Below are 57671 nucleotides of genomic sequence, written 5' to 3'. Positions count from 1 at the left end.
CGCGAATTGCTGCTGGCTCAACGTGACAGCCTGCGCGAGCGGCTGGATCGGGTGCGCCAGGAAGCCCGTCAGCACAAGGACCACGCCCATCAATTGGCCGTGCGCCTCGGCTCGCTGCGGGCCCAGCATGATTCGACTCGCCAGGCCCTTGAGCGTCTGGAAATGCAGGCCGAGCGCCTCACTGAAAAACGTGAACAGCTCAGCCTGAATCTGGAGGAGGGCGAGGCGCCGCTGGAAGAATTGCGCCTCAAACTCGAAGAATTGCTCGACAAGCGCATGAGCGTCGACGACGAACTCAAGACTGCGCAGATTGCTTTGGAAGACGCCGATCGCGAACTGCGCGATGCAGAAAAACGCCGGACCCAGGCCGAGCAGCAATCGCAATTGATCCGTGGCCAGCTCGAACAGCAACGCATGGAATGGCAAGCCCTGACCGTGCGCCGCAAGGCCCTGCAGGATCAATTGCTGGAAGACGGCTACGATCTGCACGGCGTGCTCAACACCTTGACTGCCGAGGCCAGCGAGAAGGCTGCCGAAGAAGAACTTGAACGCATCGCCGCGCGGATTCAGCGCCTGGGCGCGATCAACCTCGCGGCGATCGACGAATACCAGCAACAATCCGAGCGTAAACGTTATCTGGATGCCCAGGACGCCGATCTGGTCGAAGCCCTGGAGACCCTGGAAAACGTCATCCGCAAGATCGACAAGGAAACCCGTAACCGTTTCAAAGATACCTTTGATCAGATCAATGGTGGTTTACAGGCGCTTTTCCCAAAAGTTTTCGGTGGCGGGCGGGCGTATTTGGAACTGACGGGCGAAGATCTACTCGATACAGGGGTGACGATCATGGCGCAACCGCCCGGGAAGAAGAACAGCACCATCCATTTGCTCTCCGGCGGCGAGAAAGCCCTGACCGCGCTGGCACTGGTTTTTGCGATCTTCAAGTTGAATCCGGCGCCGTTCTGCATGCTCGATGAAGTTGACGCACCACTGGATGACGCTAACGTTGGACGCTACGCACGATTGGTCAAAGAGATGTCGCAGACCGTGCAGTTCATCTATATCACCCACAACAAGATCGCCATGGAAATGGCTGACCAGTTGATGGGTGTGACGATGCACGAGCCGGGTTGTTCGCGACTGGTAGCCGTGGATGTCGAGGAGGCGATGGCGATGGTGGACGCCTAGCGGCGCAGCTTCGAGCGATAAGCTGCGAGCTGTAAGAGAAGAGCTTGTAGCTCGCAACTTGCAGCTGAGCTGCGCAAAGCTGACGACAGGTGGGCTATTTGAATGAAAGTGGCAATTCGACACAATTTGCGCGGCGATTTCGACAGACGGTGTAAAGTTGTCTTTGGTCGTGCTAGTTTAATGTCAATTTTTCGTATACGTGGGCAAAACGCCTGTCAGAACATAGAGTTGGCGCCACGTTTTAAAGCGGTTTGCACAGTGTAAACCCCTTATTTTTCAGCATTTTTTATAGAGGCACGGGATTACATGGAAATCGGTCTGCGCGAGTGGCTGATCGTCATCGGCATCATTGTGATAGCCGGTATTCTTTTCGATGGCTGGCGCCGTATGCGCGGCGGCAAGGGAAAACTGAAATTCCGTCTTGACCGAAGTCTGTCCAACCTGCCCGACGAGGACACCAGCGCCGAGCTGTTGGGCCCGGCCCGCGTGCTGGATACCCATAAAGAGCCGCAACTGGACGAGCACGATCTGCCATCGGTGAGCATGCCGGCTCGCGAGCCTCGCGAATCCGGTTCCAAGCGCGGCAAGCGTGGCAGCAGCGGTCCGGCCCAGGGCGACCTGAATCTCGATCTGGACCTGGACGGCGGCCCGAGCATCAGCAGCCGCGACGATGATTTTGTCGAACCTGCCGCCAAGTCTTCGCCGGCAGTGGCCGACAAGGATCAGCCGCAGGCAGAAGAAGTGCTGGTGATCAGCGTGATCTGCCGCGACCCGGCCGGCTTCAAGGGCCCGGCACTGCTGCAGAACATTCTGGAAAGCGGTCTGCGTTTCGGCGAGATGGATATTTTCCACCGTCACGAAAGCATGGCCGGCAACGGTGAAGTGCTGTTCTCCATGGCCAACGCGGTCAAGCCGGGCATCTTCGATCTGGACGACATCGACCATTTCAGCACCCCGGCGGTGAGCTTCTTTCTCGGCCTGCCAGGCCCGCGTCATCCGAAGCAGGCCTTCGACGTGATGGTCGCGGCAGCCCGCAAGCTGTCCCAGGAACTGAACGGCGAATTGAAAGATGACCAGCGCAGCGTCCTGACCGCGCAGACCATCGAGCACTACCGTCAGCGCATCGTTGAATTCGAACGTCGCGCCCTGACCCAGAAGCGTTGATTGAAAAGGTTGCCTCGCGATAAAGAGGCAATCGGCAAAATAGATTGAGCAGCCTCGGCTGCTCTTTTGCTTTATGAGAGAACATCCATGACTGCCGCCAAAGACCGCATTCTAGAGCTGCGCGCTGAACTCGATCAGCACAACTACCGTTACCACGTCCTCGATGAGCCGAGCATTCCGGATGCCGAGTACGACCGGTTGTTCCACGAGCTCAAGGCGCTGGAAGCGGCCAACCCGGAACTGATCACCAGCGACTCGCCGACCCAGCGCGTTGGCAGCGTCGCGCTGACCGCGTTCACCCAGGTGCGTCACGAAGTGCCGATGCTCAGCCTCGGCAACGCCTTCGAGGAAACCGACATGCGCGAGTTCGACCGTCGGGTGACCGAAGGTCTGGACCTGCCGGCCGGTGACCTGTTCGGCGGTGGCGCGGCGGTGGAATACAGCTGCGAGCCGAAACTCGATGGCCTGGCGGTCAGCCTGCTGTATCAGGACGGCGTGCTGGTGCGCGGCGCCACGCGCGGCGACGGCACCACTGGCGAAGACATCAGCGTCAACGTGCGCACGGTGCGCAACATTCCGCTGAAGCTGCACGGCACGGGCTGGCCCGCGACCCTGGAAGTGCGCGGCGAAGTGTTCATGTCCAAGGCCGGTTTCGAACGCCTCAACGCCTCGCAACTGGAGGTCGGCGGCAAGACTTTCGCCAACCCGCGCAACGCCGCCGCCGGCAGCCTGCGTCAGCTGGATTCGAAGATCACCGCCAACCGCCCGCTGGAATTCTGCTGCTACGGCATCGGTCAGGTCTCTCACGACATCGCCGACACTCACATCGGCAACCTCAAACAGCTGCAAGCCTGGGGCATGCCGATCAGCCACGAATTGAAGCTGGCCAAGGGCATTGGCGAATGCCTGGATTACTACCGCGATATCGGCGAACGCCGTAATTCGCTGGCCTATGAAATCGACGGTGTGGTGTTCAAGGTCAACAGCATTGCCGATCAGCGCGAACTGGGTTTCCGCGCCCGTGAACCGCGCTGGGCCATCGCCCACAAATTCCCGGCCATGGAAGAACTCACCGAACTGCTCGACGTGGAATTCCAGGTCGGCCGCACCGGTGCCGTCACACCCGTGGCGCGCTTGAAGCCGGTCAAGGTGGCCGGCGTTACCGTGGCCAATGCCACGCTGCATAACATGGACGAAGTCGCCCGGTTGGGCCTGATGATCGGCGACACGGTGATCATTCGCCGCGCCGGTGACGTGATCCCGCAAGTGGTGCAGGTTGTCACCGAGCGTCGTCCCGAAGACGCGCGGCCGGTGCAGATTCCCGAGAGTTGCCCGGTTTGTGGTTCCCATGTCGAACGCACGCAACTGGTCAAACGCAGCAAGGGCAAGGAAACCATCAGCGAAGGCGCGGTGTATCGCTGCGTCGGCCGACTGGCCTGTGGTGCACAGCTCAAGCAGGCGATCATTCACTTCGTCTCCCGTCGCGCGATGGACATCGAAGGTCTTGGCGACAAGAGCGTCGAGCAGTTGGTGGACGAAGGTCTGGTCAGTTCGCCGGCCGATCTTTACGCCCTTAAGTTCGATGACATCGTCGACCTCGAAGGCTTTGCCGAAGTGTCGAGCAACAAGTTGCTGACCGCTATCGAAGACAGCAAGAAGCCGGGGCTGGCGCGCTTCATTTATGCGCTGGGCATTCCGGATGTCGGCGAGGAGACGGCCAAGGTGCTGGCGCGTTCGCTGGGGTCGCTGGAGCGCGTCCAGCAAGCCTTGCCGCAGGTGCTGACGTACCTGCCGGACATCGGTCTGGAAGTGGCGCACGAGATCCACAGCTTTTTTGAAGATGCGCACAACCAGCAGGTGATCGCCGAGTTGCTGGGCCACGGTCTGGAAATTCAGGATCAGGGCGAACTGGGCGCCGAGTTTGCCGCGAGCACCACGCTGGGCGGCTTCCTCGACAAGCTGCACATTCCTTCGGTGGGGCCGGGCGGGGCGCAGAAGCTGGCTGACAAGTTCGAAACGCTGGAAGGGGTGATGAACGCGGACTGGCTGGACATGCGCCAGGCACTGCCGGAGAAGCAGGCCAACTCGGTTCGCGAGTTTTTTGCCTTGCCCGAGCATCGTCAACTGGCTGAAGCGGCCGAAAAGCAACTGCGCGATTTCGGCATGCACTGGCAGAGCGAAAAGAAAGTCGTCGAAGGCTTGCCGCTGGCTGGCGAAACCTGGGTGCTGACTGGCAAGGTCGAGCTGATGAGCCGCGATGTCGCCAAAGAACACCTGGAAAGCCTCGGCGCCAAGGTCGCCGGTTCCGTGTCAGCCAAGACTCACTGCGTGGTCGCTGGGCCGGGCGCCGGGTCGAAACTGACCAAGGCCAACGAGCTGGGTGTGAAGGTGATGGACGAAGAGGCCTTTATCGCGTTCCTGAAAGGGCACGGTATCAGCGCCTGATGATCGTTCCCACGCTCCGCGTGGGAATGCCGCCCCGGACGCTCCGCGTCCGCTGTGACGCAGAGCGTCACGGTATGCATTCCCACGCAGAGCGTGGGAACGATCTTTGGGCGGGAATGATCTAGTCTTGGCAAGCCCAAGGGAGAGATCGCCATGTACCGCTTTTTCGAGCAGCTCAGTTCCCGCATCGTCGCGCCGTTGATGGGCGAATCCTCGCGCAACAGCAAAGTCTGGCCGTGCCGTTGCGGCCAGTCGCTGTTCTTTCGCAACAGCCAGTGCCTGGCCTGCAACGCGGCGCTGGGTTATCAACCGGAACACAGCCGGCTGACCTCGCTGCAACCGGGGCCGCAAGAGGGCACCTGGACGCTGGACGTCGATCCCGACGCCGGGCTGTTCCGGCGCTGCGCCAACCTCGACACCCCGGCCGCCTGCAACTGGCTGCTGCCCGCCAACGATCACGACAGTCTGTGTGCGGCCTGCGCTCTGAATCGCACCATTCCCGATCTGTCCGTCCCGGAAAACCCCGAACGCTGGCGCAAGGTGGAAATCGCCAAGCGGCGACTGGTCGCGCAACTGATCAGCCTTGGACTGCCGGTCATCCCGAAAACGCTCGACGAAGCCACCGGCCTGGCCTTCGATTTCATCGGCGTCGATCTGCAAGGCAACGCGCCGATGACCGGCCACGCCAACGGCCTGATCACCCTCGACATCGCAGAAGCCGACGACGCCCACCGCGAGCGCGTCCGGGCGCAGATGCACGAACCTTATCGCACGCTGCTCGGGCACTTTCGCCATGAGGTCGGGCATTACTACTGGGATCGCCTGATCGACAACGGCCCGTGGCTCGGTTCCTTCCGCAACCTGTTCGGCGACGAACGCGCCAGTTATGCCGAGGCGCTGGAGCGGCATTATCAACAGGGCGCGCCGGCGGACTGGTCGCAGCATTACGTCAGCGCCTACGCCACCATGCACCCGTGGGAAGACTGGGCGGAAACCTGGGCGCATTACCTGCACATGATGGACGCGGTGGACACGGCGCTGGGTTTCGGCATGAGCGCCCGGGAGATGGACCTCGACTACCAGCCATTTCCGTCGAGCACGCTGTACGACCCCGAACATCCCGGCGGCGCGGCGTTCCTGTCGTTCGTCAACGCGTGGATCGAACTGGCCGGCATGCTCAACGAACTGTCACGCAGCATGGGTCAGCCGGATTTCTATCCCTTCGTCCTGCCGCCGGCGGCAATCGCCAAGCTGCACTTCATTCATCTGGTGATCCAGCAAGAGGGCGGCCGGGCGGACGAGGTGCTTCAGGCGCAATAGCAAGTGCTTGAAGCCCTTCATATTTTTAATCTGCAACGAGCAGTTGTAACTTCGTCTCAGATAGGTACAATGGCGCGGCTCGCCGACAGGCGAGTGTCGTTATGGTGACCCTATCGGTCCCCCCGCAACGATTACCCGTGAACCTGGTCAGAGCCGGAAGGCAGCAGCCACAGCGGGAACATTGTGTGCCGGGGTGTGGCTGGTAGGGTTACCACCTTAACGAACATCGAACGAATCAACACCGAACTGCATGGGTTTCGCCCACTGCGGTTTTTTTATGCCTGCGATTTGGCGTTTCGTACCCGAACCCCTGCTCGCGAAGGTGTCGACGCCTCTTCAATCCCGCATACTCGCCACCACCGAAATAAATGAAGAGTCTGGCCAGGATCGACCTTTTAAGGTTTGCGCCCAGGCCGCGAGGTTTTATGCTCCCGGAACATTCCGATCTATCCAGCCCTGTGTTCTTGCCCGTCACGGATGAAACCTGCGCGAACCTGTTGCAGGCGGGTGGCGCAAAAGCGCTCGAAAGCCTGACCGATCCCGAATTGGCGGCAGTGCTGGTCATCCAGAATCTGGTGCAGACGAAAGAGCAGGATCTCGGCGCCGTGGCGGCAGAGAAAATTCTGGCCAAGCTCTTGTCCTGGGCTGCCGAAAACGGACAGTCAGCGACTGCGAGCCTGCTGTCCGAAGCGCAGCGATTGTTCGACCCGCGCAAACTGTATTTCGGTCTGAAGGTCCTGAACCCTCTGAACCTGCGTTTTCTGTTGGCCGAAGAAATATCGGCCCGCGACTACTTGTTGCCCGATGGCCAGTGGGATTTTGAATACAAAGTCCGGCGCCATCGCAGCCATGACCCGTTCAGCCAGCCGATAGTGACGCCCCGACAGCGCGAGCGCTGGTTGAGCCCGGCACAGGACAAACTGGTCAGAACCTTCCGCGCCAATCTGGACGAAGACCTGCATGTACAAGGCTACGCAGGGATCGGCAAAAGCCATCTGCTGGTGGCGTTGCTGGAGCATCTGCGCCCGGAAAAGACCCTGTTGCTGGCGCGCACCCCGGCCAAGCTCGAAGTCCTTCGCCAGCGCATGGTGGGGCCGAGCGAGAAGAAGGCCGGCAAGACCTTCCTGGCGTTTGCCCAATCGCTGATGCTCGGGCGCAGGCCTCAGGCTGAAGGGGCGACTCGGATCCTCAGTCGCCAGGCGCTGGCGCAGGAACTGAATATCTTCGGCTTTCGCCACCACGACGGACCGGCAACCCTTGAACTCTGCCTCAAAGTGATCGAGCGCTATTGCCGCTTCCGCGATCACACCTTTTCGGCGAAGCATCTGCCGCATTTCAACCAGCCGCTCTCCAGCGTCGACGCTCAAGTGTTGCTTGAGTATTCGAGCCGGGTGTGGGGCTATCTCGAACTCAACCCGGCGTGGGGCAGCCAGACTGGCTTCGAAGCGCTATTGATGATCAAGCGGGCCTGCATTGCTGGTTGCGTGGTGCCGGCGCGCTACACGCACGTGCTGATCGACGAGAGCCAGGACATTCCCGGGTCGCTGTTGCAGATCATCGAACGTGGCCGCCAGGTGTTGATCACCCTCGGCGACGAGTACCAGCAGGCCAGCGGCGTACCGGTCAAGCGCCACCGCGAGGTTCGCCAGAGCGATATCAGCTATTCGGTGCGCTCGGGCCGCAACGTCGAACGGCTGGTCAACCCGCTGATCGCCCGGCACTCGCAGAAGGGCAAGATTCCGTTCGAAGGCGCCAGTGATGCTGATGTCATCATCAAGGAATATCCGGAAGGTTTCGTGCCGCCCGAGGGCTGCGTGGTCCTGACGGCATCGCCGTGGGACACGATGATCTGGGCCATCCACCTGCACGATGCCAACTGCAAGTTCAGATTCCCGGACAAGCGCACCCAGGATGAACTCAAGCATTTCATGGCTACCGCCATCGAACTGTTCAAACCTGACTTCTACCGTTCCGAATTCAGCGAAAACGGCGTGCATCCGTACTTCAGCGACCTGCCAGACTGGCAGGCCGTGTGCGACGCCAACCGGTTCGACGAGTCGTTTCTGCGGGTCAAGGCCAAGCTGGAAGACGGTTTCATGATTGCCGACCTGACACGCCTGAACCGAATGATCGACAACGCCGGCAACGGCTGCCTGCTGATGCTGGCGGAAGAGGCGGGGGGCATGGAATTCGACAAGGTGCTGCTGACGCCGGGGCTGCTGACCAACGAGAAATTCAAGGACGCCTACGCGTTCGATCAGCGGATCTGCGCCGTGTACATCGCCATCTCCCGGGCCAGGCTGAAGCTTTACGTGCCGTACGATGTCGTGGCGTGGGTCGAGTATCACGAGTACCAGCAGTTTCGTGATGCGGCGGGGCATTGAGGGTCTGGCTTACGGCTCGCCGCCCGAACCACCGGTATACAACCGGATAATGTCATCAATCTCCCCCGACATTTTCATCCGCAGCAACGTCCTCAATATCTGCTGCACCGGCACGTTCGGATCATTGCGTACATAGCAGCCGACCTTCTGCTCCTGCAACACCGCCACCGCTTGCAGTTGTTGCCCCGGCAGCAGGCGCTGGTTGAACCAGTCCAGGGTCCATTGATTGCTCACGGCGTAGCGATAGCGGCCGGCCAGCAGTTTGTCGAGCACCTGCTCCTGATTGCGCGCGTCTTCGCGCCAGAGTCGGTCGGCGTCGAATATCGGTTGCAGCGTGGGGTAGCTGTAGCCGAGCACGGTGCCGATCGACTGGCGGGGCAGGTGGGCCGGATCTGCGCTGGTTGGTTGGTCCTGACGGCTGATCAGCAGGTCGCGCTGGAAGAACAGCGGGAGGCTCCAGATGTAATCGCCGGACAGGTTCGGCAACCAGGATTGTGCGGCATAGCAGCGCACGTCGACTTCGCCGTGTTCCATGGCGTTCTGCACCCGGGCGCGGGGCAGGACGTGAAATTGTGCTGGCACGCCGACTTGGGTCGCCAGGCTGAGCATCATGTCGTAGAGGATGCCCTGGGTCGGGCGGCCGCGTTCGATCTGCACCATCGGCATCGCCCAGCTGTCGGCAACGGCGAAGCGCAGTGGCGGTTGCGACGCCATCGCGCTCAGGCTGATTCCCAGTATTGCCCCCACGGCCCACCGCATAAACGCTCCGGTAATTCCCGATCCCGAACCGATAAAAGCCCCTGCCCATGCAGCTTAGCCAGAATAGACGAGCACACCGGATGCAATTTTGCCCTTGCTCCGCTAGCATTAGCCGCTTCTGCTTCCTTTGCCGCGACGGTTTTCGATGAGTTATCAGGTTCTTGCACGTAAATGGCGTCCGCGCTCGTTCCGCGAAATGGTCGGCCAGACCCATGTGCTCAAGGCTCTGATCAATGCCTTGGACAGCCAGCGCCTGCACCACGCCTACCTCTTCACGGGTACGCGGGGCGTCGGCAAGACCACGATTGCGCGGATCATCGCCAAATGCCTGAACTGTGAAACAGGTATCACTTCAAGCCCGTGTGGCGAGTGTTCGGTGTGCCGTGAGATCGATGAAGGCCGTTTCGTCGACCTGATCGAAATCGACGCCGCGAGCCGGACCAAGGTCGAGGACACCCGCGAGCTGCTCGACAACGTGCAGTACGCCCCGAGCCGCGGGCGCTTCAAGGTCTACCTGATCGACGAAGTGCACATGCTCTCCAGCCATTCCTTCAATGCGCTGCTGAAAACCCTCGAAGAGCCGCCGCCCTACGTCAAGTTCATCCTGGCGACCACCGACCCGCAGAAACTTCCGGCAACGATTTTGTCGCGATGCCTGCAGTTCTCCCTGAAGAACATGACGCCTGAGCGGGTGGTCGAGCATCTGACCCACGTTCTGGGCGCCGAAAACGTACCGTTTGAAGACGACGCACTGTGGCTGCTCGGCCGCGCGGCCGACGGTTCGATGCGTGACGCCATGAGCCTGACCGACCAGGCCATCGCCTTCGGTGAAGGCAAGGTGCTGGCCGCCGACGTGCGGGCTATGCTCGGTACGCTGGATCACGGCCAGGTCTACGACGTGCTGCACGCGCTGATCGAAGGCGACGCCAAGGCGTTGCTCGAAGCCGTGCGCCACCTGGCCGAACAGGGGCCGGACTGGAACGGCGTGCTCTCGGAAATTCTCAACGTGCTGCACCGCGTCGCCATCGCCCAGGCCTTGCCGGAAGGTGTCGACAACGGTCATGGCGACCGTGACCGGGTGCTGGCACTGGCGCAGGCGTTGCCGGCCGAAGACGTGCAGTTCTATTACCAGATGGGCCTGATCGGTCGCCGCGACTTGCCGCTGGCGCCGGACCCGCGAGGCGGCTTCGAAATGGTCCTGCTGCGGATGCTGGCCTTCCGGCCGGCGGACACGGCGGACGCCCCGAGGCAACCGCTAAAGCCAGTGGGGATCAGCCAGGCCACAGTTGATTCCGCAAACTCAGTGGCTGCCGCGACTAAACCTGCGCCGGTAGTTGCTGCGGCTGTTGCACCCACACCCGCGCCAGCACTGGTGGTTGCGCCTGCTCCCGAGCCTGCACCGGTTGCCCAGGTGATTGTGCCGGAACCCGTTCCTGAGCCAGAGCCGGTCGCCGTTGAAGAAGTCGTGGACCTGCCGTGGAACGACCCGGTAGAACCGGCGCCTGTGCAGCAGCCAGCCGTCGAGCCGGTGCTGGAAACCACCGCCGAACAGCCGGACCTGCCGCCAATGCCGCTGCCGACCCCGGACAGCGTCGTGCCGGACGCTCCGGAATGGGCCGCCGCGCCAATTCCCGAGCCGTCAGTAGCCGACGTCGATGCCGCCACGCCGGGCATGGACATGGACGACGAGCCGCCGCTCGACGAGGATTACATCGAGCCGGACATGGATTCGGCCTACAGTTACCTCGACGATCTGGCCAGCGAACACGCCGCAGAACCGACTCCCGAACCCGAGCCGGAACCTGCCGCCGCACCGGCCACCGGTCTGGCCCTGCAATGGCTGGAGCTGTTCCCGAAACTGCCGATTTCCGGCATGACCGGCAGCATCGCCGCCAACTGCACGCTGATCGCGGTCGATGGCGACAATTGGCTGATGCACCTGGACCCGGCCCACAGCGCCTTGTTCAACGCCACCCAGCAGCGTCGCCTGAACGATGCGCTGAACCAGTTCCACGGACGCACGCTGACCCTGACCATCGAGCTGATCAAGCCCGAACAGGAAACCCCGGCCCAGGCCGCGTCCCGGCGCCGTGCCAACCGTCAGCGCGAGGCTGAAGAATCGATCCACGGCGATCCGTTCATCCAGCAGATGGTCCAGCAGTTCGGCGCGGTCGTGCGACACGATACTATTGAACCTGTCGACGCCCTGGTCAGTCAGGGCTAATAACTGAGGGCGTCCGGCCTGTATGGCCGGGCGCTGTTTTGATCCAAGTACTTTTGAGGTGATTCCCATGATGAAAGGTGGCATGGCCGGCCTGATGAAGCAGGCGCAGCAGATGCAGGAAAAAATGGCCAAGATGCAGGAAGAACTGGCCAACGCCGAAGTTACCGGCAAGGCCGGCGGCGATCTGGTCACCGTGGTGATGACCGGTCGTCATGACGTGAAAAAAGTCAGCATCGACCCGAGCGTACTGCCGGGCCTGGACGAAGACGACCGCGAAGTGGTCGAGGATCTGGTGGCTGCAGCCGTCAACGCCGCCGTGCGTCAGATCGAAGCCAACAGCCAGGCCAAAATGGGCAGCATGACCGCTGGCATGAACCTGCCGGCCGGTATGAAACTGCCGTTCTGATTCGCCTTTGCGGGTTGGATGAGCTACAAAAAATGCCGGGCATTGCGCCTGGCATTTTTTTTGGCCTGTTGATCGTTCCCACGTCGAGGCGTCGAACCGTCTGCGTGGGAATGCAGCCCGTGACGCTCCGCGTCCCAAATCCAACGCCGTACACGGAACGTCCGTTAAGCTATTCCCGCGTGGACAGATCGAGACCTCGACCGGGCAACGATTATCAAGCGGAACGCACCATGCCCACCAAGGTCTGCTCCCTATACCGCCGAATTCATCATTCAAAGGAGACGCTGACATGTCCGACCCTCTGACCCTCAATCAACGCTTCGTCCTGGCCTCGCGGCCGGTGGGCGCGCCGACGCCCGAGAATTTCCGTCTGGAGCGCGAGGCGCTGCCGGACCTTGAGGACGGCCAGGTGTTACTCAAGACCCTGTACCTGTCGCTCGATCCCTACATGCGCGGACGCATGAGTGACGCGCCGTCCTACGCGGCACCAGTACAAATCGGCGAAGTGATGACTGGCGGCGCTGTCAGCCGGGTCGAACAGTCGCGTCATCCGAAATTCCATCCCGGCGATCTGGTCGTCGGTGCCACCGGTTGGCAAAGCCACAGCATCAGCGATGGCCGCAACATTATCCCGATTCCGTCGGGCCTGCCGAGCCCGTCGATGGCGCTCGGCGTGCTGGGCATGCCGGGCATGACCGCTTACATGGGTTTGATGGACATCGGTCAGCCGAAAGAAGGGGAGACCCTGGTGGTCGCCGCCGCTTCCGGCGCAGTGGGCTCGGTGGTTGGCCAGGTGGCGAAGATAAAAGGCCTGCGCGCCGTCGGCGTGGCCGGTGGTGCCGAGAAGTGCAAATACGTGGTCGAGGAACTCGGCTTCGACGCCTGCATCGATCACAAGGCGCCAGACTTCGCCGAGCAACTGGCCAAGGCCTGCCCCAATGGCATCGACATCTATTATGAAAACGTCGGCGGCCACGTTTTTGATGCCGTCGTGCCGCTGCTCAATCCCAAGGCGCGGATCCCGCTGTGCGGCCTGATTGCTGGCTACAACGCCTCGGAAGCGCCGAAAGGCCCGGACCGCTTGCCCGCCTTGCAACGGACCTTGCTGACCAAACGCGTACGGATTCAGGGTTTCATCGTGTTCGACGACTACGGCGACCGTCAGCCGGAATTCATCAGCGCGATGGTGCCGTGGGTGCGCGATGGCAAGGTGAAATTCCGCGAGGACGTGGTCGAGGGCTTGGAGCAGGCGCCTGAGGCGTTTATCGGGCTGCTGGAGGGGCGCAACTTCGGCAAACTGGTGGTGAAGGTCGCCCAGGACTGAGGATTTGACGCTGGCCGGAGGCGCGGGTATAAACCGCGTCTCGTTGTTTTGTCGGACTTTTCCCCATGAGCTTCAGCCCTTTGATTCGCCAACTGATCGACGCCCTGCGAACTTTGCCGGGCGTGGGTCAGAAAACTGCCCAGCGCATGGCGTTGCAGTTGCTCGAACGTGACCGCAGCGGCGGCACGCGCCTGGCCCAGGCGTTGAGCCAGGCCATGGAAGGGGTCGGACACTGCCGCCAGTGCCGCACGCTGACCGAAGACGATCTGTGCCCGCAATGCGCCGACACCCGCCGCGACGACACGCTGCTGTGCGTGGTGGAAGGGCCGATGGACGTCTACGCGGTCGAGCAGACCGGCTTCCGTGGTCGCTACTTCGTGCTCAAGGGGCACCTGTCGCCGCTGGACGGCCTGGGCCCGGAAGCCATCGGCATTCCGCAGTTGATGGCGCGGATCGAAGAGGCGGGCACCTTCACCGAAGTCATCCTCGCCACCAACCCGACCGTGGAAGGTGAAGCGACTGCCCACTACATCGCCCAGTTGCTGCAGAACAAAGGCCTGATCGCCTCGCGTATCGCCCACGGCGTGCCGTTGGGTGGCGAACTGGAGCTGGTGGACGGCGGCACGCTGGCCCACTCGTTTGCCGGGCGCAAGCCGATTTCCCTCTGAGTCACACAATCCTGTTGAAAGCCAAGCAAGCGCTCGGTTAAGTTCGGCGAACCCTTCCATGGAGTTCGCCGATGCCCGCCTTCCAGGAATACTTCGACCCCAGCCACCAAATGGTCCGCGACAGCGTCAGACGTTTCGTCGAGCGCGAGATCCTGCCGGACATCGATGCGTGGGAAGAAGCCGAGAGCTTTCCCCGTGAGCTGTACCTGAAGGCCGGTGCGGCCGGCATTCTCGGCATCGGTTACCCCGAAGCGCTGGGCGGCAGTCATGAAGGTGACCTGTTCGCCAAGATCGCCGCCAGCGAAGAATTGATGCGCTGCGGCTCCGGCGGGCTGGTGGCGGGGCTCGGCTCGCTCGATATCGGGTTGCCGCCGATCGTCAAATGGGCTCGGCCCGAAGTGCGTAACCGCGTCGTCCCCCAAGTACTCAGCGGCGAGAAAGTCAGCGCGCTGGCCGTCACCGAACCGGGCGGCGGCTCCGATGTCGCCAACCTGCAGACCCGCGCCGTACGCGATGGCGACCACTATCGAGTCAGCGGCAGCAAAACTTTCATTACCAGTGGCGTGCGCGCCGACTACTACACCGTCGCAGTGCGCACCGGCGCGCCCGGTTTTGGCGGCATCAGCCTGCTGCTGATCGAGAAGGGCACGCCCGGTTTCACCGTCGGCCGGCCGCTGAAGAAAATGGGCTGGTGGGCGTCGGACACGGCTGAATTGTTCTTCGATGATTGCCGGGTGCCCGTAGGAAACCTGATTGGCGCGGAGAACATGGGGTTCGCCTGCATCATGGGCAACTTTCAGAGCGAACGTCTGGCGCTGGCGCTGATGGCCAACATGACCGCGCAACTGGCGCTGGAAGAAAGCCTGAAGTGGGCGAAGGAGCGTGAAGCGTTCGGCAAACCCATCGGCAAGTTCCAGGTGATCAAGCATCGCCTCGCGGAAATGGCCACGGCGCTGGAAGTCTCGCGGGAGTTCACCTATCGGCAGGCGGCGAAGATGGCGGCAGGGCAGAGCGTGATCAAGGAGATTTCCATGGCCAAGAACTTTGCCACGGACACTTCGGACCGGATTACCAATGAGGCGGTGCAGATTCTTGGTGGGCTGGGTTATATGCGCGAAAGTCTGGTGGAGCGGCTGTATCGGGATAACCGGATTCTGTCGATTGGCGGCGGGACGCGGGAAGTGATGAACGAGATCATCAGCAAACAGATGGGACTGTAATCTTCGGTGTTTGATCGTTCCCACGCTCCGCGTGGGAATGCAGCCCGGGACGCTCCGCGTCCCTTCCAAAGCCGAACGCGGAGCGTCCGTTGAGGCATTCCCACGCAGAGCGTGGGAACGATCAGGCGCGGGGTTTTACTTATCAGTCAACGCAAACTGCGTCAGGCAGAACGTTGGAATCCCCATGTCCTCAAGACGCTGCGAACCACCCAGTTCCGGCAGATCGATGATCGCCGCCGCTTCATGAACGCGGGCGCCCATGCGGCGGATCAGGTTGGCCGCTGCGATCAGCGTGCCGCCGGTGGCGATCAGGTCATCGAACATCACCACCGAGTCGCCTTCGCACAGGCTGTCGGCGTGCACTTCCAGAAACGCTTCGCCGTACTCGGTCGCGTAACCTTCGGCCAGCACGTCCGCCGGCAGCTTGCCCTGCTTGCGGAACAACACCAGCGGCTTGTTCAACTGATAGGCCAGTACCGAACCGATCAGGAAACCACGCGCATCCATCGCACCGATGTGGGTGAAGTCGGCCTCGACGTAGCGATGGGCGAAGCTGTCCATCACCAGGCGCAAGGCCTTGGGCGACTGGAACAGCGGGGTGATGTCGCGAAAAATCACGCCCGGTTTCGGGAAGTCGATCACGGGGCGGATCAGGGATTTGATGTCGAAGGAGTCGAAGACCATCGTCGAGGTGTCCTGGCAGGGCTGCAAACGGCGCAGTATACCCGCGGCTGAAACGATTCGCTCGGCCGCGGGTCGAGATCAGACTTCGAGCGAGCCGCCGGCCAGGGCGCAGAGCTGGATCGGGTCGAGGATGTGGATTTCCTTGCCCTCGGCGGCGATCAGTTCGTTCTGCTGGAAGCGGGTGAAGACCCGGGACACGGTTTCCACCGCCAGCCCAAGATAGTTGCCGATTTCATTGCGCGACATGCTCAGGCGGAACTGATTGGCCGAGAAGCCGCGAGCGCGGAAACGCGCCGACAGGTTGACCAGGAAGGTGGCGATGCGCTCGTCGGCGGTTTTCTTCGACAGCAGCAACATCATCTGTTGGTCGTCGCGGATTTCGCGGCTCATCACGCGCATCAGCTGACGGCGTAGCTGCGGCAGTTGCAGGGCCAGCTCATCAAGGCGTTCGAACGGAATTTCGCAGACCGAGGTGGTTTCAAGGGCCTGGGCGGAAACCGGGTGTTTCTCGGTGTCCATGCCGGACAGCCCGACCAGCTCGCTCGGCAGGTGGAAGCCGGTCAGTTGTTCTTCGCCGGTATCGCTCAGGCTGAAGGTCTTCAGAGCGCCGGAGCGTACTGCATAAACGGAATCGAAGGTGTCGCCCTGGCGGAACAGGAACTCACCCTTTTTCAACGGGCGACCCCGTTTAACGATTTCGTCCAGCGCTTCCATGTCTTCCAGATTCAGCGAAAGTGGCAGGCAGAGAGGGGCCAGGCTGCAATCCTTGCAATTAGCCTGGTTGTGAGCGCGCAGTTTAACTGGCTCGGACATTTCTTAAATCCTTGTGGGAAAACACACATAAGGCGTAAGGGTAACCCAGCGGAGGACATTCAGGCCAGCCTGTGGCGAGATTGCCCGGCCGGCAAAACGCCGCAGGGATGACGGCCGATAAACGTGTCTCGGACGGCGTGCAAGGCACCGTTTCGATGACCGCTATGGATACGCAGCCCCCTGCGTTGTTGATGACAAGTCAGATCACCCGGGAAAAGCGTTGGCGATTCTGCTGTTCCAGATACGCATCGAACACCATGCACACCGAACGCACCAGCAGTCGTCCGGCCGGCAGCACGGTGATGCGTTCGCGATCCAGTTCGATCAACCCGTCCTGCGCCATGCCCTGCAATTGTGGCCAGAGCGCGCCGAAGTAGCCCTGAAAATCGATGTTGAAGCTGCGCTCGATCTCGGCGAAGTCCAGGCTGAAATTGCAGATCAGTTGCTGAATCACTGCGCGGCGCAGGCGGTCGTCAGCGTTGCACACCAGGCCTCTGCTGGTGGCGAGTTGCGCGCCGGCGAGGGTGTTCTGGTAGTGATTGAGGTCGCTGCTGTTCTGGCAGTACAGATCGCCGATCTGGCTGATGGCCGACACGCCCAGGCCGATCAGGTCGCAGTGACCGTGGGTGGTGTAGCCTTGGAAATTGCGTTGCAGGGTCGATTCTTCCTGAGCAATCGCCAGTTCATCGTCGGGCAGGGCGAAGTGGTCCATGCCGATGTAGCGATAGCCGGCGGCGGTCAGTTGTTCGATGGTCCGCTGCAGCATTTCCAGTTTCTGCGCCGGGCTCGGCAGTTCGTTGCCGTTGATCCGCCGCTGCGGCATGAAGCGTTCCGGCAGGTGTGCGTAGTTGAATACCGAGAGCCGGTCCGGTTGCAGGCTGATGACTTCCTCGACGGTGCGGGCGAAATTATCTGGAGTCTGCTTGGGCAGGCCATAAATCAGGTCGATGTTGATCGAGCGAAATTGCAGGGTGCGCGCTGCGTCGATCACCGCGCGGGTTTCCTCCAGACTTTGCAGGCGATTGACCGCCCGTTGTACCGCCGGGTCGAGATCCTGCAGGCCGATGCTGACCCGGTTGAAGCCCAATTCGCGCAGCAGGCCCATGGTCGACCAGTCGGCTTCGCGCGGGTCGATCTCGATGCCGTAATCGCCAGAGTCATCGTCCAGCAGATTGAAATGCTTGCGCAGGTGCGCCATCAACTGGCGCAATTCATCGTGGCTGAGAAAGGTCGGCGTGCCGCCGCCGAAGTGCAGTTGCTCGACTTTCTGCGCCGGGTCGAGGTGACAGGCGATCAGCTGGATTTCCTGCTCGAGCCGTTGCAGATAGGGCAGCGCGCGGCCGCGATCCTTGGTGATGACCTTGTTGCAGGCGCAGTAGTAGCAGATGTTCGCGCAGAACGGCACGTGTACGTACAGCGACAGCGGGCGCAGGGCCTTGCGGCTGTCGCGCAGGGCATGAAACAGGTCGAAGGTGCCGACCTGACTGTGAAATTGCACGGCCGTCGGGTACGAGGTGTAGCGCGGCCCCGCCAAGTCGTAGCGGCGGATCAAATCGGTGTCCCAACGAATGGCGTCGAGCATGCGGGCATTCCCCCGGATAGGCTGGCAGTGTGCCGAGTCTAGGGGAGGGCGCGAAAAGGCATCTTGATTTGCATCAACGGGATCAGTGGCCCATCAGCCAGTGCTGGTGCGGCCCCGGCAGGGTCCAGATACCGAACAGGATCACCAGCAGACCGCCGGCCATGCGCACGCTGCGTTTGCGCAACAGCGCCGTGACCCGCTCGGCCGCGAGGCCGGTGGCCAGCAACACCGGCCAGGTGCCGAGCCCGAAGGCGAGCATCAGCAATGCACTGTCCAACGCATTGCCCTGACTGGCCGACCACAGCAACGTGCTGTAAACCAGCCCGCACGGCAGCCATCCCCACAGCGCGCCGAGCAGCAAGGCCCGGGGCAGGCTCGACACCGGCAGCAAGCGGTTGGCGACGGGTTGAATGTAACGCCACAGTCCTCGGCCAAGGCTTTCGATGCGGGTCAGACCGCTCCACCAGCCCGCCAGATACAGGCCCATGGCGATCAGCAGCAACCCGGCCAAAACCCGCATGAACAGCGCAGCGGGACTGTTGGCCACCGCCCATCCCGCCAGCCCGATCAGCAGACCGGCCGTGGCATAGCTGAGGATTCGCCCGAGGTTATAGGCCAGCAACAATCGAAAGCGTCGGCTGCGTTGTTCCTTGGGAATCGCCAGAGTCAGCGCGCCCATCAAGCCGCCACACATGCCCAGGCAATGGCCGCCGCCGAGCAGGCCAAGGATCAACGCAGACACCAGCAGCGGCGCCAGTTCAAGCATGAGGTGGCGCCTTGTCGTCCGGTTTGGCGGGGTTGGCTTCGTCCACAGCGGCAGTGTGGTTCGGGTCCTGGTCGTCGAACAGGATGCTGTGGGCCGGACCGTCGAGGTCGTCGTACTGGCCGCTGTCCACCGCCCAGAAGAAGATGTAGACGGCGATGGCCACGATCAGCAGCGCGGCCGGAATCATCACGTAGAGAGCTGGCATCTGTACTCCATGCCCGCGCGGCTCAGGCCGGCAGCGGGCGGGTTTCTGACGTGGCGCTGACGGCCGGCGCACTCGGCAGGCGAGTCAGGCGCAGGGCGTTGAGTACCACGGTCAGCGAACTGATCGACATGCCGACGGCGGCCCACACCGGAGTGATCCAGCCGAGGGCGGCGAACGGCAACATGAGGCCATTGTACAGCGCGGCCCACAACAGGTTCTCGATGATCACCCTGCGAGTACGGCGGGCCAGCGTGAAGGCTTGTACCAAGGCGTCGAGGCGGTTGGACAGCAGCACCGCGTCGGCACTGGTTTTCGCCAGATCAGTGGCCGAGCCCATGGCCACGCTGATGTCCGCAGCGGCCAGTACCGGCACGTCGTTCACGCCGTCACCGAGCATCAACACCTTGCGGCCGTCCTTGTGCAGTTGTTGCAGCACTTGCAGCTTGTCGTCCGGGCGCAGACCGCCCCGGGCCTCGTCGATACCCAGTTCGGCGGCGACACTGGCGACCATCGGCGAACTGTCGCCCGACAGCAGCAGCGTGCGCCAGCCGCGCGCCTTGCACGCGGCGAGCAGGGCGGGGGCGTCGTCGCGCAGACGGTCGTCGAGGGCGAACCAGGCCAGCGGTCCGTTACTGTCACCGAGCAGCAACCATTGCCCCGGTTCCTTCGGCATCGAGGGCACAGGCACGCCGCTGAGATCACAGACAAAATCCGCCTGGCCGATGCGCAAGCGTTGTTCGCCAACCAACCCTTCAAGCCCCAGGCCCGGCGTGCTGTGGACCTCTTCGGCAGCCAGCGGTGCGCGACCGAAGGCGCGGGCGATCGGGTGTTCGGAACGGTTTTCCAGGGCGGCGGCCAGGCTCAGGCATTGATCGTTGTCGAGGGCCCCGAGCGGGCGGATCGAACGCAGTACCAGTCGGCCTTCGGTGAGGGTGCCGGTCTTGTCGAAGATCACCGTGTCGATCTGATTCAAGCCTTCCAGCACATGGCCGCGCGTCAGCAGCAGGCCGAGTTTGTGCAGGGTGCCGGTGGCGGCGGTGAGGGCGGTCGGCGTCGCCAGAGACAGCGCGCACGGGCAGGTTGCAACCAGCATCGCGAGGACGATCCAGAACGCCCGTGACGAATCCAGTTCCCACCACAGCAGGCCGATGGCGGCCGCCGCGATCAACGACAGCAGCAGGAACCATTGCGCAGCACGGTCGGCGATTTCCGCCAGTCGTGGTTTTTCCGCCTGGGCGCGATCCAGCAGGCGGACGATGGCCGACAGCCGCGTGTCCTGGCCGAGTGCCTGCACCTCGACGGTCAGCGCACCTTCCACGTTCAGCGTACCGGCGGTGACCGCATCGCCCTTGGTACGCGGTTGCGGCAGGTATTCGCCGGTCAGCACCGATTCGTCGATGCTCGACTGGCCATCAAGGATCTTGCCGTCCGCCGGCAGCACCGAACCGGGCTGCACCAGCACCCGGTCACCGAGGCGCAGTTCGCTGAGCAGGATCCGCTCGCTCTGGCCGGCGTCGTCGAGGCGCAGGCACGAGGCGGGCAGCAGATTGACCAGTTGCGCGGTGGCGGCAGCGGTGCGCTCGCGGGCGCGGCGTTCGAGGTAGCGCCCGGCGAGCAGGAACAGCGCGAACATGCCCACCGCGTCGAAATACAGCTCGCCGACCCCGGTAATAGAGGTCCAGATCCCGGCGACGTAAGCCGCGCCGATCGCCAGCGACACCGAGACGTCCATGGTCAGATGACGGGTGCGCAAGTCGCGCATGGCGCCTTTGAAAAACGGCGCGCAGCTGTAGAACACGATCGGCGTGGTCAGGAACAGCGCGACCCAGCGCAGGATCGTATGCAGCTCCGGGCTGAGGTCGATGTTGAATTCCGGCCAGGTCGCCATAGTCGCCATCATCGCCTGGAACCACAACAGCCCGGCGACCCCGAGCTGGCGCAGGGCCAGGCGGTTTTCACTGGCCAGTTGTTCGCTGGCGCGGTCGGCCTGATACGGGTGTGCGGCGTAACCGATGTGGCGCAGTTCGCCGAGGATCTGGCTCAGCGGCAATTGCCCGTCAGCCCAGCGCACATGCAGGCGATGGTTGGACAGGTTCAGCCGCGCCTCGGCCACGGCGGGCAGGGTGCGCAGGTGTTTCTCAATCAGCCAGCCGCACGCGGCGCAACTGATGCCTTCCATCAGCAACGTGGTTTCGGCCAGCTCACCTTCGTGGCGCACGAAGGGTTGCTGCACGTCGGCGCGGTCGTACAGCTCAAGCTCATCGACCAGTTGCACCGGCAGCGCTTCGGGGTTGGCCGAAGCTTCGCTGCGATGCTGGTAATAACTTTCCAGGCCGCCGGCGACGATGGCTTCGGCCACGGCCTGACAGCCGGGGCAGCAGAACTCGCGGGATTCCCCGAGCACGACGGCGGTGAAGCGACTGCCGGACGGGACGGGCAGGGCGCAGTGGTAGCAGGGGATTGGAATGGTCATGAGGCGTTCCGATGATCGTTCCCACGCTCCGCGTGGGAATGCCTCCCCGGACGCTCCGCGTCCGCTTCGGCTGGGACGCGGAGCGTCCCTGGCGGCGTGCCCACGCAGAGCGCGGGAACGATCAGAGTAAGGCTTATTTCTTCAGGTCTTCTGCACCCTGCAACGGCTCATCACCCAGCAACAGATCCTTGTCATGGTTGACCAGCTCTTCCTCGAACATCCGCCACACGTGATCGTCCTGAGTGCCCAGCAATTCAACAAAGCGCCGGCCTTCGACCTTGTCGCTCAACTGGCCAATGTAGCGGCCCGTTTCAGTCTCGCTGCGGGCCAGGACGATCTTGCGATCCTTCTCCGGCTGGGTCGGCGAGATCAGGTTCAGTTCCAGGGTTTTCGGCTGGCTGTCGCCGCTCAGGCGCAGGTCGACTTCGCCGGTGACATCATCCAGGTGCACAGCGGCGCGCATCTTCAGGGTCTGAGCCAGCAATTCACGGTCCAGCGAACGATTGATGCCCTTGCCGGCCTCGTAGTAGTTGTCGTTGACCAGGTTGTCCGGGTTGTTCACCGCGATGGTCACCATGGACAGCGTCAGGGTCACCGAACAGGCCAGAATCGCGATGATGATCCATGGCCAAAGGTGCTTGTACCAGGGACTTGCGGCGTTTGCTGCGGGCATGTTCAGTTCTCTCAACGATTTTGTGGGCCGATGAACCGGCTCTTGGCTTCTACGTGGACGCTGTCGTCATCGGCATCCCTGAGGATGAATTTCACCTCGTTGGTGCTCGAAGGCAATTGTTCAGGCGCGCTCGACAGCTCGACCGGCATGCTGAAGATTTCCCCGGCCGGCACCTTGATCTCGCGTTTGCCTTGCAGGCGCAGATCCGGCAAACCGGCGGCTTCCAGCACGTAGGTGTGGTCGCGCTGATCCTTGTTCATGATCTTCAGGCTGTAGACGTTTTCGATCCGGCCTTCGGCGTTTTCTCGGTACAGCACGCGGTCCTTGCTGACGTCGAAACCCACCAGCGAACGCATGAAGAAGGCCGTCACCAGCAGGCTGATCATCGCCAGCAGCACCACGGCATAACCGATCAGGCGTGGCCGCAGTTTATGGGTTTTCTGCCCGGACAAGTTGTGTTCGGTGGTGTAGCTGATCAGCCCGCGCGGGTAATCCATCTTGTCCATGATGCTGTCGCAGGCGTCGATGCACGCGGCGCAGCCGATGCATTCGATCTGCAGGCCGTCGCGGATGTCGATGCCGGTCGGGCAGACCTGGACGCACATGGTGCAGTCGATGCAGTCGCCCAGGCCCTGAGCCTTGTAGTCGATGCCTTTCTTGCGCGGACCACGGCTTTCACCGCGACGCGGGTCGTAGGAAACGATCAGCGTGTCCTTGTCGAACATCACGCTCTGGAAGCGTGCATACGGACACATGTAGATGCACACCTGCTCACGCAGCCAGCCGGCATTGCCGTAAGTGGCCAGGGTGAAGAAACCGACCCAGAAATACGACCAGCCATCGGCCTGGCCGGTGAAGAATTCGATTACCAGTTCGCGGATCGGCGAGAAGTAGCCGACGAAGGTCATGCCGGTGACGAAGCCGATCAGCAGCCACAGCGCGTGCTTGGCGAATTTACGCAGGAACTTGTTGGCGCTCATCGGCGCCTTGTCGAGCTTGATGCGCTGGTTGCGGTCGCCTTCGGTGACCTTCTCGCACCACATGAAAATCCACGTCCATACGCTTTGGGGACAGGTGTAACCACACCAGACCCGGCCGGCATACACGGTGATGAAGAACAGACCGAAGGCGGCAATGATCAACAGCCCGGAAAGCAGAATGAAATCCTGCGGCCAGAAGGTGGCGCCGAAAATGAAGAACTTGCGCTCCGGCAGGTTCCACCACACTGCCTGGTGACCGCCCCAGTTCAACCACACCGTACCGAAATACAGCAGGAACAGCGCCGCGCCGCCCATCATCCGCAGATTGCGGAACAGGCCGGTGAAAGCACGGGTGTAGATTTTTTCTCGAGAGGCGTAAAGGTCGACGCTGTTGTTTGCGTTCTTACTGGGTGGCGTGACGTCGTGTACCGGAATCTGGTTGCTCATCATTGCATCCCACGGCAGTGGAAAAATGCCTCGGTCGATACGTGCCGGCCGGGGTCAAAAAGGGGTGTTGCGGTGGCGCAATGATACGCCTGTACTACCGACGAACGGGTGCGACCTTTGGTCGCGTTGGGGAAAAATCATGAATGGTGTAGCGAATGTAACAAAGCATGATGCAGATCAATTGACTATAGACGATGGGTGCTGCTGACATCGCGACGGCTCAGTCACCCAAACCCGGAAATTGCCGCCGCTTTCATCAATCGGTCAAAGCAACCGGCCGCCGCCAAGGCTGTCCATCCCGCCGGTACTGCGCTTTCTGTCGGCAGTGGCTTCGTTCACGATGGATCGTGTTTGTCGTCTCAGGCTGTCGCTGTTGGCTTCGTCAATTTGTGGCGTCTGTTCACCCATTTGAATCGGCTGATCAGTTTCCTGATTCGGATGTTGTTCGTTCATCGGATAGCTTCCTTGCAAGATGAGTTGTGAGGTAGGCAGCCCATCGGCTGCAGCAGGACGTTATCGCTTGCCAGCCAATGTGCCCATCGAATTTCAGTTGCGAGATGTGAAGCTGAGATGCGGGTCTTTCATTCCCACGGATTGATCAGCGCAACGCCGCTGGATTCAAAGTCGGCGACATTGCGGGTGACCACCGTCAGCCCATGAACCAGTGCCGTCGCGGCAATCAGCGCATCGCTTTCATTGGCCTGATCCGGCACATGAATGCGCGCGCAGCGCAGGGCGACAGCTGCATCGACCGGCAGGATTCGCGCATCGAAGGCCGGCATTACGTGGCGCTTGAGCCAGGTGCGCAGAATCTTTCCCTGAGCCGGATCACGGCGCTCCATGCGTAGGACGCCGGTCTCCAGTTCCTTCAGCGTAATGGCCGAGATAAACATGCGAGGGGCAATGATCGTTCTGGCCCAGGCGACAACGTTCTTGTCGGCCTGGGGTTTGCGCAATTCGGAAATTACATTGGTGTCTAGCAAATACATTCAGGACAGGTCCACAGGGCGGTGAGTGATCACGGCACGCTCGGTTTCGAACTCGATGTCTGCCGCTTCAGGCATGACCAGCAGATCGACGATGCTCGCGTTGAGGCCGGTTAGTTTTTCGTACTCCTCAATGCTTAGCAGTACGTGGGCGGGCTTGCCACGATCCGTGATGATCACCGGCCCATTGCGTGCGGCTTTTTTGGCACTGCTTGTGTCCTGATTGAATTCGCGGCTGGAAATGGTGGTGATGGCCATCATTGCGACCTCTCCTGAAAAAGATATGTAGCAACGTTACTACCTCATGCCTCGTCTCACAACCGGGAAGGCCTGACGAGCCTGACCGCTGGTCGGGCATTCAAAAAGGCAGAAACAAAACGGCCCCGCCAATTCTCATTGGCGGGGCCGCTTTGTTTGCTTCAGGCGTTGGCCTTACTGGGCCTCGGCTTCCGCTGGTTTTTCACCGTGGGACAGGCTGTAAACGTAAGCCGCCAGCAGGTGAACCTTGTCGTTGCCTTGCAGTTGTTCCTGGGCAGGCATCTGGCCCTGACGGCCGTAACGGATGGTCTGCTGCAGTTGGGCGAAGCTCGAACCGTAGATGAACGCGGCCGGGTGGGTCAGATCGGGTGCGCCCATGGCTGGCGTACCTTTACCCGCCGGGCCGTGGCAGGCCACGCAGTTGGCGGCGAACAGTTTCTGGCCATTGGCCGGATCTGCCTTGGTGCCTTCCGGCAGCTTGCGGCCATCCAGATTGGTCAGTACGAACGCAGCCACATCGGCCACGCCTTGCTCACCGATCACTTCAGCCCAGGCCGGCATCACCGCGTGACGACCGCCCATGATGGTGGTCTTGATGGTTTCCGGCTCGCCGCCCCAGCGCCAGTCGGCGTCGGTCAGGTTCGGGAAGCCATAAGCGCCCTTGGCGTCGGAACCGTGGCAGACCGAGCAGTTGGAGGCGAACAGGCGGCCACCCATTTTCAGGGCTTGTGGATCCTTGGCGACTTCTTCGATCGGCATGGCGGCGAACTTGGCGAAGATCGGACCGAACTTGGCATCCGAACGCGCCATTTCCTTTTCCCACTCGTGAACGCCGGTCCAGCCGGTCTGGCCGTTGGCGAACGCGGTCTGCTTCTCGGTATCGAGGTAGTTGTAGCCCGGCAGCAGGCCTTTCCAGTTGCCCAGGCCCGGGTACAGCACCAGATAACCCAGAGCGAACACGATGGTGCCCACGAACAGCATGAACCACCATTTCGGCAGCGGGTTGTCGTACTCCTCGATCCCGTCGAAGGAGTGGCCGACCGTCTCGTCCGTCTGCTCGCTGCGCTGGCCCTTGCGGGTCGACAGCAGCAGCCAGGTCAGGGAAAAGATCGTACCGAGACTGAGGACTGTGACGTACAGACTCCAGAATGTAGTCATTCTTTGTTACTCCTAGAAGCTTGCTCGACGTGCTTGATGGCTTCGGGATCATCCGCGAAGGGCAGCAAGGTCGCGTCTTCAAACTCCGACTTGCGCTTGGGGCTGAACACCCACAACGCCAGGCCGATGAAGGCAACCATCACGACAACGGTGCCCAGGCCTCGAATCATCCCGATATCCATCAGAATCACCGTTTGCTTTTGATGATGGTGCCCAGGCCTTGCAGATAGGCCACCAGCGCGTCCATTTCGGTTTTGCCCTTCACGGCATCTCTTGCACCGGCGATGTCTTCGTCGGTGTAAGGGACGCCGAGCGTGCGCAACACTTCCATTTTCTTGGCCGTGTCTTTGCCATCGAGCTTGTTTTCTACGAGGAACGGGTAGGCCGGCATTTTCGACTCGGGGACGACGTTGCGCGGGTTGTACAAGTGCGCACGCTGCCAGTCATCGGAGTAACGACCGCCGACGCGGGCCAGGTCCGGGCCGGTACGTTTGGAACCCCACAGGAACGGGTGATCCCAGACGCTTTCACCGGCGACCGAGTAGTGGCCATAGCGTTCGGTTTCGGCACGGAACGGACGGATCATCTGCGAGTGGCAGCCGACACAGCCGTTGGCGATGTAAACGTCGCGGCCTTCCAGTTCAAGGGCGGTGCGCGGCTTCATGCCTTCGACCGGCTTGTTGGTGACGTCCTGGAAAAACAGCGGAACGATTTGGGTCAGGCCACCGACGCTGACGGCGATGACCATGAAGAAGGCCAGCAGACCAATATTCTTCTCGACAGCTTCATGCTTCATCAGTGAGCTCCAACTACGGCGATCTTGGCGGCGGCTTCGGCTTCAGCCGGGTTCGAGGCGCGCACGGTGCGCCATACGTTGTAAGCCATCAGCAGCATGCCGCTGGCGAAGAACGCACCGCCCAGGGCACGGACGATGAAGCCGGGGTGGCTGGCCTGCAGCGCTTCGACGAACGAGTAGGTGAGGGTGCCGTCGTCGTTGATTGCACGCCACATCAGGCCTTGAGTGATGCCGTTGACCCACATCGAAGCGATGTACAGCACGGTACCGATGGTCGCGAGCCAGAAGTGCGCGTTGATCAGGCCGGTGCTGTGCATCTGCGCGCGGCCGAACAGTTTCGGGATCATGTGGTAGATCGCGCCGATCGAGATCATCGCTACCCAGCCGAGTGCACCGGCGTGTACGTGGCCGATGGTCCAGTCGGTGTAGTGCGAAAGCGAGTTGACGGTCTTGATCGCCATCATCGGACCTTCGAAGGTCGACATGCCGTAGAACGCCAGCGATACCACCAGGAAGCGCAGGATCGGGTCGGTGCGCAGCTTATGCCAGGCGCCCGACAGGGTCATCATGCCGTTGATCATGCCGCCCCAGCTCGGTGCCAGCAGGATGATCGACATCGCCATGCCCAGCGATTGTGCCCAGTCCGGCAGTGCGGTGTAGTGCAGGTGGTGCGGGCCGGCCCAGATGTACAGGGTGATCAGCGCCCAGAAGTGCACGATCGACAGACGATAGGAGTAGATCGGACGTTCGGCCTGTTTCGGCACGAAGTAGTACATCATCCCCAGGAAGCCGGTGGTCAGGAAGAAGCCCACGGCGTTGTGGCCGTACCACCACTGGATCATCGCGTCGGTGGCGCCCGAGTAGGCCGAGTAGGACTTGAACAGGCTGACCGGCAGCGACATGTGGTTGACGATGTGCAGCATCGCGGTCACCACGATGAACGCACCGTAGAACCAGTTACCGACATAGATGTGCTTGGTCTTGCGCTTGGTGATGGTGCCGAAGAACACCAGTCCGTAGGAAATCCAGACAATGGCCAGCAAAATGGCGATCGGCCATTCCAGTTCCGCGTATTCCTTGGTGGTGGTGTAACCCAGCGGCAAGGTAATGATCGCGCCGACGATCACCGCTTGCCATCCCCAGAAGGTGAAGGCCGCGAGGCTGTCGGAAATCAGTCGCGTCTGGCAGGTTCGCTGCACGACATAGTAGGAAGTGGCAAACAGTGCACAACCACCGAAGGCGAAAATCACCAGGTTTGTGTGCAACGGGCGCAGGCGTCCAAAGCTCGTCCACGGCAGACCGAAGTTCAACTCCGGCCAGACCAGTTGCGAGGCGATGAAGACACCGAGCCCCATGCCAAGGATCCCCCAGACCACCGTCATGATGGCGAACTGGCGGACTACCTTATAGTTATAAGCAGTCGGACTGATTGCTGTGCTCATTCTAAGGTTCCACGGTTTGGGTGTTTTATTAGGATTAAAATCGGCCGCAAGTATGTAGAAAGCAGGGGGTCAATGCAACGCGCCATGACCTGGGTCAATGCTTTCCAACGCTGATTCTGCGGCCTTTCCATGCGCCGCGTAAGGACAAAATTGCCCTCGGACAAAATGTCGCAGCGGACGAAAAAAGCGAGGGGTCCCGGTCGGATGTAACGGGGTGTGTTCGAACGCTCGGTTAGGGTGACGGACGGTAATGGGCACGACAGCCGGTATCTACCGGCCTTTGCGGCCATGTCAGTCAGCCGATTCGTTCAATTCCTCGCTCGGGGTCGACCTGGAACCGGCACGGGCCAGTCCGCATCGAGCAAGCGTAGACCCGAATCCGGGTAACCGAAAGGAGAGGGGGTGAAGGGGTGCGACAAAAGGAAGCAGCTGCAAGCTGCAAGCTGCAAGCGACAAGACGAATCATGTCGCCTGCAGGATTGTATACATTGCTTGTGATTTTACTTGGAGCTTTCAGCTTGAAGCTTGTCGCTCAATTGCTCAGTATTTTTTGACAGACTGTATACGTAAGCGGCGAGCAGTTGCACTTTATCGTTGCCCAGCAGCTCGTTCTGAGCGGGCATGTGGCCTTGACGGCCATGGCGAATGGTTTGCTCGAGCTGGGTCAGGCTGGTGCCGTAGATGAAACCGGCCGGGTGCGTCAGGTTCGGCGCGCCCATGGCTTCGGTGCCCTGGCCGTTTGCCCCGTGACAGGCGGTGCAGGTTGTGCTGAACGCCTGCTGACCCGCTTGGAGATCAGCCTTGTTGTCCGCCGGCAGTGGCAGCCCCGCCAGTTCATGACGCACATAGGCGGCGACGTTTTTCACGCCAGTCTCACCCAGCACTTCACCCCATGCCGGCATTGCCGCCATCCGGCCACCCATGATGGTGGTCTTGATGGTTTCGGCGCTGCCGCCCCAACGCCAGTCCTTGTCGGCGAGGTTAGGGAAACCGAACGCACCCTTGGCGTCCGAGCCGTGGCACACCGAGCAATTGGAGGCGAACAGACGGCCACCCATTTTCAGCGCCTGCGGATCCTTCGCCACTTCTTCCACCGGCATCGCGGCGAACTTGGCGAAGATCGGCCCGAACCTGGCGTCCGCCTTGCTCATTTCCTTTTCCCATTCGTGGACGCCGGTCCAGCCATCCTCGTAGCCAGGCAGGATGCCTTTCCAGTTGCCCAGGCCCGGATAAAGAATCAGATAGCCCACGGAAAACACCAGCGTGCCGGCGAACAGCATGAACCACCACTGCGGCAGCGGGTTGTCGTACTCCTCGATGCCGTCGAAGCTGTGGCCCATGGTCTGGTCGACGCTGCCCTTGGTTTCGCCCCGACGGGTGCCGACCAGCAGCCAGGTCAGGCCGATCAGGCTGCCGATGGTCAGTACGCAGATCCACGTACTCCAGAAGGTGGTCATGGCCGGGTACTCCTTGTTTCATTAGCTTGGGTAGTGTCGGGTTGTGGCTCGTCGGCAAACGGCAGCAGGCGCGCTTCGGCGAACTCCGGCGTGCGCTTGCGGTTGAACACCCACAGGGTCAGGCCGACGAAGGCCACGAACACCACGACCGTGCCGAGGCCGCGAATCAGCCCCGCGCTCAATTCAAAGACCATGGCTCACCTCTTGCTCTTGATCGCAGTGCCGAGCACTTGCAGGTAGGAGACGAGGGCGTCCATTTCGGTCTTGCCCTTGAGGCTGGCCACCGCGCCGCTAATGTCGTCGTCGGTGTACGGCACGCCGAGGGTGCGCATGGTCTTGAGCTTGGTTTCGGTGTGGCTGCTGTCGACCGGTTGGGTGACCAGCCATGGGTAGGCCGGCATTTTCGATTCCGGTACAACGTTGCGCGGGTTGTACAAGTGCGCGCGGTGCCAGTCATCCGAGTAGCGCGCCCCGACGCGGGCCAGGTCCGGACCGGTACGTTTCGAGCCCCACAGGAACGGGTGGTCCCACACGCTTTCACCGGCCACCGAGTAGTGCCCGTAGCGTTCGGTTTCGGCGCGGAACGGACGGATCATCTGCGAGTGGCAACCGACGCAGCCTTCGCGGATGTAGATGTCGCGACCTTCCAGCTGCAGCGCGGTGTAGGGCTTCATGCCCTCCACCGGTTTGTTGGTCACGTCCTGGAAGAACAGCGGGACGATCTGGGTCAGGCCGCCGATGCTCACGGCGAACACCATCAGCAGCATCAGCAGGCCGACGTTCTTTTCAATCGTTTCGTGTTTCATGGCGGACTCCTCAGGCCATCTGCGCGGCAGCAACGACGTCAGCAGGCTGCGAGGCCCGCACGGTGCGCCAGGTGTTGTAAGCCATCAGGAACATGCCGCTGAGGAAGATCGCCCCGCCGATCAGCCGCACGACGAAGCCCGGGTGGCTGGCCACCAGGGTTTCGACGAAGGAGTAGGTCAGCGTGCCGTCCTCGTTCACCGCACGCCACATCAGGCCCTGGGCGATGCCGTTGACCCACATCGAGGCGATGTAGAGCACGGTGCCGATGGTCGCGAGCCAGAAGTGCGCGTTGATCAGGCCGATGCTGTGCATCTGCTCTTTGCCGAAGACTTTCGGAATCATGTGGTACAGCGCGCCGATGGAAATCATCGCCACCCAGCCGAGCGCGCCGGCGTGTACGTGGCCAATGGTCCAGTCGGTGTAGTGGGAGAGGGCGTTGACAGTCTTGATCGCCATCATCGGACCTTCGAAGGTCGACATGCCGTAGAACGCCAGCGATACCACGAGGAAGCGCAGGATCGGGTCGCTGCGCAACTTATGCCAGGCGCCGGAGAGGGTCATCATGCCGTTGATCATGCCGCCCCAGCTCGGTGCCAGCAGAATCAGCGACATCACCATGCCCAGCGACTGCGCCCAGTCCGGCAGCGCGGTGTAGTGCAAGTGGTGCGGGCCGGCCCAGATGTACAGGGTGATCAGCGCCCAGAAGTGCACGATCGACAGACGATACGAATACACCGGACGTTCGGCCTGTTTCGGCACGAAGTAGTACATCATCCCGAGGAAACCGGCGGTGAGGAAAAAGCCTACGGCGTTGTGGCCGTACCACCATTGCACCATCGCATCGGTTGCACCGGCGTACACCGAGTAGGACTTGGTAAAGCTCACCGGCAACTCAAGATTGTTGACGATGTGCAGGATCGCCACGGTGATGATGAACGCGCCGAAGAACCAGTTGCCCACATAAATGTGCTTGGTCTTGCGCTGCATGATCGTGCCGAAGAACACGATGGCGTAGGCGACCCAGACGATGGTGATCAGGATGTCGATCGGCCATTCCAGCTCGGCGTATTCCTTGGAACTGGTGTAACCCAGTGGCAGGCTGATGGCCGCCAATAGAATCACAAGCTGCCAGCCCCAGAAGCAGAACGCGGCGATTTTCGGCGCAAACAGCTGGGTCTGGCAGGTGCGCTGCACCGAGTAGAACGAACTGGCGAACAAGGCACAGCCGCCGAACGCGAAGATCACCGCGTTGGTGTGCAGCGGGCGCAGGCGTCCGAAGCTGGTCCACGGCAGGTTGAAGTTGAGTTCGGGCCAGACCAATTGAGCCGCGAGAAAAACCCCGAGCCCCATGCCGACGATGCCCCACACCACCGTCATAATGGCGAATTGGCGGACCACCTTGTAGTTGTAGGCGGTACTGATAGAAGTGTTCATGGTTCCCCATCCACGGTTCAGCCGAAGTGAGCGCCAACAGCGCGTCCTTCGCCTGGAGTTATAGGCAGACTAAAAGCGAGGCAAGCATGGACAAACAGCACAAGGCCAGTATTGACGGGGATCAATGGGCGCAGTGCCTGCGGGATCACGGGTGGCTTTGGGATGCCGCTGTTGGCGAGGCTTCGGCGACGCTCATCCTGGCGCATGGGGCGGGGGCGCCGATGGATAGCGACTGGATGAACGATATGGCTGGGCGCCTTGCTGGGCTGGGGGTGAACGTGTTGCGGTTTGAGTTTCCTTATATGGCGCAGCGGCGGGTTGATGGGGTCAAGCGGCCGCCGAATCCTGCGGGGAAATTGCAGGAGTGCTGGCGTGAGGTTTATGGCTTGGTGCGACTTCATGTCGCTGGGGTTTTGGCGGTTGGCGGGAAGTCTATGGGGGGGCGGATGGCCAGTCTGCTTGCCGATGAGCTTGGCGCGGATGCGTTGGTTTGCCTGGGGTATCCGTTTTATGCGGTGGGGAAACCGGAGAAGCCTCGGGTTGAGCATTTGGCTTCTTTGCGGACTCGGACGTTGATTGTTCAGGGGGAGCGGGATGCTCTGGGGAATCGGGACGCTGTCGAGGCTTACGATCTATCGCCGAGTGTTGAGGTGTTTTGGCTGGCCTCTGGGGATCATGATTTGAAGCCGCTCAAGGTTTCCGGGTTTACGCATGAGCAGCATTTGGCTTTGGCGGCGGAGAGGGTTGCCGGGTTTCTTCGTTGAGGTTTGGTTTTGGGGTGTATATCCGTTGCTGCGGTTATGGCTGCTTAGGGTTCCGCCCTTACGGCGGGTCACTTTTGGCAAACGCCCCAAAAGTAACCAAAAGGTCTTGCTCCTACGTCCGGCCCGCTCGCTGAGGCTCGGGGTTCCTTCGCTCCGGGATTCATCCGGGGGCATCGCCTCCGGTTTGCTTCGCTGCACCTCCTCTCGATGTGTTTGGCTTCGCCAAACGGTCGCTGCGCTCCCACCCCCGGATAAATCCCTCCACTCAGCCTTCCGAAGTCGCCCGTGGATCAAGATCAAAAGCTGCAGCCGAGCTAACGCTCATCCTGTTGAGTGGTTAGGAGCCGATTGAAGTGCTGTTCAAAACCTGAGTTCAACTCGGTATCCCACGTCGGCGTACCTCGCCCAAACACTCCGTCAGTCCCCTCTCCCTCGGGGAGAGGGCTAGGGTGAGGGGTAAGGATTTCACTGACACACCACAAAAACTGAAAGCCCCCCAGCCCGGCATTTCCAGCGAATAAACACGATCGCGTCACCACGTTTAAAGTACACGAACCGTTACGCCATAAGGGCTACAACACCTTGCGTCGTTGCCTACGCGTACGCCAGAATCCGCCGGCTTACGCGGTTTGGAAAGGGCTATATCGTTTCCCTGTCACTGAAAAACAGTGATCGGGTTTGGTAGCCCGCTTCGAAACCGTCGTATGGCGTCACCATATGCAGTCCCTTATTTGGGGCTCAGATTTTATGGTGGGCATGCGCGGGGCTCCTTTGTGAGCGCCGGGTTTCCCGTTTCGACCGGTCTACCAACCCGCGTATGGCCACCACCCTTCGTTTGGTAGCGAGGGTGATGGCTCCTAAATATTCGAAACTGGAGTTAAATCTATGTTCAAAGCCACGCCTAACCCACCAGAAGCCGACCCAATCCTCCAAGACCCCGAGCTCGAGTCCCAAAAGACAAAAGAAGCCGCCGACCGCGCACTCGACTTTTACCTCGGCCCCGAAATTCCGAAGTACTTCCCACCCAAGGCCCGTCCCATCTACATGGTCGATCCCACGCTCGATGACGAAACACTGCTTGTCGAAGCCAGTGAATCACTGTCGTCAGCCAACGCCATGGCCGGCAATATCGCCAACTCGGTAAAAGGCCCGGAACGCAAACCGCTGCTGGCGCTGCAACAGCTGATCATGTTGAACGAGCTGCTGGTAAATCGACTGCTGGACAGGCTGCGCTTGCCACAGTAATCGCTGGTAACCGCGTGTAACGCCAAATCAAAAACAAAAAACCGGATAGCTCTCACTATCCGGTTTTTTGTTATCACCCACTAAATACATTTTCCGAGAACTGGCCAGCCAGTTAATCAAAAGTCGTCGAGGTCCAGATAGATGACTTTTCCCACGACCCATGGCTCAACAATCTCGTAATGCACCGTTCGCAGAAATGAACCCCACTCACTCCGGTTATGGGCATCCGGGCCAGTGATTGTCAGCAAAAGGTATTCATCCCGGAAAGCATCGTAGGCGTAGATAAGCCAGAAGTCGTTGTCAGGATCGTCAACCAGGGCAGTTCGATAATACTGGCGGTCTATTTTTGCCCACCGCGCCTGGGTCGCTTGGGTACTGGCCAGGTGGATGTGATGCATATCGCTGAGGTCGAGTCGTTCGTCTCGCCCAAAAATAGCGGGCAGTTCGCCGCACACTTTGTAGTTATAAAAATGAGCGGCGAAATTTTTCCAGTTGTTGATTTGTTCGAAAAGCGCAGAGATTTTGACTGCTGGCATCTATGGCTACTTTGTTATGGGTAGCTTGCCAGTGATCACATATTTATCGAACGCTTTCTGCCCATCACGCGCGGCTTGCCGGACATCAAGAAAAGTCAGTTCATCGCGAATGACTTTTTTGACTGGCTTGTCGATCTTTCTGGTGGTGGCCATCGGAGCCTCCAAAGGAGATGTATTCATACTGACCAGCTTAAGGGATTGGATTTCTACCGGCAAACGATAGAGCCGACCCCAAAGGTGCACCAGTCAGCGGATTCTGGCGTTCTTGTAGGGCATAGCGCCCCTATGTGTAGTCACGCGGTGAGCCACAATAAAAAACCCGGAAGCTCTCGCTATCCGGGTTTTTTCTATTGCAGAACAATCAGCGGTTAAACCGCTCCACCAACGAGTATTGCGTGTTGGCGGTCTTGGTCAGCTCTTCACTCAGCAACGCCGAGTTATGCGCCTGTTCCGAGGTCTGGTCCGCTAGTTCCGAGATGTTGCTGATGTTGCGGCTGATTTCTTCAGCCACGGCACTTTGCTCTTCGGTCGCGGCGGCGATCTGGGTGGTCATGTCGGTGATGTTGGCCACGGCTTCGCTGATGCCCACCAGTGCCTGGTCTGCTTCCAGTACCCGCGCCACACCTTCTTCCGCCTGGCGATGGCCGGCTTCCATGGTTTGTACGGCGCTGGATGCAGTCTGCTGCAACTTGGCGATCAGGGCGTGGATCTGGCCGGTGGATTCGCTGGTGCGTTGTGCCAGTTGGCGGACTTCGTCGGCGACCACGGCAAAACCACGGCCCATCTCGCCGGCACGCGCTGCTTCGATCGCGGCATTGAGTGCCAGCAGGTTGGTCTGGTCGGCGATGCCTTTGATCACGTCGACCACGCCGCCGATTTCGTCGCTGTCCTTGGCCAGTTGGGTGACGGTCAGGCCGGTTTCACCCACGACTACGGACAGACGCTGGATGGCTTCGCGGGTTTCGCCGGCGATGTCGCGGCCGCGGCCGGTCAGACGGTTGGCTTCCTGGGTGGCGTCGGCGGTGCGCTGGACGTGGCTCGCCACTTCTTGCGTGGTGGCGGCCATCTGGTTGACGGCGGTGGCGACCTGTTCGGTTTCCACGCGCTGACGTTCCAGACCGCTGGAGCTGTTGTGCGCCAGGGCGTCGGATTGCTTGGCCTGATCGGTCAGGTGCTCGGCGGTGTCCTGCAGACGGGTCAGGCAGGTTTTCAGACGCGCTTCCTGGCTGAGGATCGACATTTCCAGACGCGCCTGGGCGCCACGGCTGTCGGTGTACATCTGCGCGATCAACGGGTCGGAGGTGGTCTGCTCGGCCAGACGCAGCAGGCGCTTGAGCCCGCGTTGTTGCCATTGCAGGCCCAGCAGGCCCAGCGGCACCGACAGACCGGCGGCGAGGGCGAAGCCCCACTGCGAGTTGAGGGTGGCGCCGATCATGAAGCTCAACTGGCTGACCAGAATGAACGGCAGCCAGTCCTGCACGATCGGCAGCCATTTGTCGCTCGAAGGAATCGCCGACTTGCCCTGGTTGATGCGTTGGTAGAGCGCTTCGGCACGGCGGATCTGTTCGGCGGTGGGTTTGACCCGCACCGACTCGTAACCGACCACCTGACTGCCATCGAACACCGGCGTTACATAGGCGTTCACCCAGTAATGATCACCGGTCTTGCAGCGATTCTTGACAATGCCCATCCATGGCAAGCCTTGTTTCAGTGTGCCCCACATGTGCGAAAACACCGCTGCCGGGACGTCGGGGTGACGGACCAGGTTGTGCGGCGCACGGATCAGTTCCTCACGCGAGAACCCGCTGATTTCGACGAAAGCGTCGTTGCAGTAAGTGATCACGCCTTTGGCGTCGGTTGTGGAAATCAACCGTTGCTGAGCCGGGAAAGTCCGTTCGCGTTGTGTAATGGGCTGGTTGTTACGCATGGTTTTTCAATCCGCAAGGCTTTGAAAGGTTGTCGGCGGGGTCGGCCATTTATTGAAATTTTTTTTCATTTATAAGTACGGCGTCGCAAAACGGCCCTTGCTTCAACCCGCGAGCATCGGATAGGTGAACAGACCGAAATGCAGCAGGTTCAGGCCAAAGTGCGTGGCGATCGCCGCGCCGAGCCCGCCAAAACGGTAGGCCAGACCATAGCCGACACCCGCCAGGCTCGCCAGCAACACCCATTGCCAGCCGGCGCCCACATGCACCAGGCCGAACAGCAGGGACGCCAGCAGCAGCGCGAGGTTGTCGCCGTAGGGCAGGTGTTTGAAACGCCGGCTGAGGCCGCCCTGGATATAGCCGCGAAACAGCGCTTCTTCGACCAGCGTCACCAGCAGCAGATTGTTCAGCACCCACAGCCATGCCTGATCCGGCCACTTCGGCGCCCAAGTGATCATGCCCAGTAACACGGCGCCGCCCAACGCCAGAATCACGCTCAGCGTCAGTGCCAGCGCGGTGGCGTACACCGTCAGGCGCAATGAGCGTCGCGCGACGATCCACGGGCAGACCAGTAGCAGCCAGAAGCCAATCAGCGGTTTGTCGAGATTCAGGTACATCGAGAACGGCACAGCGTTGTCGGTGAAGCGCTGGGGCTCGATGGCCCGGCCGTTGTAGAAACCCGGCAGCCAGTGCAGGGCCAGCGCCAAGGCCAGCACGATAAACAGGCCATGCCCGAGATAACGCCCGACCGGCACGGTTTGCTGGCGCACGGCGTAACCGGCGAAAACCAGCAGTGCAATGGAGATCAGCGCCAGCCAGCCGAGCTGGCCGAAACTCGACGCCAATCCGTAACCAAGGCTGAGAAGCCCGAGATAGAGCCATGGCAGAGCTGTCATGGAAAGTCCTTGTGCACGATTTGTGGACAGGCTTTCTACACGGGTGGGGACGAGGGGACAAGTGAAGGTGTAGGGCTAAACCGGGACGCAGGCCCTGCGGGTTGGTCCCCGCAGGGCCTATGTTGCGCACGAATCAGCGCAGATTGAGCTTCGCCGCAGCACGCTCGGTGATTTCAGTGCGCAACTTCAATGAAGGCGCCGCACGCTTACGCGCCTCATCGACAACCGCACTCGGCGCCGTCTCCGGGCTGCCCGAATCAAACGGTGGCGCCGGCGCATATTCCAGCTGCAACTGCACCAGTTGCGCCGTATCGACACCGACCAGCTCTTGCGCCAACGTCAGGGCAAAATCGATCCCCGCCGTGATGCCGCCCCCGGTAAACAGATTGCCGTCGCGCACCACCCGATCCTTCACCGCAATCGCGCCCAGTGTCGGCAGCAGATCGTGATAAGCCCAATGCGTGGTCGCCCGTTTACCCCGCAACAGACCCGCCGCCCCGAGCACCAGCGAACCGGTGCACACCGACGTCACGTAACGCGCCTGCGCCGCTTGCGCCCTGATGAACGCCAGCGTTTGCTCATCCTCCATCAACGGCCCGACACCGGCGCCGCCAGGCACGCAGATCACATCCAGAGCCGGGCAATCCTCGAAGGTGGTGGTCGGTTTCAGCACCAGCCCGGTACTGGCGGTGACCGGTACCAGATCTTTCCAGACCAGATGCACCTGGACGTCCGGCAATGAGGCCAGCACGTCGTACGGGCCGGTCAGGTCGAGTTGCTGCACCTGGGGAAACAACAGAAAACCGATCTGCAACGCCATGATTCTTCTCCGTGAAAGGGGTGGACGGCTTCACTGTAGGCGCGTAGGTTTTGGCGCATACGCCAATCAGCCCACGAATTACGCCAAATGCCGAAAACCATCCATGTCCTCGCATTCGCCAACGTGCAACTGCTCGATGTCACCGGGCCGTTGCAGGTCTTCGCCTCGGCCAACGACATCGCCCGCCAGCAGGGTTTGCCTGCGCCTTACGCGCCAACGGTCATCGCCAGCGGCGGCGGGGCGGTGAACTCGTCCGCCGGGTTGGCGATGCTGGCCGAGCCGCTGCCGAAGCAGCCCAGCGATACGCTGATCATCGCCGGCGGCTGGGGTGTTTACGCCGCTGCCGAAGATGCCGGGTTGGTGAGTTGGGTGCGTGAACATGCGAATGGCTGTCGGCGCGTGGCGTCGGTCTGCACTGGCGCATTTCTGTTGGCCGCCAGCGGCTGGCTCGACGGTCGCCGGGTCGTCACCCACTGGACCCGCTGCGAGCAACTGGCACAGCAGCACCCGCAATTGCAGGTCGAACCGAATCCGATCTTCATCAACGACGGCCCGGTCTGGACCTCGGCGGGCGTCACCGCCGGCATCGACCTGGCGCTGGCCATGGTTGAAGACGACCTCGGCCGCGACATGGCTCTGGACGTTGCCCGGCAACTGGTGGTGTTCCTCAAGCGCCCGGGCGGGCAGTCGCAATTCAGCGTGACGCTGTCGCTGCAAAAGCAGGGCAACCGCTTCGACGACCTGCACGCGTGGATTGCCGAACACCTGACCTGCGATCTGGGCATCCCGACCCTCGCCGAACAGGCCGGCATGAGCGAACGCAGCTTCGTGCGCCACTACCGCGCCGACACCGGCCAGACCCCGGCCCGCGCCATCGAACTGATCCGCGTTGAAACCGCTCGCCGGTTGTTGAGTGACACAGGTTTGCCGATCAAACGGGTCGCGGCCAACTGTGGATTTGGCAGTGAAGAAACCTTGAGACGCAGTTTCCTGCGGGCCATGGGCGTGACGCCGCAGGCTTATCGGGAGCGGTTTTCGGTCAGCGCTGGAGCAGATCCAGTAATGCCTTGAGCGTTTCGCCCGGCGCTTCCTCGGGAATGTTGTGCCCGACACCCGTCAGCACTCGCCGCTCATAAGGCCCGGTGAAGTGATGGACGTCTTCATCCTCCGTCGGCGCCGGGCCAACGCCATCATCCGCACCGCACAGCGAAATCGTCGGCACGCCGATCGCCGGTTGTTTCTCCAGCGCCTGCTCCATCCCTTCCAGCGCCGGATCGCCCGGCGCATACATGAAGCGATGGCGATAAGAGTGAATCACCACCTCGACGAAATCCGGGTTGTCGAACGCCGGCGCGCTCAGCGGAAAACGCTCGGCGTTCCGCGCCCAGGTCGGTGACCACAATTGCCACAGCAACTCGCACAGCGCCCGACGATTCTGCGTCAGCCCTTCAACGCCACGGGGCGTGTGGAAGTAATACTGATACCAGAAGCGATGCTCGCTCTGCGGATCCAGCGGCTGGACCGAATTCGGAATGTCTTGCAGGTTGTAGCCGTCGCCCGTCACCAAACCGCGCACACGCTCGGGAAACAGCGCCGCCACAATGCACGCCGCCCGACCGCCCCAGTCGTAACCGCACAGCGTTGCTTGCTCGATCCCCAGTGCGTTCATCAAATCCAGCAGATCCTGCGCCAGCGCCGCTTGCTGGCCGGAACGCAACGTGTCCGGGCTGTTGAAACGGGTCGGGCCGTAACCGCGCAGATACGGCACGATCACCCGATAACCCTTGGCAGCGAGGGGCGGGGCGATTTCGTCGAAGGCGCGGGGGGAGTAGGGGAAGCCGTGAAGGAGGAAGACCGGCGTGCCGTTTTCCGGGCCGTGATGTTCATAGCCGATGGTCAGGCTTGGAGTTTGGCTGAATTGGATTTCGGCACGGGTCATGGAAAGTCTCCTTACACCTCGGCTTCCGCCACCTGATTAAAATACTTGCTCCGATCCGGCGTAAACGTCACCACCATTTTCGTCCGCGAGCAGGTCATGACCCGCTCGACGCCCAGATCAATATCCAGATCTTCCCCACGCAAACCCTGCCACTGGGCGAGGTATTTCAGCGATCCGTATTTTTCATTCTTCTTCAGGCTGCGACTGACCCCGCCTTTCCAGCCGAGTACCGGCAGTTCATCGGCACGACAGCGTTGGGCGAGGTCGGGGAAGCGGGTGGCGCGCTGGCGGCCGATTTCCCAGCATTTGATCAGGCCCTTGTCGGCGGCTTCCCACAGTTCTTCGCGCTTGAGGCCGGTGCGCAATGGGGTGTCGATCTGGCGGTGGATGCGTTGGCTCATTCTGGTTCCTTGAATCGGGTTTTTATTGGACAGCTCCGCTGTGCCCGTTGCGGTGGATGGTAGGGGGGGATGTAACAGCTGGCAACAAGGTATTTCGGGGTGTAAGTGCGAAGGATGGGGAAGGCGTGCGGGGGGGGGATGAGTGTTTATCGGTGGTTAAACGCACATGGCGGCAGCCGGATGGCCGCTGATAACCCGCGTGGCCACGGTACAACAGGGTTCAGTGTTGGATGACTGAGGCGGGCATCAGGATATTCAAGTGGGGGGAACTGACCCATTGACTCAGTCTTTTCCTACAAATTCTGAAGGGTAAAGGCATTTTTCTGACAGTGTCTGGTGCTATTTCAGGTGGGAAGACAAGTACATAGATGACGGGAGATGACTGGACATGACGAAGTCGCATCGCGATGCGGTCATGCCCAGACGCACAATTGCAGTGTTGGTCACGCCACGAAAGGCGATTCCTGAATCTTTTTCAGGTACGGAGTCAGTAGTTTTGCGTCGAACTCCGGTTCTTGTATGCCACTGTCTTCAAGAAAACGCTGGACGTTGGTGCAGCCCCAAAGATAGGTGTTCTGGTAAAGCTCCACGGTGGACTGGTTGTTGACGATCTTGTCCCGAAACAGGCTCGACAGGGGGTAAAGCGGGGCTCGGGGGTTGGATTTCCAGAGATCGACCCAGTCGTTGAACGGCAGGCGGGTGAATGTCAGGCCGCAATGGGTTTCCAGACGAGCGAAAAAATCCTCAAGGGTCAGGTTTTTCTCGGGCGAGGGGATGAGATTGAATTTTTTGCCAAGGGCCAGCGGGTTGCGGGAAATTCTGCCAATTGCTTCGCACATGTAATCGACGGTCGTCAGTCCTTCGCGCAGGTTGGTCAGTGCGGGTATGGCTTTGAATGCCAGACAGGTCTGGATCAGACGGCTCCACCATTGATATTCGGCAAATTCGCCGGTACGGCTGTCGCAAGTGGCGTAACCCAGGCGAAAGGTCATCAGCGGCAGGCCTTTTTCCGCGGCCAGATCGGCAATCTTTTCCATGACCCATTTGCTGCGCACGTAGCCCAGGTCGGTCACGACGGCGGGCAGATTCTGATCGATGTCGTCGTGCTCATACATCGTGGTTTTACCCGTGTGCAAATGCCCCCAGCTGTACACCGAAATGGTCGACAGCAGGATCAGCGGTTTGAGTCGGCTGCGGGCGGCAAAGTCGATGATCTGTTTGAGCCCTTCAACATTGTCCTTCTTCATGTGGGAGTACGGCTGAATGAAATTGACCGCACTGGCGCAGTGGTAGACGACGTCAATCTGAATGCCCAACTGCGCGTACAACGACTGCTCCATTGCGAACTGCGGTTGTGACAGATCGCCGGGGAAAGTGACAATACGGGCCAGCGCATTGGCGTCGAGCTGAATTTTGTAGCGTTCAAGCGTGGCGGTCACACGTTGCCGGGCCAATGGAAGGCTGGCGGCCCTCACTGGACAATGAATCTTTGCATCGGTTGTCCTCAGCAGTGTTTCAAGCAAGTGAACTCCAATGAAGCCCGTTGCCCCGGTAAGCATGATGTGTTTCGGCTCTGTCAGTTGCGGCTCGCTGAAATGGTCGGGCGGAGCGAACGTCGACGGCAGGCTTATGTCGTCTTGCAGCGTGCGCACCGGCTCGCTTTGCGGTACTGGGGCACTGGCGTTCTTCCTTCGATTCAGCTCTGCGGCCAACGCTTTGATGGAGCGAAACTCGTAGAAATCCCGGACATACGCAGGGACCTGAAGGTGTTCCGAGATGTCGCGCAGCACTGCCGCCGCCATCAATGAGTGACCTCCGACCGCATAAAAGTCATCGCCAGTGGTGAAATCGGCATGGCCCAAATGCTTCTGCCAGATGGCAACGATGCGGGCCTCTGCTTCATTGGCGAAATCGATTGTCCGTACATCTCCGGATGCGGCGGCGAAGCGTGCCTGAAGTGCCTGTTTGTCCGTTTTGCCATTGAGGTTGCAAGGAATGGCATCCAGCAGAAAATAGCGCGCCGGCAACATATAGTCCGGCACTTCTTTTTTCATGCCGATTTTCAAAGCACTGATCAGGAGGCTTGCCTGTGCATCGGTCGTTGGCACGATGAAGGCAATCAGGCGTTTGCCGGCCGGCCCTTCGTTCGCGTCCACCCAGATGACTGCCGCCTTCACACCGGGCTGACGCGAGAGGACTGCCTCCACATCACCCAGTTCGATCCGGTAGCCGCGGATCTTCAGTTGGTCGTCGTTACGCCCCAGGTACTCAATGCTGCCGTCGGGCAGGAAGCGTGCGAGGTCGCCAGTGCGATAAGCCCGCAGGTTACAAGAAGGCAGTGTGATGAAGCGCTGCGCCGTCAGTTCCGGGCTGGACAGGTAGCCGCGCGCCAGGCATTGGCCGCTGATGAACAGCTCACCCATGCTGCCTGCTGAAACAGGCTCGAGTTTTTCATCCAGAATGAACACTCGTGTGTCAGCCACGGGAAACCCTATCGAGGACACACCTGGATCGCCGGACTGATCGAACCGCCGACACGTTGCATAGATCGTCGCTTCCGTGGGGCCGTAGTAATCCACCAATGTGTAGTTCAGGCGTTGAGTATCGATGGGCGGCAGTTTCTCACCCGCTGTAAACAGATACCGCAAGGCATGATTCGGGGTGTGGGGGTAGCCGATCAGTTCTCTGACCAGGGCCGTCGGAACATAGGCGTGGGTGATCGAGTGTTCGCGGTAGAAATCATGCAGGTCAGCAACGCTGCTGCGTATTTCATCCGGCAGGATGTACAGCCTGGCGCCTGCGCACAGCGTTGCCCAGATCTCCCATTGCGAAACGTCAAAGCTGGGGCCGACCATCATTGTCGTACGGCAGTCACTGTTCATCCCAAATCGGTCGTTGTGCCATTCGATCAGGTTCAGCAACGAATGGTGTTCAATCTCGACCCCTTTGGGCTGTCCCGTCGTGCCAGACGTGAAAATCACGTACACGACATCCTCGGCCTTGAGCATGAGCGATGGGGGGAGAGCAGATGAAGGGGCCTCGAGCAGGGTCTTGATGGATTGCTTGGGTACTGCACTATCCGTGGCATAGTCGCTGTCGGTCACCAGTACCACGTCAGCCCCGCATTGATCGATGATGCTGCGTTTGCGGCTATCCGGCAGGCGGGCATCGATCGGCACATGACAGGCGGTGGACTTGATGACCCCGAGCTGAGCGACGATCAGCTCGATGGACCGGTGCCCGATGATGGGCACCCGTTGACCCTGTTTGATGGCGTTCTGAATCAGATAGCTGGCGACTTTCTCACTTTCGCTATCGAGTTCAGCGTAAGTGACCTGTCGTTCAGGACTGTGGAGGGCAATGTGATGGGGAAGCTGCTTAACGTTCTGTTTGAAAAGCTCCAGGACAGTTTGAGGTTGCATGATGACGCTCCGGTCAGTGCCCCGTCCAAACCGCATTTTGTTCTTCGTAGCCAAAATATTGTGGGGCATCCTCATTTTAGGAAGCTGTGGGGAATCACGGTCCTTGCTGCCTAGAGCGTGTTTTCATAGGGGATAGCCAAGTGTGGAATATAAGGAAACGTTCACTCACGGCTGCCAGTAATTCTTCTCCCCACTCAACTTGCGATCAAGAAAACTCGCCGCACTGATCAACGCCAGATGGGTTAACGCCTGGGGCGTGTTGCCCAGATGCCGGCCTCGGTTGTCGAACTCTTCCGCGTACAGCCCCAGCGGATTGGCGTAACGCAGCAGTTGCTCGAATTCCAGATGAGCCTTTTCAACTTGCCCTGCGCGGGCCAGGCATTCGACGTACCAGAACGAGCACGCGGCGAAGGCGCCTTCAGTGCCGGACAAACCGTCGATGCCGGCATCGTCGTTGCGGTAGCGGTAAACCATGCCGTCACGCACCAGATGTTTCTCGATGGCTTCCAGCGTCGCCAGCCATTTCGGATCCTTGGCGCTGACGAAGCGCACCAGCGGCATCAGCAGCATTGAGCCATCCAGTGCGGTGCCGCCCTGGTATTGCACGAAGTGTCCGCGCTCTTCGTTCCAGAAGTTGTCCCAGATGTCGGCATGGATGGCCTGACGGGTCTGGTCCCAGCGGGCGAACGGCGCCGGCAGCGAGCGTTTCGAGGCCAGGCGGATCGCCCGGTCCAGCGCCACCCAGCACATCAGCCGTGAGTGCAGGAAGTGATGTTGCTCACCGCGCATTTCCCAGATGCCCACATCCTTGGTCTGCCAGGTCTCACAGACCTGATCGACCACTTCCATCACGTGTTGCCAGCCTTCGTGGGAAATCGCGTCGCCGTACTTGTTGACCAGATAAACGGCGTCCATCAGTTCGCCAAAGATATCCAGTTGAATCTGGTCGTACGCGCCATTGCCGATCCGTACCGGTTTCGCGCCGCCATGGCCGGACAAATGCGTGAGTTCGGTTTCCGGCAGTTCCTGGCGGCCGTCGATGGCGTAGAGGATGTTCAGCTTCATCGATGACTGGCCGCAGCAGTCGCTGACCCGCCCGCGCAGCCAGCGCATGTAGGCGTTGGCTTCGTCGACAAAGCCCAGGCGCATGAAAGCGTAAACGGTGAAGGAGGCGTCGCGGATCCAGGTGTAGCGATAGTCCCAGTTGCGTTCGCCGCCGGGTGTTTCCGGCAGGCCGAACGTGGCGGCAGCGAGGATTGCGCCGTGCTGGCGTGAGGTCAGCAGCTTCAGAGCGAGGGCCGAGCGGTTGACCATTTCCCGCCAGCGACCGCGATAGTTGGACTGGCCGATCCAGTCGCGCCAGAACTTCAGCGTGCGTTCGATGCACAGTTGCGCGGCGCCTTCGGCGAAGCGCGGATCGTCGCTGGCGCCGAGCATGAACGCCGCCGTTTGATCCTGTTTGAGGGTGAATTGCGCAGCCGCCGCATTGTTATCGACGTTCAGGGTTTGATCCGAGGCCAGGCGCAGCGTCGGCTGCCCGCTGGCGCTGAACAGCACATCCTGTTTATCGATGACGGCGCGGGTCTCAGCGCGGGCGTAGTCATGCCGCACCGCGCAGCGCAGATGAAACGTCGCCTGCCCGCTGACCACCCGAACTCGGCGCATCAATAGCGGCAAGGCATCGTCGTTGTCGCCAATCGGCAGCAGATCGGTGATTTCCACCACGGCGTGATCGCTGAGCCAGCGGGTTTGCAGGACGTTGGTGTCCGGCAGGTAGATCTGCTCGCGCCGGGCATCGGGCAGGTCTGGCGCGAGCTGGAAAATCCCCGCGTCGGGGGTGTCCAGCAGCGAGCAGAAGATCGACGGGCTGTCGAACGCCGGCCAGCAGAAGAAATCCACGCTGCCCTTGTCATTGACCAGCGCGGCGCTGCGCAGGTCGCCGATGATGCCGTGGGCGTCGATGGGGCTTTGTCGTTCGGAAGGATGCTCAGCCATTGCCACGGAACTCCGGATAGAGGCTCATGCCGCCGTCGATGAACAGGGTGGTGCCGACGATGTAGTCGGAGGCATCGGAGGCGAGAAACACCACCGCGTTGGCCACGTCCTCGACATCGCCGATGCGCCCGTAAGGGATGAGTTTGAGCAGCGCCTGGCCCGCATCGCCTTCGGTGGCGTCCTTATTGATGGCCGTGCGGATCGCCCCCGGCGCGATGCCGTTGATGCGGATGCGCTGGTGGCTGACTTCCTGAGCCAGGGTCTGCATCAACTGATCGACGCCGCCCTTGGACGCTGCGTAATTGACGTGCCCGGCCCAGGGAATGCGCTGGTGCACCGAACTCATGTGGATGATTTTGCCGGCAGCCCGGGACACGCCTTCGCGCACGCCCTGGCGGTTGAAGATCCGCAGCGCGGCGCGGGCGCAGAGGAACTGGCCGGTGAGGTTGACGCCGATCACCGCGTTCCAGTCGGCCAGCGACATATCCACAGCCGCCGCGTCTTTTTGCAGGCCAGAGTTGGCCACCAGAATGTCCAATGTGCCGAAGGCGTCGAGGGTCTGCTGGAACAGCCGCTCCACGTCTTCCTCCTTCGAGACATCGGCGCCGATGGCGATGGCTTGGCCACCGTCGGCGACGATCTGCCGGGCCAGCGCTTCGGCGGGTTCGGCCTGACGGTTGTAGTTAATGACCACGGCAGCACCGGCGGCGGCCAGGGCTTTGGCGGCACCGTGGCCGATGCCGGAACTGGCGCCGGTGACAAGAGCCACTTGGCGGGCGAGGGAAATCTGCATGAACGGTCGCGCCTTATGCGGGGATCTGATCTGCTGACCGGCATCCTTGAGTCAGAGTTCAGCGTGAATGCGAAGGGGCACGTAATCAAGTCGAGCCCCGCAGGGCTGGACGGGTTCAGATATGGTACCGGGCACTGTGTTTATGCCACTCCAGATTGCCGCCGATCCATGTACTCAATCCTGTGAGATAGCGCCGCAATATCGGTGAGCGCGTGCCTTTCATCAGCGTTGCGTGCAGGCGTTCGTATTCTTCCATCACTGCGTCATGGATATCGGCTGCCAGGTCGATTGCCTCTTGAAGCGAACAGTTGTGCCTGGCTGCCAGCAGATAAGGCAGCTTGAAGTCGCCGGTTTCGTTCAGGTGCTCTTTGTAAGCGGAATACAGATCGTTGACCAGAGTGGTCGCCAGCGAAGCCAGTGCGGTGATGTGGTGAATCTCTGGACGGGAATATGTGTTGGCCGGGACTTCGTAGCCGCCAATCGGATCGATCAATACCAGGCAAGGCCAGAAGCTGTTGACCTGCCGACTGGCCAGGTATTCAGCGACAGTGGGTTGGGTGCCATAGAGGCGCCAGGGACCTTCCGCCGCCATGGTGACGAACATGGCGATGGTGATCTGGCGCACCCGGGCGACTTGCGAGGGCGTGCAGAATTGGGCGACCCGTTTCATATAAGCCAGCAAACCCCTGATCACCGGGTCGCGCATCTGCTGTTTTACGAGTTCTTTGTCGAACGGTGCAGGCACATAGGGCGGGTCGATCGCGGTGAGGGCGAACGATAAGTGTTCGGCCACTGTCTCGGGGCGACCGCCGAGGGATTGATCGTCGCAATAGTGATCGTCCACCGCAAACAACGCCGCAAAGCATTGCGCCGCGAGTAACAGTCGATTCGGATCATTCGTGTCGGCGTGGCACAGCATTGCATAGCGACCGAAGTCGCTGGCGCGGATTTTTTCCTCTTTGCCGGCAAAGATTCCCACGCTCGGTATCCAGGCCATCAGGCGATCGTTGACTTCCTGGCCCAGCGCATCATCAATGCGCGTAGGCGACGGGCAGCGTACGGCGCGGACGATAAAGGGGGCAGTGGCGCTGCGTGGCGCAGTGGCGCTGGTGGGGTGATTCATGGTGTGAACCTCGTCTTCGGTTGATGAGGGTGCTTATCAACGCGGTTCCTTTGCTGCGATGACAGCTCCATGAAAAACTGTTGGCAGGATTTACGCACCTGTCAGGTTTGACAGGTGCGCAGCTCAATGGACGAGCGGTCAGCGACCCGCCCGAAGCGTCAGGCAGGCAATTGGCGAAGCCAAGACCCTGAACTTTTCGCGGGAGCACTCCCTTCACATTCCACCAACAATTGCGCGCTTCCCCGGCCGTCAGGCTTTGTGGCAACTTGGCCGCCCCTGATGAGGCTGCATCCGATGGCAAACCCTTACCGCGAACTGTTCAACGCCCCCGGCGCCCGGGCTTTTGTGATGGCCGCGATGATCGCGCGCATGCCGATTTCCATGACCGGCATCGGCGTGATCACCATGCTCTCGCAATTGACCGGCGGCTACGCGTTGGCGGGTGGGGTGGCGGCGACGTTTGCGCTGGCCACGGCGTTTTGTGCGCCGCAGGTGTCGCGACTGGTGGATCGCTTCGGTCAGGGGAGGGTGCTGCCGGTGGCGGCGCTGATCGGTGGGGGCGCGTTGTTGATGTTGCTGTTGTGCACCCGTTTGCAGGCGCCGACCTGGACCCTGTTTGTCTGCGCAGCACTGGCCGGTTGCATGCCGAGCATGTCGGCGATGGCACGGGCACGCTGGACCGAAATCTATCGCGGCCAGCCGCAGTTGCAGACGGCTTATGCGTTGGAGTCGGTGCTCGACGAAGTCTGCTTTATCGTCGGCCCGCCGCTCTCGGTAGGCTTGTGCGTCGGCGTGTTTCCCGAGGCCGGGCCGCTGGCGGCGCTGTTGATGTTGGCCATCGGCGTCACGGCGTTCGTCGCCCAGCGCAGTACTGAGCCGCCGGTGCATCCGCACGAATCGCAGCATCAGGGTTCGATCATTCGTTCGAGCGACGTGCAATGGCTGCTGGCGTTGATGCTCGCCATGGGCGTGATTGTCGGCGTGGTGGATGTGGTCAGCGTCGCGTTCGCCCAGCAGCAGGGTCAGCCGGCGGCGGCGAGCATCGTGCTGTCGGTGTACGCCATCGGTTCCTGTCTGGCCGGTATCGCCTTCGGTGCGATGCGCTCGAAGCTGCCGTTGCCGCGCCTGTTTCTCTACGGCGGTCTGGCGACAGCCGTGACCACTTTGCCGCTGTTGCTGGCGAGCAACATTTTCGGGTTGGCCGTCGCGGTGTTCATCGCCGGCCTGTTCTTCTCGCCGACCCTGATCGTGGCGATGGCGTTGATCGAGCGCATCGTGCCGCCAGCCAAACTCACCGAAGGCCTGACCTGGCTGGTGACGGGTTTGAGTATCGGCGTGGCCATCGGCGCGGCGGGTTCCGGCGCACTGGTGGATGCGTTCGGCGCCCGCAGCGGCTTCTGGCTGGCGATAGTGGCCGGGGCGGTGGTGCTGGCGTCGGCGGTGCAGAGTTTTCGTCACTTGAAGTGATCGACGCAGTGGACTAATTCCCGTCGTGCCTCATCCGTTCTCTTTTACAGATAACCCATTGAGGTAAACGCGGTGACAAAGCTGACACTGCTGTGCCTGCCCTATTCGGGCGCCAGCGCCATGGTCTACAGCCGGTGGCGGCGCCAGCTGCCGTCGTGGATGCAACTGCAACCGGTGGAGTTGCCCGGACGCGGCGCGCGCTACGACGAACCCCTGCAAATCGACATGCGGGCCCTGGCCCGGCAACTGGCTCGCGAGCATAAACCTTCGCTGCAGGCGCCCTATGCGCTGTTCGGGCATAGCCTGGGCGCGCTGCTCGCGTGCGAGCTGGCCCACGCCTTTCGCGATCTTGGTGCACCCGAGCCGGTGGCGCTGTTCGCCTCCGGCACGGCCGCCCCGAGCATGCGCAGCGATTACGACCGAGGTTTTTCCGAGCCGCGCAGCGACGAAGAGCTGATCGAACAGCTGCGCACCTTTCAGGGCACCAGCGAAGAAGTACTGGCCAATCAGGAGCTGATGAGCCTGACGCTGCCGGTCCTGCGCGCCGATTTCATGATGTGCGGACGCTTCACGCCGATCGAGCGGCCACTGCTCAATTGCCCGGTGCATGTGCTGGGCGGCAAGGAGGACCGCGCAACCACAGAACAGTTGATCGGCTGGAGCAAAGAGACGCTGGGCAGTTTTTCGGTGGACATGATGACCGGTGGGCACTTCTTCATTCATGAGCATGAAGCCCGGGTCATCCGCACGCTCAAGAATCACCTGGAAGCCCATCACCGGCGCCATGCGCTGTCGGCGGCACCGGCGCTGTAAGGCGCGGTTCACCTATCGAGTGTTTTGAGGAGGCCAGTCATGGCTGTTGCTGAGGGATTTTCCGTCCGTCCGTTGTTGCCGCATCGCGGTCGCCTGCCGCTGCTGGTGGAGGCGAGCGACGCCGATACCGATTTGCTGGCGGTGTTCGACGAATTGAAAGCGCTGGTCGATGAGCATCTGCTGCAAGACGGCGGTGTGCTGTTTCGCGGGTTCCGGCTGGAGGGTGCGGAGCGCTTTCGCGAATTTGCGGCGAGCTTCGGCCATCCGCTGCTGAACTACGAGTTTGGCTCCACGCCACGCACCAACGTGACCCAGGGGGTGTACACCTCCACCGAGTACCCGGCGCACCAGAGTATTCCGCTGCACAACGAGCAGGCCTATTCCCGGGACTGGCCGATGAAAATCTGGTTCTACAGCATGATCGCGGCCAGATCCGGCGGCGAAACGCCGATTGCCGACAGTCGCGAAGTGTATCGGCGGATTCCCCAGGCGATCCGCGAACGTTTCGTCAGCAAGGGCCTGATGTACGTGCGCAATTTCGGCAACGGGCTGGATGTGGCCTGGGAGGATGTGTTCAACACCGACGACCAGGCTGAAGTCGAAGCCTATTGCCAGGCCCACGGCATCATTTGCGAGTGGAAGGACGACGGAGAACTGCGCACCCGCCAGACCTGTCAGGCCGTGGCGCAGCATCCGGTAACCGGGGACATGGTCTGGTTCAATCAGGCGCACCTGTTCCATATTTCCAACCTGCAACCGGAAGTGCGCGAGAGCCTGCTGGACATCGTCGATGAAGAGGACTTGCCGCGTAACGTCTACTACGGTGACGGTTCGCCCATCGAGGATGAAGTGTTGAGCCAGATTCGTGCGGTGCTCGACGAATGCGCCATCAGCTTTCCGTGGCAGGAGGGCGATGTGCTGATGCTCGACAACATGTTGTCGGCCCATGCCCGCTCGCCGTTCGAAGGCCCGCGCAAGGTGATCGTGGCCATGGCCGAAGGTCACTCCCAGGACGCACTCTGACCCGTCGCATCAGTTGAGCGGGTGGTTGCCGAAGCCGGTCGTGAGCCGGCTTCGGCGTTTGTGCGCCAGTCCCGGCAACCGTCGGCCGGTGATTGCCCGGCCCCGCTAAATCATTGCGTTTGTCATTCGTTCTTGTTGATACGACCGGGCCTCCTGGTCACGCCGCCGATCAGCAAGGACCCAATGCATGAATGCCGCAGACGCACAGAAACTAGCCCGCCGCTTTATCGAATTGCCTCAGGACAAACGTCGTTTGTTTCTCGCCGGCATGGCCCGTGAAGGGATCAATTTTGCGCAGCTGCCCATGACCGCCTGCATTGGGGCCGCCGAGCGTGACGGCCTGTCCTATGCCCAGCAGCGGATGTGGTTTCTCTGGCAGATGGATCCGCAAAGCGCCGCCTACAACCTGCCGATGGCTGTGCGCCTGAACGGTGAGTTGCAGCCCGAGGCGCTGGAGCAGGCGTTCAGTCTGCTGGCGGCGCGGCATGAGTGCCTGCGCACCACGTTCGGTCAGGAGGGCGAGCAAGCCTTTCAGAAAGTCGCCGAACCGCAGCCCGTCAACCTGACCCTCACTGACTTGAGCGCGTTGCCCGAGGAACAGCGCTGGCCGCTGGCCCGACAGCACATGATGGCGGAGGCCACGCAAGCCTTCGATCTGCAAAACGGGCCGTTGCTGAGCCTGCATCTGCTGCGGCTGGACGCGCAGGAACACGTGCTGTTGCTGACGTTGCACCACATCATTGCCGACGGCTGGTCGATGAACATTCTCATCGATGAATTCATGCGCACCTACGATGCGCTGGTGGCCGGGCGCGAGCCCCAATTGCCGGCGATCACCGTGCACTACCGCGACTATGCGCTGTGGCAACGCAGCTGGCTGGAGGCGGGCGAGCGCGAGCGTCAGCTCGACTACTGGCGCGCGCAACTGGGCGACGAACACCCGGTGCTTGAATTGCCGACCGATCGTGCGTACCCGGCCCAGGCCAGTCACCGTGGCGCGCGTCTGGAAACGGTCATCGACGCCAGCCTGCGCCAGGATCTGAAGAACCTTGCCCAACGTCAGGGCGTGACCCTGTTCGTGGTCCTGCTGGCGGCGTTCAAGACCTTGCTGCATCGCTACAGCGGCCAGACCGACATTCGCGTCGGCGGCCTGATCGCCAACCGTACCCGCAGCGAAACCGAAGGCTTGATCGGCTTCTTCGTCAATACGCAGATCCTGCGCAGCGTGGTTACCGCGAACAGCCGTTTCGCCGATTTGTTGCAGAGCCTGCGCCAGTGCGCGGCCGGCGCGCAGTCCCATCAGGATCTGCCGTTCGATGCCTTGATCGAAGCCTTGCAACCGGCCCGCAGTCAGAGCCATAACCCGCTGTTCCAGGTGATGTTCAACCACCAGCCGCTGGTGACCGATTTGCAGCAGGCGCAGCTGGCATCCGGCTTGCGGGTCGGTTACCTGACCGAGGAACAACTGACCGGCAGCGGCCGGGAGCATGCGGCCACCAGCGATCTGATGCTCGATACCCGTGAAGAGGGCGAGCAACTGTTCGCCGCGTTCACCTACGCCACCGACATTTTCGACGAGTCCACCATCGCCGCGCTGGCCGGGCACTGGCGCAACGTGCTGGTGTCGGTCTGCCGTGATCCGCAGCAGTTGATCGGCAACATTTCGATGCTGGCCGTTGCCGAACAGGAAAGTCTGATCCAGGCCACTGAAGAGAGTCCGCGACTGGACAGCTTTCAGACCCTGTTCGAAGCGCAAGTGGCCCGCACCCCCGAGGCACCGGCGGTGATTCTGGCGAGCGAGCCGTCACCCTCGATCAGCTATGCCGAACTGAACCGGCGCAGCAATCGCCTGGCCCATCAACTGCGCGCCCGGGGTGTCGGTCCGGACGTGCTGGTCGGCGTGGCGCTGGGGCGTTCGCTGGAACTGGCTGTCGCCTTGCTCGCCGTGCTCAAGGCCGGCGGCGCCTATGTGCCGCTGGATCCGCAGACGCCGGGCGAGCGCCTGCGCCATGTGCTCGACGACAGCGGACTGAACCTGTTGCTGACCGACCGTCAGACGCTGGCCGCTCTGCCGGCTCTCGACGGCGTGCAAAGCCTTTGCCTCGACACGCTGCCGGATGATGGCGCCAGCGACAATCTGCCGGTGACGGTCGAGCCGCAGAACCTGGCCTACGTGATCTACACCTCCGGTTCGACCGGTCGGCCCAAGGGCGTGGCGATCAGTCATGCCGCGCTGAGCGAGTTCATCGAGCGCGCCATCGACTACAGCGACCTGCGCGAAGGCGACCGGGTCTTGCAGTTCGCGACCAGCAGCTTCGATGGCTTCGTCGAGCAGTTTTTCCCGCCGCTCTGTCACGGCGCGAGCGTGGTGCTGCGCGACGCACGGCTGTGGGACAGCGCGACATTGCATCAGGTGATCCTCGAGCACGGCATCACCCTGGCCGACTTGCCGGCGGCGTACTGGTACTGGCTGGTGCAGGAATACGCCGCCAATCCTCCAGCGCATTTCGGTGCGCTGCGCCAGATACACGTGGGCGGCGAGGCGATGGCGGTGGACGGTCTGCGCCTGTGGCAGCAGGCCGGGCTGGGTCATGTGCGCCTGCTCAATACCTACGGGCCGACCGAGGCCACCGTGGTGTCGACGATCCACGACTGCTCGGCGCTGACTCCTGACGCCGTGTCGTGGCGCGGCATTCCGATCGGTCAGGGCCTGGCCGCACGTCGCCTGTACGTGCTGGACGACGATTTGAACCTGCTGCCGCAAGGCGCGGTGGGCGAGTTGTACATCGGTGGTCCGGGCCTGGCGCGCGGCTATCACCGACAACCGACCCTGAGCGCCGAGCGCTTTATTGCCGACCCGTTTGCCAGCGGCGAGCGCCTGTACCGCACCGGCGACCGCGCACGTTTGCGCGCTGATGGCGCGGTGGAATACGTCGGTCGCGTGGACCATCAAGTGAAGATTCGCGGCTTCCGTATCGAGCTGGGTGAAATCGAATCGCGCCTGCAGCAATGCCCGGGCATCCGCGAGGCCGTGGTGCTGGCCTTGCCGCTCAATGGCAGCCTGCAACTGGTGGCGTATCTGGTGGCCGATCAGGACGTGCTCGACGGGGTGGCCGGTCAGTCGGCGTTCCGTCAGCAGGTCAGGGCTTCGCTGCAAGCCAGGCTGCCGGACTACATGGTGCCGGGCCATCTGCTGCTGTTGGCGGAATTGCCACTGACGCCGAGCGGCAAGCTTGATCGCAAGGCCTTGCCGGCGCCGGACATGGACCAATTGCAGGTCGATTACCGCGCCCCGCAATCGGACATCGAACAAGCCCTGGCGCAGATCTGGGCGGATGTCCTGCAAGTGCCACGTGTTGGTCTGGACGATCACTTCTTTGAGCTGGGCGGCCATTCGCTGCTGGCGGCGCAAGTGATCGGCCGGATCAAGAAACAGCTGAACGTGGTGTTGCCGCTGCGTAACCTGTTCGAAAAACCGCTGCTCGGTGAACTGGCCCAGGCAGTGGCGCAGTTGGCCGACGGTGCAGCGGATAACGACTGGTCCGACATGGACCTGTTCATGAATGAATTGGAAGGAGAAGAAGTATGAGCGGCACCATGGCGGAGCGCATCGCTAAAAGGTTCGTCGGCTTGCCGCTTGAGCAGCGTCGGCTGTTTCTGGCCAGGCTGCGCGAAGAGGGCAAGGACTTCAGCCTGCTGCCGCTGCCGGTCAGTCGCCACGACTGCGCGCAGATCCCGCTGTCGTTCGCCCAGCAGCGTTTGCTGTTTCTCTGGCAGCTCGAACCGCAGAGCGCCGCGTACAACATGGCCGCCGGTCTGCGCCTGAAAGGGCGGCTGGACGAAGCGGCGCTGACCCGCTCGTTCGATCACCTGCTGGCGCGCCATGAAGTGCTGCGCACGGTGTTCCGCACCGACGGCGACCAGCCGCATCAGGTGATCCTCGAACCGCAGGGCGTTGCGCTCGAGCGCATCGATTTGACCGGTATCGCCGCGCAGGAACGCGAGCAGGCGCTGGCCGAGCACGTGCAGAAGGTGACGGCGCAGCCGTTCGATCTGCGCCACGGCCCGTTGCTGCGCGCCAGTCTGTTTGGCCTGGCGGACGATGAGTTCGTGCTGGTGGTGAGCATGCACCACATCGTCTCCGACGGCTGGTCGATGGACGTGATGGTCAAGGAGTTCGTGCAGTGCTATCAGGCGTTCAGCCTGCAGCGCGAGCCGCAGTTGCCGGCGCTGGCCTTGCAATACGCCGACTACGCCATCTGGCAACGGCGCTGGCTGGAAGCGGGCGAGGGCGAGCGTCAACTCGATTACTGGCGCCAGCAACTGGGTGAGGAGCATCCGCTGCTGGAAGTCGCCCCGGACTTCGCCCGGCCGCTGACCCAGAGTTTTGAAGGCCAGACCCTGAGCTTCGATTTCGGCGCGGATCTGTCGCGTCAACTCAACGGCTTTGCCCGTGCTCAAGGCATCAGTCTGTTCATGCTGGTGCTGGCCGGTTTTTCGCTGTTCCTCTCGCGCCAGGCCGGCGAGCGTGACATCCGTGTCGGCGTGCCCAACGCCAACCGCAGTCGCGCCGAGGTCGAAGGGCTGATCGGCTTCTTCGTCAATACCCAGGTGCTGCGCTGCGAGGTGGATGAGCGAGGCAGTTTCGAGGACTTGCTGGCGCGGGTGCGCGAGGCGTCATTCGGCGCGCAGGCCCATCAGGAGCTGCCGTTCGAGCAACTGGTGGACGAACTGGTCGCCGAACGCACGTTGGGGCACAACCCGTTGTTCCAGGCCAAGTTCAACCAGAACGTCGGCATGCAGAAGCAGCGTTCGATGGCGTTGCCGGGCCTGAGCGTGGCGGAGTATCCGCTGGACAAGGACGGCACGCACTTCGATCTGGCGCTGGACATCACTGACGACGGCACGTTGATCCACGGGCAGATGACCTACGCCAGCGACCTCTATCGACACGCAACCGTCGAAGGTTTTGTCCCGGCCTTGCTCGGTCTGTTCGGTGCGCTGCTGAAAGCGCCACAAGCGCCGCTGCACACCGTGGCGACGGCATTGCCGAGTGCGCTCGCGGCACCGCGTGACCCGGCACTGTCGGTGTTGCAGCACTGGGAGCGCGAAGTAGCGCGCCAGCCGCAAGCGCTGGCCGCGCGGGATCTGAACGGCGGCTTGAGCTTTGAGGCGCTGGATCAGGCTGCCAATCGCCTCGCGCATCATCTGCTGGCCCACGGTGCAGTTGTCGGTCAGCCGGTGGCGGTGCTGATGGAGCGCTCGCTCGACTGGCTGACGTGCGTGCTGGCGATCTTCAAGGCCGGCGCGGTGTACATGCCGCTGGACGTCAAGGCACCGACCGCGCGCTTGCAGCAGATGCTCGGCGCCGCGAGGGCTCGCGCAGTGGTGTGTGTCGAGGGGGATTCGCGGGTGTCGGAACTGGCGGTCGCCGGTTGTCAGGGGCTGGCGTTCGATGCACAGCAATGGCAACACCAGCCGGTGACGGCCCCGGTCTGCGAGTTGTCGTCGCAGTCGCCGGCCTACGTAATTCACACCTCCGGTTCCACCGGCCAACCCAAGGGCGTGCTGGTCAGCCACGGTGCGTTGGCCAGTTACGTGCGCGGGGTGCTGGAGCGTCTCGATCCGGCGCCGGACACCAGCATGGCACTGGTCTCCACCATCGCGGCGGACCTGGGGTTCACCGTGCTGTTCGGCGCGCTGTGCTCGGGCCGTTTGCTGCATGTGTTGCCGGAAGAGCTGGGCTTCGATCCGGATCGCTTCGCCGAGTACATGGCCGGGCACCGGGTGGGCATGCTGAAAATCGTTCCGGGACATCTGGCCGCCTTGTTGCAGGCGTCGCGTGCAGCCGATGTGCTGCCGGAGCAGGCGCTGATTGTCGGCGGCGAAGCCTGTTCGCCTTCGCTGGTGGAACGTGTGCGTCAGCTCAAGCCGGGTTGCCGGGTCATCAACCACTACGGCCCGAGCGAAACCACCGTCGGTGTACTGGCCCACGAGGTCGGTTCGCTGGAACCGGGGGCTCGCAGTGTGCCGGTCGGCACGCCATTGGCCGGGGCCCATGTGTATGTGCTTGACGATGTGCTCAACAGCGTGGCCGATCAGGTTGCGGGCGAGCTGTACATCGGCGGCGACAGTGTTGCCCTCGGTTATCTGGGGCAGCCGGGGCTGACGGCCGAGCGCTTCGTTCCCGATCCGTTCGGGCCGGCCGGTGCACGGGTCTATCGCAGTGGTGACCGGGTGCGTCGCAATCGCCAGCAGGCGGTGGAGTTCATCGGGCGCGCCGACGATCAGGTCAAGGTGCGCGGGTATCGGGTGGAGCCGGCGGAAGTCGCCCGGGTGCTGCTCGGCCTGGACGGTGTCAGCGAAGCGGCGGTACTCGCGTTGGCGCTGGATGACGACCCGGCACGCCTGCAATTGGTGGCCTGGTGTGTGCCGGCGGCAGATGC

At 61.5% G+C, this 57671-nt stretch carries 49 protein-coding genes and 1 other RNA gene (2 of these 50 cut by a window edge); 19 read left to right on the top strand and 31 right to left on the bottom strand.

Annotated features, from left to right (window positions below; genetic code table 11):
- From smc to CAF80_RS21590, 6 genes are all read left to right on the top strand, one after another.
- Positions 1-1188, top strand: partial view of a chromosome segregation protein SMC gene (gene smc / locus CAF80_RS21615; RefSeq protein ID WP_074687632.1) — the end only. It extends 2301 nt beyond the left edge of the window; 1188 of the gene's 3489 nt are visible here — the last part of the coding sequence; its start codon lies beyond the left edge, outside the window; it ends in the stop codon at positions 1186-1188.
- A gap of 306 nt (positions 1189-1494) precedes the next feature.
- Positions 1495-2352 carry a cell division protein ZipA gene (gene zipA / locus CAF80_RS21610; RefSeq protein ID WP_074687633.1) on the top strand — a complete coding sequence of 286 codons (858 nt, stop codon included), beginning with the start codon at positions 1495-1497 and terminating at the stop codon, positions 2350-2352.
- An 87-nt stretch (positions 2353-2439) separates the two neighbouring features.
- Positions 2440-4797, top strand: a complete 2358-nt coding sequence (ligA, locus tag CAF80_RS21605; protein WP_085667908.1) for an NAD-dependent DNA ligase LigA — start codon at positions 2440-2442, stop codon at positions 4795-4797.
- A 153-nt stretch (positions 4798-4950) separates the two neighbouring features.
- A complete protein-coding gene (locus CAF80_RS21600) occupies positions 4951-6117 on the top strand; it encodes a putative zinc-binding metallopeptidase (RefSeq protein WP_085667907.1) in 1167 nt (388 codons plus the stop codon).
- A 111-nt stretch (positions 6118-6228) separates the two neighbouring features.
- Positions 6229-6325, top strand: an RNA gene (ffs, locus tag CAF80_RS21595) — signal recognition particle sRNA small type.
- 217 nt (positions 6326-6542) lie between these two features.
- Positions 6543-8501, top strand: coding sequence for a hypothetical protein (locus tag CAF80_RS21590; RefSeq protein ID WP_085667906.1), 1959 nt, complete (start codon positions 6543-6545; stop codon positions 8499-8501).
- A gap of 9 nt (positions 8502-8510) precedes the next feature.
- Here the strand turns inward: CAF80_RS21590 and CAF80_RS21585 are convergent, their stop codons facing one another.
- On the bottom strand, positions 8511-9260 hold the full coding sequence (locus CAF80_RS21585) for an ABC transporter substrate-binding protein (protein ID WP_039770030.1): 750 nt from the start codon (positions 9258-9260) through the stop codon (positions 8511-8513).
- Between the two features lie 145 nt (positions 9261-9405).
- Between CAF80_RS21585 and dnaX the strand changes: the two genes are divergently transcribed.
- The 5 genes from dnaX (at position 9406) to CAF80_RS21560 (ending at position 15102) form a co-directional block, all read left to right on the top strand.
- Positions 9406-11484: a DNA polymerase III subunit gamma/tau gene (dnaX, locus tag CAF80_RS21580; RefSeq protein ID WP_085667905.1), complete on the top strand. Its 2079-nt coding sequence runs from the start codon at positions 9406-9408 to the stop codon at positions 11482-11484.
- Positions 11485-11551: 67 nt separating this feature from the next.
- Complete coding sequence (locus tag CAF80_RS21575; protein WP_007951650.1) at positions 11552-11890, top strand: YbaB/EbfC family nucleoid-associated protein; 339 nt, start codon at positions 11552-11554, stop codon at positions 11888-11890.
- Between the two features lie 289 nt (positions 11891-12179).
- Positions 12180-13214 (top strand): NADP-dependent oxidoreductase, encoded by a 1035-nt coding sequence (locus CAF80_RS21570; protein ID WP_085667904.1) that lies wholly within the window; start codon positions 12180-12182, stop codon positions 13212-13214.
- Positions 13215-13279: 65 nt separating this feature from the next.
- Positions 13280-13882, top strand: coding sequence for a recombination mediator RecR (recR, locus tag CAF80_RS21565; RefSeq protein ID WP_007951652.1), 603 nt, complete (start codon positions 13280-13282; stop codon positions 13880-13882).
- A 71-nt stretch (positions 13883-13953) separates the two neighbouring features.
- Complete coding sequence (locus CAF80_RS21560) at positions 13954-15102, top strand: acyl-CoA dehydrogenase family protein (protein ID WP_085649035.1); 1149 nt, start codon at positions 13954-13956, stop codon at positions 15100-15102.
- 135 nt (positions 15103-15237) lie between these two features.
- On the opposite strand, the gene CAF80_RS21555 is transcribed toward CAF80_RS21560, so the two are convergent.
- From CAF80_RS21555 to ccoN (CAF80_RS21460), 19 genes are all read right to left on the bottom strand, one after another.
- Positions 15238-15786 carry an adenine phosphoribosyltransferase gene (locus CAF80_RS21555; protein WP_003223345.1) on the bottom strand — a complete coding sequence of 183 codons (549 nt, stop codon included), beginning with the start codon at positions 15784-15786 and terminating at the stop codon, positions 15238-15240.
- 78 nt (positions 15787-15864) lie between these two features.
- Entirely contained in the window at positions 15865-16599 is a 735-nt protein-coding gene (gene fnr / locus CAF80_RS21550) for a fumarate/nitrate reduction transcriptional regulator Fnr (RefSeq protein ID WP_039770035.1), read from the bottom strand.
- 199 nt (positions 16600-16798) lie between these two features.
- Positions 16799-18181: an oxygen-independent coproporphyrinogen III oxidase gene (hemN, locus tag CAF80_RS21545; protein ID WP_011333280.1), complete on the bottom strand. Its 1383-nt coding sequence runs from the start codon at positions 18179-18181 to the stop codon at positions 16799-16801.
- A gap of 82 nt (positions 18182-18263) precedes the next feature.
- Positions 18264-18947: a sulfite exporter TauE/SafE family protein gene (locus tag CAF80_RS21540; protein ID WP_039770036.1), complete on the bottom strand. Its 684-nt coding sequence runs from the start codon at positions 18945-18947 to the stop codon at positions 18264-18266.
- Positions 18940-19152: a cbb3-type cytochrome oxidase assembly protein CcoS gene (gene ccoS, locus CAF80_RS21535; RefSeq protein ID WP_007951659.1), complete on the bottom strand. Its 213-nt coding sequence runs from the start codon at positions 19150-19152 to the stop codon at positions 18940-18942. Before ccoS ends, CAF80_RS21540 begins: the two co-directional genes overlap by 8 nt.
- A gap of 22 nt (positions 19153-19174) precedes the next feature.
- Positions 19175-21625 (bottom strand): heavy metal translocating P-type ATPase, encoded by a 2451-nt coding sequence (locus CAF80_RS21530; RefSeq protein WP_085667903.1) that lies wholly within the window; start codon positions 21623-21625, stop codon positions 19175-19177.
- 133 nt (positions 21626-21758) lie between these two features.
- Positions 21759-22298, bottom strand: coding sequence for a FixH family protein (locus tag CAF80_RS21520; RefSeq protein WP_085667902.1), 540 nt, complete (start codon positions 22296-22298; stop codon positions 21759-21761).
- An 11-nt stretch (positions 22299-22309) separates the two neighbouring features.
- A complete protein-coding gene (gene ccoG, locus CAF80_RS21515; protein ID WP_085649031.1) occupies positions 22310-23725 on the bottom strand; it encodes a cytochrome c oxidase accessory protein CcoG in 1416 nt (471 codons plus the stop codon).
- A 264-nt stretch (positions 23726-23989) separates the two neighbouring features.
- Complete coding sequence (locus tag CAF80_RS21510; RefSeq protein WP_039770042.1) at positions 23990-24178, bottom strand: hypothetical protein; 189 nt, start codon at positions 24176-24178, stop codon at positions 23990-23992.
- Positions 24179-24306: 128 nt separating this feature from the next.
- Positions 24307-24714 carry a type II toxin-antitoxin system VapC family toxin gene (locus tag CAF80_RS21505; protein ID WP_039770044.1) on the bottom strand — a complete coding sequence of 136 codons (408 nt, stop codon included), beginning with the start codon at positions 24712-24714 and terminating at the stop codon, positions 24307-24309.
- The gene (locus tag CAF80_RS21500) at positions 24715-24969 is read right to left on the bottom strand and encodes a type II toxin-antitoxin system Phd/YefM family antitoxin (RefSeq protein WP_039770179.1); all 255 of its coding nucleotides are present in this window, start codon (positions 24967-24969) and stop codon (positions 24715-24717) included.
- A gap of 174 nt (positions 24970-25143) precedes the next feature.
- A complete protein-coding gene (ccoP, locus tag CAF80_RS21495; protein WP_039770046.1) occupies positions 25144-26127 on the bottom strand; it encodes a cytochrome-c oxidase, cbb3-type subunit III in 984 nt (327 codons plus the stop codon).
- The gene (locus tag CAF80_RS21490; protein WP_003175465.1) at positions 26124-26309 is read right to left on the bottom strand and encodes a CcoQ/FixQ family Cbb3-type cytochrome c oxidase assembly chaperone; all 186 of its coding nucleotides are present in this window, start codon (positions 26307-26309) and stop codon (positions 26124-26126) included. The genes ccoP (CAF80_RS21495) and CAF80_RS21490 overlap by 4 nt, the downstream gene beginning before the upstream one ends.
- A gap of 5 nt (positions 26310-26314) precedes the next feature.
- Positions 26315-26923 carry a cytochrome-c oxidase, cbb3-type subunit II gene (ccoO, locus tag CAF80_RS21485; protein ID WP_011333287.1) on the bottom strand — a complete coding sequence of 203 codons (609 nt, stop codon included), beginning with the start codon at positions 26921-26923 and terminating at the stop codon, positions 26315-26317.
- Entirely contained in the window at positions 26923-28365 is a 1443-nt protein-coding gene (gene ccoN, locus CAF80_RS21480; protein ID WP_039770049.1) for a cytochrome-c oxidase, cbb3-type subunit I, read from the bottom strand. Before ccoN (CAF80_RS21480) ends, ccoO (CAF80_RS21485) begins: the two co-directional genes overlap by 1 nt.
- Before the next feature lie 500 nt (positions 28366-28865).
- The gene (gene ccoP, locus CAF80_RS21475; protein ID WP_085667901.1) at positions 28866-29822 is read right to left on the bottom strand and encodes a cytochrome-c oxidase, cbb3-type subunit III; all 957 of its coding nucleotides are present in this window, start codon (positions 29820-29822) and stop codon (positions 28866-28868) included.
- Positions 29819-30016: a cbb3-type cytochrome c oxidase subunit 3 gene (locus CAF80_RS21470; protein WP_085667900.1), complete on the bottom strand. Its 198-nt coding sequence runs from the start codon at positions 30014-30016 to the stop codon at positions 29819-29821. Before CAF80_RS21470 ends, ccoP (CAF80_RS21475) begins: the two co-directional genes overlap by 4 nt.
- A 3-nt stretch (positions 30017-30019) precedes the next feature.
- Positions 30020-30628: a cytochrome-c oxidase, cbb3-type subunit II gene (ccoO, locus tag CAF80_RS21465; protein WP_039770055.1), complete on the bottom strand. Its 609-nt coding sequence runs from the start codon at positions 30626-30628 to the stop codon at positions 30020-30022.
- 10 nt (positions 30629-30638) lie between these two features.
- Entirely contained in the window at positions 30639-32063 is a 1425-nt protein-coding gene (ccoN, locus tag CAF80_RS21460) for a cytochrome-c oxidase, cbb3-type subunit I (protein ID WP_007969190.1), read from the bottom strand.
- A gap of 86 nt (positions 32064-32149) precedes the next feature.
- Here ccoN (CAF80_RS21460) and CAF80_RS21455 point away from each other — a divergent pair, with 86 nt between their 5' ends.
- Together CAF80_RS21455 and CAF80_RS21450 are read left to right on the top strand one after the other, a co-directional pair.
- Positions 32150-32827, top strand: a complete 678-nt coding sequence (locus tag CAF80_RS21455) for an alpha/beta family hydrolase (protein WP_074687647.1) — start codon at positions 32150-32152, stop codon at positions 32825-32827.
- Positions 32828-33712: 885 nt separating this feature from the next.
- The gene (locus CAF80_RS21450) at positions 33713-34072 is read left to right on the top strand and encodes a DUF6124 family protein (RefSeq protein ID WP_039770060.1); all 360 of its coding nucleotides are present in this window, start codon (positions 33713-33715) and stop codon (positions 34070-34072) included.
- Positions 34073-34188: 116 nt separating this feature from the next.
- On the opposite strand, the gene CAF80_RS21445 is transcribed toward CAF80_RS21450, so the two are convergent.
- The 5 genes from CAF80_RS21445 to inhA form a co-directional block, all read right to left on the bottom strand.
- Positions 34189-34608, bottom strand: a complete 420-nt coding sequence (locus CAF80_RS21445; RefSeq protein WP_039770062.1) for a type II toxin-antitoxin system YafO family toxin — start codon at positions 34606-34608, stop codon at positions 34189-34191.
- 6 nt (positions 34609-34614) lie between these two features.
- On the bottom strand, positions 34615-34761 hold the full coding sequence (locus CAF80_RS28915; protein ID WP_165369536.1) for a hypothetical protein: 147 nt from the start codon (positions 34759-34761) through the stop codon (positions 34615-34617).
- 208 nt (positions 34762-34969) lie between these two features.
- Positions 34970-36535, bottom strand: coding sequence for a PAS domain-containing methyl-accepting chemotaxis protein (locus CAF80_RS21440; RefSeq protein ID WP_039770064.1), 1566 nt, complete (start codon positions 36533-36535; stop codon positions 34970-34972).
- 102 nt (positions 36536-36637) lie between these two features.
- Entirely contained in the window at positions 36638-37429 is a 792-nt protein-coding gene (locus CAF80_RS21435; protein WP_039770065.1) for a CPBP family intramembrane glutamic endopeptidase, read from the bottom strand.
- A gap of 133 nt (positions 37430-37562) precedes the next feature.
- Positions 37563-38249 carry an isonitrile hydratase gene (gene inhA, locus CAF80_RS21430; protein ID WP_074687649.1) on the bottom strand — a complete coding sequence of 229 codons (687 nt, stop codon included), beginning with the start codon at positions 38247-38249 and terminating at the stop codon, positions 37563-37565.
- A gap of 87 nt (positions 38250-38336) precedes the next feature.
- On the opposite strand from inhA, the gene CAF80_RS21425 reads away from it, so the two are divergent.
- Positions 38337-39320, top strand: a complete 984-nt coding sequence (locus CAF80_RS21425; protein WP_085667899.1) for a GlxA family transcriptional regulator — start codon at positions 38337-38339, stop codon at positions 39318-39320.
- On the opposite strand, the gene CAF80_RS21420 is transcribed toward CAF80_RS21425, so the two are convergent.
- From CAF80_RS21420 to CAF80_RS21395, 6 genes are all read right to left on the bottom strand, one after another.
- Positions 39289-40188 (bottom strand): alpha/beta fold hydrolase, encoded by a 900-nt coding sequence (locus CAF80_RS21420; protein WP_085667898.1) that lies wholly within the window; start codon positions 40186-40188, stop codon positions 39289-39291. The two genes, CAF80_RS21425 and CAF80_RS21420, sit on opposite strands and share 32 nt — an antisense overlap.
- Positions 40189-40199: 11 nt before the next feature.
- Positions 40200-40589 (bottom strand): hypothetical protein, encoded by a 390-nt coding sequence (locus CAF80_RS21415; RefSeq protein ID WP_085667897.1) that lies wholly within the window; start codon positions 40587-40589, stop codon positions 40200-40202.
- A 443-nt stretch (positions 40590-41032) separates the two neighbouring features.
- Positions 41033-44011 (bottom strand): amino acid adenylation domain-containing protein, encoded by a 2979-nt coding sequence (locus tag CAF80_RS21410; protein WP_074687652.1) that lies wholly within the window; start codon positions 44009-44011, stop codon positions 41033-41035.
- A gap of 165 nt (positions 44012-44176) precedes the next feature.
- Positions 44177-46006, bottom strand: a complete 1830-nt coding sequence (locus CAF80_RS21405; RefSeq protein ID WP_085667896.1) for a glycoside hydrolase family 15 protein — start codon at positions 46004-46006, stop codon at positions 44177-44179.
- Positions 45999-46799 (bottom strand): glucose 1-dehydrogenase, encoded by an 801-nt coding sequence (locus tag CAF80_RS21400; RefSeq protein WP_085667895.1) that lies wholly within the window; start codon positions 46797-46799, stop codon positions 45999-46001. The genes CAF80_RS21405 and CAF80_RS21400 overlap by 8 nt, the downstream gene beginning before the upstream one ends.
- 115 nt (positions 46800-46914) lie before the next feature.
- Positions 46915-47922: a terpene synthase family protein gene (locus tag CAF80_RS21395; RefSeq protein ID WP_085667894.1), complete on the bottom strand. Its 1008-nt coding sequence runs from the start codon at positions 47920-47922 to the stop codon at positions 46915-46917.
- Positions 47923-48216: 294 nt separating this feature from the next.
- Here CAF80_RS21395 and CAF80_RS21390 point away from each other — a divergent pair, with 294 nt between their 5' ends.
- From CAF80_RS21390 to CAF80_RS21370, 5 genes are all read left to right on the top strand, one after another.
- A complete protein-coding gene (locus tag CAF80_RS21390) occupies positions 48217-49389 on the top strand; it encodes an MFS transporter (protein ID WP_074687656.1) in 1173 nt (390 codons plus the stop codon).
- A 72-nt stretch (positions 49390-49461) separates the two neighbouring features.
- Entirely contained in the window at positions 49462-50202 is a 741-nt protein-coding gene (locus CAF80_RS21385; RefSeq protein ID WP_039770083.1) for a thioesterase II family protein, read from the top strand.
- Between the two features lie 39 nt (positions 50203-50241).
- On the top strand, positions 50242-51225 hold the full coding sequence (locus tag CAF80_RS21380; RefSeq protein WP_074687657.1) for a TauD/TfdA family dioxygenase: 984 nt from the start codon (positions 50242-50244) through the stop codon (positions 51223-51225).
- A 187-nt stretch (positions 51226-51412) separates the two neighbouring features.
- On the top strand, positions 51413-54814 hold the full coding sequence (locus CAF80_RS21375; protein ID WP_085667893.1) for a non-ribosomal peptide synthetase: 3402 nt from the start codon (positions 51413-51415) through the stop codon (positions 54812-54814).
- Positions 54811-57671 carry the start of a non-ribosomal peptide synthetase gene (locus CAF80_RS21370; RefSeq protein WP_085667892.1) on the top strand. Its footprint extends 4975 nt past the window's final position, so only the first 2861 of its 7836 coding nucleotides appear in the window; the start codon lies at positions 54811-54813; its stop codon lies beyond the right edge, outside the window. The genes CAF80_RS21375 and CAF80_RS21370 overlap by 4 nt, the downstream gene beginning before the upstream one ends.

Origin of the sequence: Pseudomonas sp. B34(2017) (assembly GCF_002112915.1) — a bacterium.
In the GTDB taxonomy this organism is placed as follows: domain Bacteria; phylum Pseudomonadota; class Gammaproteobacteria; order Pseudomonadales; family Pseudomonadaceae; genus Aquipseudomonas; species Aquipseudomonas pharyngis.
Note: the sequence above shows the minus strand (reverse complement) of the source record. Positions and strands in the feature narration are given on the sequence as shown.

Excerpts from the sequence above, each read along its gene's own strand:
- zipA (WP_074687633.1), top strand. The coding sequence starts at position 1,495 with ATGGAAATCGGTCTGCGCGAGTGGCTGATCGTCATCGGCATCATTGTG.
- ligA (WP_085667908.1), top strand. The coding sequence starts at position 2,440 with ATGACTGCCGCCAAAGACCGCATTCTAGAGCTGCGCGCTGAACTCGAT.
- CAF80_RS21600 (WP_085667907.1), top strand. The coding sequence starts at position 4,951 with ATGTACCGCTTTTTCGAGCAGCTCAGTTCCCGCATCGTCGCGCCGTTG.
- CAF80_RS21590 (WP_085667906.1), top strand. The coding sequence starts at position 6,543 with ATGCTCCCGGAACATTCCGATCTATCCAGCCCTGTGTTCTTGCCCGTC.
- CAF80_RS21585 (WP_039770030.1), bottom strand. The coding sequence starts at position 9,260 with ATGCGGTGGGCCGTGGGGGCAATACTGGGAATCAGCCTGAGCGCGATG.
- dnaX (WP_085667905.1), top strand. The coding sequence starts at position 9,406 with ATGAGTTATCAGGTTCTTGCACGTAAATGGCGTCCGCGCTCGTTCCGC.
- CAF80_RS21575 (WP_007951650.1), top strand. The coding sequence starts at position 11,552 with ATGATGAAAGGTGGCATGGCCGGCCTGATGAAGCAGGCGCAGCAGATG.
- CAF80_RS21570 (WP_085667904.1), top strand. The coding sequence starts at position 12,180 with ATGTCCGACCCTCTGACCCTCAATCAACGCTTCGTCCTGGCCTCGCGG.
- recR (WP_007951652.1), top strand. The coding sequence starts at position 13,280 with ATGAGCTTCAGCCCTTTGATTCGCCAACTGATCGACGCCCTGCGAACT.
- CAF80_RS21560 (WP_085649035.1), top strand. The coding sequence starts at position 13,954 with ATGCCCGCCTTCCAGGAATACTTCGACCCCAGCCACCAAATGGTCCGC.
- CAF80_RS21555 (WP_003223345.1), bottom strand. The coding sequence starts at position 15,786 with ATGGTCTTCGACTCCTTCGACATCAAATCCCTGATCCGCCCCGTGATC.
- fnr (WP_039770035.1), bottom strand. The coding sequence starts at position 16,599 with ATGTCCGAGCCAGTTAAACTGCGCGCTCACAACCAGGCTAATTGCAAG.
- hemN (WP_011333280.1), bottom strand. The coding sequence starts at position 18,181 with ATGCTCGACGCCATTCGTTGGGACACCGATTTGATCCGCCGCTACGAC.
- CAF80_RS21540 (WP_039770036.1), bottom strand. The coding sequence starts at position 18,947 with ATGCTTGAACTGGCGCCGCTGCTGGTGTCTGCGTTGATCCTTGGCCTG.
- ccoS (WP_007951659.1), bottom strand. The coding sequence starts at position 19,152 with ATGCCAGCTCTCTACGTGATGATTCCGGCCGCGCTGCTGATCGTGGCC.
- CAF80_RS21530 (WP_085667903.1), bottom strand. The coding sequence starts at position 21,625 with ATGACCATTCCAATCCCCTGCTACCACTGCGCCCTGCCCGTCCCGTCC.
- CAF80_RS21520 (WP_085667902.1), bottom strand. The coding sequence starts at position 22,298 with ATGCCCGCAGCAAACGCCGCAAGTCCCTGGTACAAGCACCTTTGGCCA.
- ccoG (WP_085649031.1), bottom strand. The coding sequence starts at position 23,725 with ATGAGCAACCAGATTCCGGTACACGACGTCACGCCACCCAGTAAGAAC.
- CAF80_RS21510 (WP_039770042.1), bottom strand. The coding sequence starts at position 24,178 with ATGAACGAACAACATCCGAATCAGGAAACTGATCAGCCGATTCAAATG.
- CAF80_RS21505 (WP_039770044.1), bottom strand. The coding sequence starts at position 24,714 with ATGTATTTGCTAGACACCAATGTAATTTCCGAATTGCGCAAACCCCAG.
- CAF80_RS21500 (WP_039770179.1), bottom strand. The coding sequence starts at position 24,969 with ATGGCCATCACCACCATTTCCAGCCGCGAATTCAATCAGGACACAAGC.
- ccoP (WP_039770046.1), bottom strand. The coding sequence starts at position 26,127 with ATGACTACATTCTGGAGTCTGTACGTCACAGTCCTCAGTCTCGGTACG.
- CAF80_RS21490 (WP_003175465.1), bottom strand. The coding sequence starts at position 26,309 with ATGGATATCGGGATGATTCGAGGCCTGGGCACCGTTGTCGTGATGGTT.
- ccoO (WP_011333287.1), bottom strand. The coding sequence starts at position 26,923 with ATGAAGCATGAAGCTGTCGAGAAGAATATTGGTCTGCTGGCCTTCTTC.
- ccoN (WP_039770049.1), bottom strand. The coding sequence starts at position 28,365 with ATGAGCACAGCAATCAGTCCGACTGCTTATAACTATAAGGTAGTCCGC.
- ccoP (WP_085667901.1), bottom strand. The coding sequence starts at position 29,822 with ATGACCACCTTCTGGAGTACGTGGATCTGCGTACTGACCATCGGCAGC.
- CAF80_RS21470 (WP_085667900.1), bottom strand. The coding sequence starts at position 30,016 with ATGGTCTTTGAATTGAGCGCGGGGCTGATTCGCGGCCTCGGCACGGTC.
- ccoO (WP_039770055.1), bottom strand. The coding sequence starts at position 30,628 with ATGAAACACGAAACGATTGAAAAGAACGTCGGCCTGCTGATGCTGCTG.
- ccoN (WP_007969190.1), bottom strand. The coding sequence starts at position 32,063 with ATGAACACTTCTATCAGTACCGCCTACAACTACAAGGTGGTCCGCCAA.
- CAF80_RS21455 (WP_074687647.1), top strand. The coding sequence starts at position 32,150 with ATGGACAAACAGCACAAGGCCAGTATTGACGGGGATCAATGGGCGCAG.
- CAF80_RS21450 (WP_039770060.1), top strand. The coding sequence starts at position 33,713 with ATGTTCAAAGCCACGCCTAACCCACCAGAAGCCGACCCAATCCTCCAA.
- CAF80_RS21445 (WP_039770062.1), bottom strand. The coding sequence starts at position 34,608 with ATGCCAGCAGTCAAAATCTCTGCGCTTTTCGAACAAATCAACAACTGG.
- CAF80_RS28915 (WP_165369536.1), bottom strand. The coding sequence starts at position 34,761 with ATGGCCACCACCAGAAAGATCGACAAGCCAGTCAAAAAAGTCATTCGC.
- CAF80_RS21440 (WP_039770064.1), bottom strand. The coding sequence starts at position 36,535 with ATGCGTAACAACCAGCCCATTACACAACGCGAACGGACTTTCCCGGCT.
- CAF80_RS21435 (WP_039770065.1), bottom strand. The coding sequence starts at position 37,429 with ATGACAGCTCTGCCATGGCTCTATCTCGGGCTTCTCAGCCTTGGTTAC.
- inhA (WP_074687649.1), bottom strand. The coding sequence starts at position 38,249 with ATGGCGTTGCAGATCGGTTTTCTGTTGTTTCCCCAGGTGCAGCAACTC.
- CAF80_RS21425 (WP_085667899.1), top strand. The coding sequence starts at position 38,337 with ATGCCGAAAACCATCCATGTCCTCGCATTCGCCAACGTGCAACTGCTC.
- CAF80_RS21420 (WP_085667898.1), bottom strand. The coding sequence starts at position 40,188 with ATGACCCGTGCCGAAATCCAATTCAGCCAAACTCCAAGCCTGACCATC.
- CAF80_RS21415 (WP_085667897.1), bottom strand. The coding sequence starts at position 40,589 with ATGAGCCAACGCATCCACCGCCAGATCGACACCCCATTGCGCACCGGC.
- CAF80_RS21410 (WP_074687652.1), bottom strand. The coding sequence starts at position 44,011 with ATGCAACCTCAAACTGTCCTGGAGCTTTTCAAACAGAACGTTAAGCAG.
- CAF80_RS21405 (WP_085667896.1), bottom strand. The coding sequence starts at position 46,006 with ATGGCTGAGCATCCTTCCGAACGACAAAGCCCCATCGACGCCCACGGC.
- CAF80_RS21400 (WP_085667895.1), bottom strand. The coding sequence starts at position 46,799 with ATGCAGATTTCCCTCGCCCGCCAAGTGGCTCTTGTCACCGGCGCCAGT.
- CAF80_RS21395 (WP_085667894.1), bottom strand. The coding sequence starts at position 47,922 with ATGAATCACCCCACCAGCGCCACTGCGCCACGCAGCGCCACTGCCCCC.
- CAF80_RS21390 (WP_074687656.1), top strand. The coding sequence starts at position 48,217 with ATGGCAAACCCTTACCGCGAACTGTTCAACGCCCCCGGCGCCCGGGCT.
- CAF80_RS21380 (WP_074687657.1), top strand. The coding sequence starts at position 50,242 with ATGGCTGTTGCTGAGGGATTTTCCGTCCGTCCGTTGTTGCCGCATCGC.
- CAF80_RS21375 (WP_085667893.1), top strand. The coding sequence starts at position 51,413 with ATGAATGCCGCAGACGCACAGAAACTAGCCCGCCGCTTTATCGAATTG.